The following is a 57,671-nucleotide window of genomic DNA, read 5'->3' on the forward strand; positions in this document are numbered from 1 at the left end:
TGATGGCCTTATAGAGCCTGGTGGTTTGCTCAAAACCAGTTACTGTCTTCCTTTTGCTATTACCGATGTAACGCATCTTCTGCCCCATTGGACAGATATAATGATCTGCCGCCGCGTTGTAAAAGAGCTTATCAGCAATAAATGGATGTTTGTTATTATAATTACGGTTTTGACGTTTATCAAACAGGTTGTACTTCACATAAGCAGTAATATTTTTCTTTTCCAGCAAGGCGTAGTTTTCCTCTGAGCCGTAGCCTGCATCAGCGGTCAGGCATTTTGGGCCAGCACCAAAACTATTTTCATGCTGCTGAATGTGCTCTGCAAGTGTATTGGTATCGGTCGTGTTAGAATGAATCGTGTAATTTACAATGAACTGATTGGAGGTTGATATTTGCACATTGTAAGCCGGTTTGAGCTGGCCATTTTTCATGTGATCTTCTTTCAGACGCATAAATGTGGCGTCCGGATCTGTCTTACTGTAACTATTACGCTCACCTAAAACAGACTCCTGATGTTCATACCGTTCGATATTAACTGGATAATGCTTAGTCACATATCCCAGTTTGGCCTTCATCTTTTTGTCCACATTGTCTTTCTCAGTCAGTACCTGGTTGAGCTTATCAACGGTCTGCTGGACTTTTTCTTTGTTGATCGTGGTCAGATCCGGTGGATCTGGCAGATTATCTTCGCTGGCAGCAACGCTCTGGGCATATTCCCAGATATGGGCCAGTTGCTTTTTCATCTTTTCCTTATTAGTCGCAATTGCTTTCTTCCAAACGAAAGAATATTTATTGGCATTGGCTTCGATTTTCGTACCATCTGTATATACTTCTTCAATGCTCAGAAAACCTTCCAGGGCAAGTAGCTCGACCACCTGTTCAAAAACAGCGCGTAATGCATTTTTCAAACGGACGCCCCGGAAACGGTTAATTGTGTTATGATCGGGATAACTCATCGAGCTCAGATACATAAAGTAGATGCTCTCCCTGCAAGCTGCTTCCAGCTTCCTGCTTGAATAAATATTACTCACATAACCGTAGACCAACACTTTCAAAAGCATCTGGGGATGGTAGCTGGAAGAACCCGTTGTATGATAAGCTGCATTGAGCGGCTCTAAACTAATCCTGTTTATTATATCATTGACCACACGGCATGCATGGTCTTTGGGTATCAACTCGTCTAAACTTGGAGGAAGCAGCATTAATTGCTGCTGGTGATAAGGCTTGAAAGTAGGTTGTCGGCGGCCCATATTTCTTGATTTGCTTATATCTAAAGATAATCAATTCTAGAAAAATAACCAACTCAATAAACACAACAAGAGGCTGCCCTTTTGAGACAGCCTCTTTTAACTAATATTTTGCCGGAACTTAGTTGTAACTCTTTTGATCATGTCACTACATTTACTCGACGAACCACATGATCGGTTTACTGAATCGCAGATTATGAAACAACTATTAGGGTTATCGTAGGAGGGGCTTGCTATTCCATGTAACCGACTGGTAATTTCAAAAAAGGGATCAACCAATGGTAAGTAGCCTTCGTTTCCATATTGTAAAACCTCTTCAATATGTGTTCTGGATTCGTACAGGATTATGATAAATCTGCACCTTAGGTTATATCCCTATCCTCACCGATAAAAAAGTCATAATCCCGATTGGTCTTTATAATGCTTTTGAAACCGATCGCATCAGGTATCTTTAATACTTCTCCGCAGTGTGTTTTGCAGACTTTTGAAACGAGCTTAAAACAGGAAAGGTGGCATATCCGATCAAAACAGCCCTTAACGATTCGGTTGCCTGATTGATTGTTCTTGTGACCCATCAGGTAGGAATATACGGCCATTATGTCGCGGTAGATTTCTTCCAGAAACCCGGGTGAGTAGGTTGATGCCGCCCAATCCAGTAGAGGGGCTACTAACGGTCTGTTTAAAGCATATAATTCTGCCCAGATCTTAGGAATATGCTTTCGGTAGTGAAATACCCCATCACATGAAAAATGATAAGGTTAGATAACAGGGAGGAAAACATTTCGGTAGTTTCCGACCAGTCTGGCATGTTTTGTTTTGCATCCAAAATAGGTACCATCTATTTGTTGCTCATAAAGGGCGTCCTTGTTCGTGATATTAAGGATATCTCATATAGCAACGCATCGAAACTAATCCCAGGCGCTCGGTTCTTATCAATGCGTAAGGGTGTATTCGATCGATCGGCGACAGAAATACACTCCGTTTCTATTACAATTGGATTATAAAATACAGACAAAAGAATGCAGGGTAAGAAATTTATTCTTCTTGCCTGTGAGTATTTCATACTCTCATAATTTTTTCAACAAAATTATAGCGACTGGAGTGAGTTAATGGACACGTATAACTAAGATGGTTTTCTTGATGCCTTTTACAAAATCTAAAAAGGGAAGATAGCTGTACGGATTGATAATAGGTTAAAAACCATAAATTTTGGCCGGTAACTAAAGACTTACAATATTATTTCAGTCTAAGTAAATATTTATTTATTTTTCTATTACAATACTCCCAATCCTCATGAAATCAGATAATCATATGGAAGCAATCTCATTGTTTTGTCGACGCATAAGTGTTCGGTTGCACTTTCCTTAAAGCTATTTTACTTAGTCACGAGTGCTATAAGTGCTGGATGGAATTGCGGCACCGGTCCAGGTTTTGCCCTTCATAGGTACGGATCGCAGTGTATTTTACTGCTGACTAAGTTTCGGTGGTCAGATAATGGCACGACAACTGTTTTTTATATTGAGACAAACCTATTTTTCAAGTAAAGAAACTCTTTCGTCATGTTTTCGAATACACTTGCCCTGGATGTTGTAATCGGACTTGTTCTGATTTATTTTATTTACAGCCTGCTGATAAGCATCATTGGAGAAATGCTGTCGGGCTGGATGGGCATCAGAGCTCGTTTATTGCGGCAAGGGCTCGATTCTTTACTCAATGACCAGCGGCCGGGTAGGATCACGGTGGATTTTATGAGCTGGATGAAGGATGTCTTTCTTGTAGAGCCGGCAGATTTTAAATTCTCTGATGCAGGACGTTTTTACAAAGAGCCTGCCATCAGGAAACTGGCGAAACGCGGTGATGAAAAAGCATGGTATTCGATCAGAAATACCAAACCGTCCTACCTCTCCAAGGAACTATATGCCAATACGCTTATTGCCATCCTTGGACGGAGAGGACGTGGCATTTGCGAAAGAGACCGGGTATTTATGGGGGTGGAAACGAACAGTACGCATTTTGGCGTGCAGACTTCGCAAAGATTTAAAGAGATGCTTAATGCCTCAAACGGCGAGCTGCCGCTTTTTCGAACCTGTCTAGAGGAAGAGTTTACCGAAATGATGGATCGGGTTAATGGTTGGTATAAACGGAAACTAGGTTTTATTCTTTTTTGGGTGGGTTTTTTGATGTGTATGGCCTTGAATGTTGATACTTTCCAAATCGTTCATATTCTTGTTAACAGTCCTGAGGCAAGACAGAAAATGGTGGCGCTTGCGCAACAGGCTGTTAAAGACAAAGATGAGGGTACCGCATGGACTCAGATCTCCCCGGATAGCTCTACTTATACCGCTCTTTTGGAAGACAGTTATGCCAGAGCCTTCCGCAATGCCCGTGAGGCAGAATTTTTACTGGGAAAGGGGTGGGATTTTGATGGCGTGGCTGAGGATATCAAAGTTGAAGACGGCAAAATCAAGGAGGCGAAAAAATATTTGAAGCGCTCCAAAATATTGCAGATTAAGGAATGTAAAGACCAGATCGAGACGTCCGATCTTCCTGTTGCTGAGCTGAAAAGTAAAATTGCCGATTATTATAATCTGGTGCAGAATGAGCGCGAAAAGGTACTGAATCCGATAGGTAAGCTGTTGGGTAAGAATATTTACTCAATAGATTCTGCATCTCTTACAAAAGGTAATGTGCTCAAAGCCAGCGTTGAACCTGGACTTTTCAGAAAAGTGAAAATCGTTCTGTGCCGTACGCTTCCGCCGTGGCGGATCAAATTCTGGGGCATTGTTCTTTCTGCTCTGGCTCTATCGCTGGGCTCTAATTTCTGGTTCGATCTGTTGAGGCGACTTGTAGCAATTCGATCCGCAGGTGTGAAGCCCGAAGAAAAGCCTGATGTGAAAAATCAGAATGACGCAGTTATCAGGAAGAGAAATGATGGAACTTTTTCGGAGTTTAATGACCCCGTAGAAAAAGCGATCAGCGATTATCGAAAGACCTGGGAAGGCATCCCCTGGGTAGTGGCCATCAATGCCGATGTACTTGATGTTAATGAGAGCAAAAAAGCGGGAGTAAAGATTGTCGTTGAACAGGGAGCTCCATTTCGGGGTGTTATTTCGGACAGTGTGGATGTCGTTGTGAATGATGTTAAAACAAGGGTACCTATTGTTTGTATTGAGGGGAAAGCAGGGGTATTTGCTGATGATTTCACACCAATGCCCGGTAATATCTTTCACCCGTTCACACAACAGTATGGAACACCTGCCGGAATTGTTCGTAACAAACGCACGGGTCAGGTTGCCATTTTAACCTGTGCACACGCTTCAATACTTAGCTCGGTGTCGTTTCTGGTTGACAATCAGGAAAAAATTGATCTTATCGAGCATGCCAATGATTTAGCAGGGCGCGGGATCGGGGAGGTAAGAAACAGAATATTCTCAAGTTACATCGATGCGGCCGTGATTGACGTAAAAAGCGACTTTAACACTTCGCTTATCAAGATTGCCGGTGTCCAGCTGCCAAGTCTTTCCAGTCCCAGACCGATTAAATCCCAAGATCAGGGAAGTCTGAATCTGGTTGTTCACACAGTGAGAGGTAAAATAGAAGGAGGGGTACTGACACATGCCAGAGCCAACCATCAATTCAGGAACGAGATGAAATCTGCCAATTTTCAGGACCTCATCCGATTCGGTAAAGCTCCATTCGATAAGTTTCTTACACAGCCAGGCGATTCCGGTGCACTGATTACAGCGGACGGTAAACCCGTAGCTATTTTAATCGGAGCAGCGGAAACGGCTGAGGGTAAGTTTTCTTTTGGAGTAAAACTGACTGATGTTATGGAGGCGCTTCAACTAACCATTATTTGAGATATGAAAAATCAATTCTTGTTACTATTCAGCTTCTGGATTGCATGCCATCCGTTTGTATACAGTCAATCCGCCAAACCGGCAGAGAAGCCCAAACCTGTAGAAAAGTCCTGGAATGTAGATGAAGACCAGGGGTATGACATTTCGGTGCCGGGTATTTATAAAATACGGTTAACGAATTTTGGCAGTTCAAGAAAAATTATGGAAGGCGTTAACACGGTGACAACTGCTGACAATTCTTTCGATGTGATCATAGACACGCTAAACAATGTATCATACCCTGGAGTCGGTCCAAAATCTTTTTCGGGTAGTATCTCTTTTGCCTGTACTGATTCTGACAAACAGCTGAGGCTAACCAAAATTGATGATGGTAGCGGGAAAGATAAGGGAAAAGATGTAACGAAAGTGAAAGCAGCAGATCAGTATATTTCGTTCGGCAGCGACATGACCGCACAGACAATATGTGCCAATTGCGCGTCTGAAACATCATTGGATATTATTTATGATGTCTCTTGTAATAAAATTGTGTTTCCGGTTAAAGAGCGGAACAAGAAGTTTTTTTTGAAGATGTTACCCATCGACCGGGTAGTGCAGATCGTGCCGATAAATTACAATCCCTACCTGGACAGTATTGCAGTAAACGTTGCATTTGACGATAAAAATCTTGAATCACAGGCGCTTTTTTCTGGTCTGTTCACACCTCAGAGCGGACAGCAGGTGAAAGCAACCGATGCCAAAACGGAAGCAAAGAAGGAAGGAGATTTTCAGAATGCGAAGGCGTCAGACAGAATTCCAAAGCTCGAAAAACTGAAAGCAGAATTACTTGAGTTCAGAAACGCGGCAATCATAGCGACGGCTATCGATGTCGACAAACTGACGGTAGCAGTAAATAAGATGCTGGGTGAGGTCAATCAAAAATTTGAGTTGAAGATATCCTCCGGCGCCGAGTTTGCGAAAGCCTATAAAGTCAAGTATAGCCCGGTAATTGATGATGAGGCAAAGTTGGTCGACGAGGTTGCTGTCAGTTTGGATAAGGTCATCAGGTTTAACAGAGCATCGGTTTTACCGGTTCAGATTGAGAACGCAGACATATCGGTCTTTAATTTTTCCAGTTTCAAAGGTGGCAAAAAAAACGGGCAGTTTAAATATCAGTTCTTTAACAAAAATGGATTCAAGATCGATTTCAGTACGGGGCTGTTTACGACGGGTCTTATTGATGAAAAATATACCTTTGGCGCGGATACGACCATAATTTCTCCTACGCGAAGCTATATAGCCTTCTGGAATGGTAAAGAAACAGTCAGAAAGGATTCTATAACCGGATACACTTCCACAAACCAGCGGGAGATTCTGAGGGATTCCAGAGATAAATTCAATATTGGTCTTGGAGTACTTTTACATGCCTACTCTCGCTGGGGAAAAAGGATAAATGTGGGACTTTCAGTAGGAGGTATCATTGATAATCAGACCAATATCAAGTACACGGGTGGGGGAAGTGTCTTACTTGGCCGGGAACAACGGCTTATTCTGACCTATGGGATAGCATTGGGTAAGGTGAATAAACTTGGGAATGGTTTACAGGAAGGTAAGTTTGTTACGCTCAGTACAAATCAAGCCGAACCAACGATGCTGGCAAAATGGGCGTCGAGCTGGTTTTTTGGTGTGACCTACAATCTGGGAACCCTCGTAAGCAAATAATCGGAACGACTTATCAGCTATGAGGGGGGGATCAGTTCTGACTGTTTGGGTGCGCTCTCTCATTTGAATGGGCAGCAGGTGTGGCTGTGTTTTCCGTTAGATAAATTTTAGGTTTGCGGAGCCATTTTTTTTATTACATTCATTTATATTTATTATCATCCCTCTTCAACTTGTTGAAAATATGTTCTCAGATCAAAATGGTCCCGGCGCTGCTGCGGGCTCTGACACGTTAGAAACCTGGCGGAAGCATGAAAATTCGTGCGATATGCAGATCGATGTAATTAATGAAGCTCAAAGGCGTCTGTTAACGGATAGGATGCGGCCTGGCAGAAAGTCGACTAAGACTGAAAATGCTGCCTTCTCAGGTTCTCATATCAGTTTCAGTCAGCGGAAAAAATATGGATAGATTTTCAAGTTAACCTGCCGGGTGGCTGGCAGCGGTTTCAAAATGAACCCTTACGGGTTCCACAGCGAAATCAATTCCGAAATTCGGCAGACAGGTGGGAAGACGACAGAAGGGTTAAATACTTGTAAAACTCTTAGAAAGAGCTAAGTTGTTATACGAAATTTGTTTGACTTAACAACAATTCTTGTTGCTGATGTTTGGAAATTTAAACTCAATTCTTTAGTTTTGATAAGTTTAGGCGGTGTTTCGCCTGGCTGTTTATGATCTCCCCATCCACTTTTTCCCCGCCAAAACCACTTAGAATAACTTAATCAGACTAGTTTTAGTATTAAGGTTATATATGTCCAAAACAAAACAAGTTGAGAAGCTTCCTGATTTCGATTGGGAAAAAGCAGAAGACAAAGGATTCGGTACAGGCTATTCAGCTGTTGACCGTACTCGTTTTGAAGAAATGTACGAAACAACAATTTCTCCGGTTCAGGAAAAAGAAGTTGTTAAAGGGGTTGTTGTAGGNTCTTAATTCTTTTTACAAACCTGAGTTTTTAAGTTCTCTTAACCGGTTCAGTTCTGAAAGGGAATAAGGTAAAAAGTCGTCAACCCCCTGGCCATACCGGTGCAGATCACGAATGATGCTCGAACTGATTGGCGCCAGATTCGGCGATGTGATTAAAAAAACAGTTTCAATTTCTTCATAAACAAAGCGGTTCACCTGCGCGATTCCGTTTTCATATTCAAAATCCGTGGTATTCCTAAGGCCTCTCAGCAAAAACTTCGCACCAATTTCTCTGGCGATTCTGGCAGTAAGATCATTATAGGTAATCACCCGGACATTCTGTTCTTTTTCAAAAGTCTTTTCGATTAACTCCTTCATGACATCCAGAGGAAAATAACGCTGTTTGCTGGAATTGTTACCAATACCAACTACCACCTCATCAAAAAGTCTTAATCCCCGCAAAATAATATCTTCATGCCCTTTTGTAAAAGGGTCAAAGGAACCGGGAAACAACGCTATTCGCTTCATAAATTTTAATTAAAATCCGAGGAGTTACTAATCAACCGCAAGTATAACCAAATAGTGAAAATGAAGTCTTCCCGGACTTCACTCTTAATTATTTTCTAAGTTATAAACCCGGTTTATTTCAGGAAGATACCAAATAAGTATTGAAGAGCCCAAAATACCGGTGCCCCGGAATATCTCCGCAATGTGTACTGTAACGCAGCGTCGTTGGCCCGTTTCCAATTTGCACATTGGGGAAGAATCGGTTTAGTTCTACAAAGGCATCGGCTGTCGGGCTTACCTCTCCGTAACACAACACCTTCATCTCTTCGGGAAGATAATTGAGTTCGTTAAGCGCAAAAAGAACGATATAGGTCAGCTCCTGAGGCTGCGCATACTTGAACCTGTTGCACAAAATAAGCTGTTGGCTCTCCGTCACAATCAGTGTAAAATATCCTTTTTCAAGATAAATTGACACCATTTTTAGCTCCTGATGTTCGGCATGGCTTACGAGTGCACCAATGATCAGCGGGCTGGTCAGGTGATAAAACGCAATATCAGACGACTCAAAATGCTTAACCATCCAATCATACCACACCTTCGGAATGCTGAAAACATTATTGGCATGCACGATCGGCAATTCGTGATACAACACCTTTTCGTCCTGATTCACCGGATGCCCCAATGCAAATTCCAGATAATTCGGAGCCGAATCTTTCTCAAAAATAAGCGTTGGAATTAAACTGAACGCATGCGAATTAATAGCAACTCTGACATTTTTCCAGTGGTTGGAAGACCACAGTAAATGCCCGGTGAAAATTTTCTTCAATCGGTCGAAAACCTCGTCCTGACTCAGAACGACATCAAAATTATAATCCTCCAACCAGATGCATTCCATCCTTTCGTCCCTGATAATACAGAAACGTATCCTCCTTTCATCCACTTCAATGCATAACGTACAAAACGGAATTGCATCTGCATCAAATGAATTATCGCCCACCAAAAGCGTAGGGATTACTTCAATTGCCTGGTTCTCAATTTGTGCCACAATCTGATGTTAAATGATATTCTAAAACTATGTTACTAATTATTCTTCTTTTTTCCAACATAACCACTGATTGACAGAAGGTCGTGCAACGTTTCGCATTCTTTGAAAATGCTATGCACCTGGTTTTCAGGAAGTGCCTTTATTTCAGACATGTACATAAAACGAACATCCTGTATAATTTGGTTTCCGTCCGAAAATTCCGGATCCAATCCGGTTTGTAAAGTTCCGGAGACTTTTTTAATCTGGAAGAACAACTCAACGGCATGCAAAGGAGAAGCAATAAACTCATTCACGAAAAGCATATCCCCTACTTCAACCGTTAACCCCGTCTCTTCAATGAGCTCTCTCACCAGCGCCTGTGGGGCGCTTTCACCAAACTGCATCCCTCCACCCGGCGGACTCCAGAATATATTTTCAGGACCAGCCATGTTGTGGCGGACCATCAGAATCCGGTTATCGGATACACAGATTCCACAGACCCGCATGCGCAGCCTGTTCCCGTATAAATCAAGCAGTTCTTTATTTCCCGATTCCAATGATTATTTTTTTGGAGGGGCAAAGATAACCAACCTGTCAAAATTGACAAGTTATTAAAAATATTAGATACTAAAAGGTATGTCCCGGAAAGTTATTTCAGAGAAAAACAAGCCATCTAAATACAAAAGATTAAATGCATCAGGCAAAAGGAGTACCTGAAATGTAGCCTTCAAGCGATTGAATGTGTGCTTTCTGTTCGCGAATGATGGCCGAAACGATATCGTTGATCGAAATAATCCCAACCAGCTCGCCTTTTCTGTTAACAGGTAAATGCCTGATATGTTTATCCGACATGATCTGCATACAGTCTTCAATTTTTTGATCGGTCTCCACCGTAATCACCTTGCCTGTCATAACATCCCCGATCAAAGTGTCCCTGGAAGCACGTCCCAGCAGAATTACTTTGCGCGCATAATCACGCTCGGAAAATATACCGATCAGTTCTCCGTCTTCAAGAACCAGGACAGCACCGATATTTTTTTCTGCCATGAGCTCCAATGCCTGAAAAACAGTTGTCTCTTTTGTGATAGAGAAAATAGCATCAATGGACTTGTTGGCGAGCACTTGATATACTTGCATAGATGTTCAGGTTATGATTAAAAGTTGAACTGGAAAACTAATATATAAATTTGCTATGAAAAAATCCAATAAAATCAATGTATATTTTTGTTATCAGATACCGACTTTGATATTCGGCTTCCATCCCGTAGTTTCGTGCCCATGGAAGCAGACCAATTATTACCGTCCCAGCGTTTAGTTAAAAAATTCCCCTTTCGGCCCACGAAGGGACAGTTACGTTTTTTTGCGCAAACGGATGATTTTCTAATTGAAGAAAGCGGCCTGGAACGTTATCGCGACTGCTTTTTGCTGAAAGGATATGCCGGAACTGGGAAAACCACGATTGTCAGTACTTTAATAAAGGTACTAAAGAATTATGGTTATAAGTCCGTTTTGCTTGCGCCTACGGGGCGAGCGGCAAAGGTAATGTCTAACTATTCCGAGAAAATCTCTCTGACCATACACAAGAAAATATACAAACAAACCTCTGATTCCTTTTCAGGGAACCTGACTTTCGAACGCCAGAAAAACTATCACGATAACACGCTGTTTATCATTGACGAAGCTTCGATGATCAGCGACGAGGCCGACTATGGCAGCCGGAGTTTACTTGCCGACCTGATTGAATTTGTTTTTGAAAATCCAGGTAACAAGCTGATGCTCATCGGAGATATGGCACAGCTGCCACCCGTTGGTAAGGCATTAAGCCCTGCTTTGGATAAGGCTTATCTGGAAAAGAACTTTTACATGTCGGTTTTTGAGGAAGAACTGACTGAGGTAATGCGTCAGGATGAGCAATCGGGGATTTTATTCAACGCAACAGAACTGCGGGAACAACTAAAGGAAGAAAAACCTAACATTCAAATCCAGACAAAGTCGTTTCGGGATACTTTCCGTATGACGGGCGAAAAGCTGGAAGAAGGGCTTCGGTATGCTTTTGATAAATACGGTCAGGAAAATACAATTATCCTGACACGCTCCAACAAGTCGGCCGTTCAATATAATGAGTACATCCGCCGATCGATCAACTTTTCTGAGGAAGAGCTGGATGCTGGTGACAGATTGATGGTGGTCAGGAATAACTATTCGGTCCTTGATGAAGACTCCCCTGCCGGATTCATCGCCAACGGTGATTTTGTCGAGTTGTTGAAAATAAAACGGACCCAGGAAATCCACGGATTCCGGTTCGCAGATGTTGTGCTGCGGTTAACAGATTACGAAAAACAGCCGGAATTTGAGGCAAAAATCATGCTGGATACCTTGCATTCTGTTTCGCCGTCGATGTCGTCGGAGGATAACCGGAAATTATATGAAAGTGTCTTAGAAGATTATTTTCATATCAAATCAAAAAAAGAACGCATGGAAGCACTGAGAAAAGACCCTTATCTCAATGCTTTGCAGGTAAAATTTGCCTATGCTCTGACATGTCATAAAGCCCAGGGCGGTCAGTGGAGTGCTGTTTTCATTGATCAGGGTTATTTACCAGAAGAACAGATCAACAGCGAGTTTATACGATGGCTATATACGGCGATCACCAGGGCAACCGATGAAGTTTTCCTGATGAATTTTCACACGTATTTCTTTAAAGGCTAAGCGGTTTCAATCTGCCGCTGCGGCTCTTTTCAACCGGTCATTTATTGCTCTCCCGAGATCCACATCCGGAACAAATTCAGCGAAAATCTGCCCGACAGGCTGGGCATCAAGTTCCCGCAAATAGGCAAACAAATTATGTGCTGCTTCTTGAAGGTCTCCCCGCGGACTTAAAAGCCGCTGATATTTTTGATCGACGCTCTCCATAAACCGATCAAACAAAAGATAACCTGTCGCCTGATCAGAAGCTGCCGGAATCATGTTTCTTTCCTGTAAAAAAAATGGTTTTCGTGGCGCATAATGGCTTTTTAACATGCCGGGCGCCTGAGGATTAGAAGAGGAATGCGGCATAAGGCCAACCGTACCTACCACATTTTCAATCGCCTCAATGGCCAGCCCACCTAATCTGTAAATCGTGGGCACACCATCTACAAAACCGATAATGGTCGATTCAATACCGATACCACACGCTCCGCCATCCAGAATGTAAGGAATTTTCTCGCCTAACTGCTGATTCACATGGGCGGCGCTCGTCGGGCTGATATAACCGAAAGGATTTGCACTTGGGGCTGCCAACGGGAAATCCAGTGCCGATAAAAGTGCAAGCGTCAGCGGGTGATCCGGAATGCGGACAGCAACAGTATCCAGTCCTGACGTAACCAGATCAGGGATGATATCTTTTTTTGGTAAAAGTAAAGTCAACGGCCCGGGCCAAAATTCCTTTGCCAGTAAAAAAGCCTTTTCAGGAATTTCCTGAACATACTGCGCAAGCTTTTCGAGTGAATCCGTGTGTACAATCAACGGATCAAATGAGGGACGGTTTTTTGTTTCAAAAATGGATAATACTGCTTTTTCATCCAAAGCATTTCCTGCAAGCCCGTATACAGTTTCGGTAGGAATAGCGACCAATTGTCTTTTTTGTAGAAACTCCTTTGCCAGATTTATGTCCTTACCAATGATAGCCAAAATGTTATTCTCGTTTTTTAGACTACAAAGGTATGGAAAACGTTTTTATTACGCATTTGAGACGTACTTTTTACACATATTTCAGTATTACCATTATCCGGATAAGATAAATCATTTCATTGCAATTCCGTCGTTTCCGTTATTGCGGGGCGAATACGCCCAATCCACAGCTGTCCCGTTTAGATTCTTTTTAAATTAGTTTCAAAAGTAATACGATGGCTGACTGTTTTGTTTTACATGTTTATATTTATTGATTAAATAGTATTTTCTAAATCAATCCTTAACTATGTTCCAAATTAAAGAACAACCTGCTGTTTTTGATGTCTGTATTATAGGATCAGGCGCAGGAGGCGGGATGGCTGCTTACCAGCTTGCGAAGGCCGGTGCCAAGGTGGCCCTTCTGGAGGCTGGTGGTTATTTTGATCCGGCTGACCCTAAATACATTACCCAGTTGAAATGGCCTTGGGAATCTCCTCGCCGTGGTGCGAGTACGACCCGTCCTTTTGGCGATTTTGATGCGGCATGGGGTGGATGGGAACTGGACGGAGAACCTTATACACATAAAAACGGCACCAAATTTGACTGGTTCCGGTCACGGATGCTCGGTGGACGAACCAACCACTGGGGAAGAATTTCGCTGCGTTTTGGCCCTAATGATTTTAAAAGACACAGTATCGACGGTCTCGGTGACGACTGGCCGATCGGTTATGATGATGTAAAACCTTACTACGATCAGGTTGATAAGCTGATTGGTGTATTTGGTACGGTTGAAAATATTCATAACGAACCGGATGGAATTTTTCTTCCGCCGCCTCCGCCGCGTTTGCACGAGCATTTTCTTAAGAAAGCCGGGAAAGCAGCGAATATTCCTGTGATCCCTTCTCGCCTTTCTATCCTTACTAAACCGATTAACGACCAGCGAGGCGTGTGTTTTTATTGCAGCCAATGCGGTCGTTCATGCCAGGCTTACGCTGATTTTTCGTCTTCATCGGTATTGGTTATCCCTGCCCTGAAAACCGGAAACGTTACGCTGATCAACAATGCTATGGCGCGTGAAATCCTGACGGATGCCAACACAGGTTTGGCCACAGGCGTTTCTTATGTAGATCGCGAAAAGCTAACCGAGCATACTATCAAAGCAAAAGTGGTTGTTTTGGCAGCCAGTGCGGGTGAGTCTGCACGTTTGTTATTGAATTCAAAATCAGGCAGACATGAAGGTGGTTTGGCAAATTCGAGCGGCGTGGTTGGTAAATATCTTCATGATTCTACCGGAGCTTCACGCAGCGCTTTCCTTCCGCATTTGATGGATCGTAAACGTTATAATGAAGACGGCGTTGGCGGTATGCACGTGTATACACCATGGTGGCTGGATAACAAAAAACTGGATTTCCCAAGAGGTTACCACATCGAATACGGTGGCGGTATGGGTATGCCAAGTTATGGTTTCGGATCTGGTATTGAAGGATTAAACGGAAAATACCCGACTGCAAACGGCACAACCAAACAAGCAGGAGGTTACGGTGCATCACTTAAAGAAGACTACCGTCGTTTCTACGGTGCTTATGTGGGTATGGCAGGTCGCGGTGAAGCAGTACCAAACGTCAATAACTATTGTGAAATTGATCCGAACGTGGTTGACAAATATGGTATTCCGGTATTGCGTTTTAACTACAACTGGACGGACTACGAAATCAAGCAGGCCAAACACATGCATGAAACATTTGAAGAAATGATCCATGCGCTGGGTGGTGTTGCGTTGGGAACAAAACCGGGTGCGGATACCAACTATGGCATTGCAGCTCCGGGACGGATTATTCACGAAGTAGGAACGGTGCGTATGGGTGATGATAAAAAATCGTCAGCGCTTAACAAGTTCTCTCAGGCGCACGACGCGAAAAATGTTTATGTGGTTGATGGCGGATCATTTGTTTCTCAGGCCGATAAAAATCCGACCTGGACGATTCTTGCCCTTTCATGGAGAGCATCAGATCACATCATCGAGCAGATCAAACAAAAGAATTTATAATCCCTGTCTTCTCCGGTTGACTTAAATGATATAAAAATGAAACGCAGAGATTCATTAAAAGCACTAACACTTAGCTCCCTGGGATTTGCGGCGATGAACCCGCAGGAAGCGCTTGCAGAGGCCCGGGAAATTGAAAGCCAGCTGCCTCCTGAAACTCCCCTGAAAATTCCGGGTGGTCGTCAGAAAGAAGAGGCAATTCGTGATGCAAGACTGATGAAGGAAAAGTTCTTCACAGTGTCAGAATTGGCTACCATCAAAATATTGGCAGATATCATTATTCCGGCAGATTCTAAATCGGGAAGCGCTTCCGATGCAGGCGTTCCGGCATTTATCGAATTTATCGTAAAAGATATGCCACAGCACCAGATTCCGATGCGTGGTGGTTTGAAATGGCTTGATCTGGAATCAAGTAAACGTTTTCAGAAAACATTTACACTGCTGACACCGGCTCAGCGGATACAAATTGTTGATGATATTGCCTATCCGGAGAATGCTAAACCGGTTTACAGCCAGGGTGTGGCCTTTTTTAACCTGATGAGAAATCTGACGGCTTCCGGTTTTTATACCACCCGAATCGGCATCGACGACATCGGCTACGTGGGTAATACGCCCAATATGTGGGCTGGCCCACCCGAGGAGGTGTTAAAACAATACGGATTTACAAAATAAAAATCCTAAATAAAAAGAGAACGGCCATCAATTTCGATTGATGGCCGTTCTCTTTTGTTATCATAAATAACTGTTAATACAAAGCGTTACGCTGTGCTTTAACGGTTTCATCTTTAAGGAAATCATCATAAGGCATCAACTTATCCAGAATTCCTTTTGGTCCGATTTCAATGATGCGGTTTGCGATCGTGTGAACGAACTGGTGATCGTGAGAATAAAACAACAGACATCCTGAGAAATCAATCAGGCCGTTGTTAAGCGCTGTGATGGATTCAAGGTCAAGGTGGTTAGTCGGATCGTCCAGGATCAGGGCATTAGATCCTGAAAGCATCGTACGCGATAACATACAACGAACTTTTTCACCCCCTGAAAGTACTTTCGCTTTTTTCAGTGACTCTTCACCCGAGAAAAGCATACGACCAAGGAATCCACGGATAAAGCTCTCATCTTTTTCTTCTGAATACTGACGAAGCCAGTCAACCAGGTTCAGGTCAACGTCAAAGAAAGAGGTTGGATCTTTTGTGAAATACGATTTTGTAATCGTTACCCCCCAGTTAAAGTCACCCTTATCCGCCTTTTGCTCACCATTTAATATATCAAAAAATGCGCTGATTGATAAAGTATTACGACTCACAAAAGCAATTTTATCGCCCTTGTTAACGCTGAAACTCATATTGTTAAACAATACAACGCCGTCTTCCGTCTTTTTAGACAATCCGTCAATAGTCAAAATCTGGTCTCCTACTTCACGTTCTGACTTAAACGCAATGTATGGATACTTCCTCGATGATGGTTTGATATCATCAATGGTAAGTTTTTCCAGTAATTTCTGACGTGAAGTTGCCTGCTTGGATTTAGAAGCATTCGCGCTGAAACGACGGATAAACTCTTCAAGTTCTTTACGTTTTTCGTCTGATTTCTTATTCTGATCCTGGCGTTGTTTCATAGCCAATTGGCTTGATTCATACCAGAATGAGTAGTTACCTGAGAACATCTGTACTTTGCTGAAATCGATATCAACGATGTGCGTACAAACTTCGTCCAGGAAGTGTCTGTCGTGAGAAACAACGATAACTGTATTTTTGAAATCGGCAAGGAAGTTTTCAAGCCACAAAACCATCTCAACATCAAGGTTGTTGGTAGGTTCATCCAGCAGAAGAACATCCGGATTTCCAAAAAGCGCCTGAGCCAAAAGTACACGAACTTTGATGTTGGTATTAAGATCACCCATCAATGTTCCGTGCATGTCCTCTCCTATTCCCAAACCGCTCAATAATTGCGCTGCTTCGGTTTCGGCCTCCCAACCGTTAAGGTCCGCAAATTCTGCTTCAAGATTAGCAGCCTTTTCTCCGTCCTCATCCGTGAAGTCCTCTTTTTCATAGATTGCCTCACGTTCCTTCATGATTTTGTAGAGACGTTCGTGTCCCAAAATCACTGTATCCATGGCTGTATATGCGTCGAACTCAAACTGATCCTGTTTAAGGAAAGTCATCCGTTCGCCGGGATTCATGCTAACTAAACCCGTTTGAGCTTCAATTTCACCTGAAAGAATTTTTAGAAATGTTGATTTACCCGCTCCATTGGCACCGATAATGCCGTAACAGTTTCCAGGTACAAATTTTATATTTACTTCATCAAACAACACCCTTTTGCCGTACCGCAAGGATACGTTCTGAACCGTAATCATCTTAAAACTGATTTTTTATGAATGAAAGTGCAAAATTACGAAAAATAGAGGGATTTTCTATGTCCGAAAACAAAGGATATCCCCAGTTTGTGTAAACATAACAAACAAAAGAGGCCGATGTATCACCGGCCCCCTTTTTGAAAATATATTTTCAGCGTTTAATCAGGGAATAACACGTAAAGTGTGAGCACCTTTTCCAACGCTAACTTTTGCTCCCTGCTTTTTCAAAGCCGGGGCATCTCCTTTGGTTACCGACCAGAATTCAACCGCGCCATTGCCATTTCCATATTCTAAAAATTCGTATACAGAAACTGCCAGGTTCGAGCCGTCTTTATCAAAAACGACACTTTGAGGGTAAATTCCTTCAAATGGATAATCAGAAACTTTTGTTAAAGCTCCGTCCCCAGCCAGTTTGAATAATGACAACGAGCTTCCCGTTGCAGCACCAGCTTCTGACCATGGGTGACCGCTTTTCGCCGCATTTACCGTAACCAGTGAAGTACCGTCAGGGCTTATGGCAAAAGAACCTGTGTTCAAACCAACCGCAGTTTTACTGGCCACTTTATGTTCAACAGCACCGTCCATCGAAAAATCAACGACAAACAATTCTCCTTCACCTGTCGCCTTTCCAGCCGCACCTTTTGCATCAAGAACAAAATAGTGTTTTCCATCTGGCGAGAACTTCCCGAAAGATGGCTCAGCACCTACCTGTACCGGTTTCCCAACCAACTCAACGTTTTTAAGCTTACCGGCTTCACGCAATACTTTGTACAAACCTACTTCATGCGTTTTTCCCAAAGTAAAAGCGATAAAATCGCCTGATGGATGCCATGAAACGTCTACAATCTTATTTGTAGAGTCAATACCAGAAGGAAGATTCAAGAATCTTGCTGGTTTTCCATCCGGTGCAGATTCAATAAATACAAGATCCTTACCAGTCTGACGGGTCGAAATGATCAGTTCATTTTTATTGACGTCAATAGCAGTTGGATATTTCCCTACCGGAAAACCAAATTTCGCCTTCGGAGCAGCCGGGTTGGCAATATCTACCACAAATAATTTTTCGCCGGCAGGAAATTCCAAAGCGGCGTCCTTATACTCGGCCACACCATCATCCGGACGAAGACGGCTTTCGAGAACAAAAGCCAATCCGCCATTTACAGGAACAGCAATCGTTTTTGCAGAACCCAATGCCGAATTTGATACCAATGCCGTACCCACCGACTTACTACGGTCAACCGGAAATTTAATTGATGTTAAAAGATCTTTTGCTGTGTTGTCTCTTAATAGCTTCCCATCAACTAGCGCCGAGGCTGACATATCAGCATCAGAAACAACCACAAGGCCCCGGGCGTTAAAATTAACAGGCGATTGAGCGACAGCAGGAACGGCTCCCAAAGCCACTAAACCGGCAAATAATGCGACTTTTTTCATAGAAAAAGAAAGTTTTAGATAGATTAAATTTTAATAAAAACATAAAGTGCTTTTATTAAAAGAAACCTTGTAAGCCTGTTTTAAGGTGTTACAAGGTTTCTTTTAACAGTTTGCAATATATCATATAAAACATTTAAACTACAAGATTTACTCTCATTTCCTGCTCCATTTTTATTTAAATGCATTTTTTAGCTCCCCATCCCTAACATTTTACGCTTATCATTGCAAAAGTTACAATGCAGAAAAATCCAACATAACACAGAAAACCCCGACAGTAAAACTATCGGGGCAAATATCTTTGTAAAAAAGCTGCTTACGCTGCTACCGCCAACGAATTAACTAATTTAGCCAATTTCGATTTTTGGTTAGACGCTTTTTTCTTATGGATAATGTTTTTCTTTGCCAAACGGTCCAACATAGAAGAAACTGTTTTGTAAACTTCTATCGCAACAGTTTTGTCAGTCGTTTCACGCAATTTTTTTACGTAAGAACGTGTTGTTTTGTGTTGGTAGCGATTACGCAAACGCTTCGTTTCGTTGGCACGAATTCTTTTTAATGCTGATTTATGATTTGCCATTTTATAATGTTGATATTTTTCAATTCTTAGAATCGGTCTGCAAAAATAGGCATACCTTATTAAAAACGCAACTTTAGTTAGAAATATATTTAAAGAAAACCGTATTTTCTACTTAACCAAACGCTGTACATCCGACGACAGGTACTCTGCCACTCTCGCTTCAAGCTCCGAAACCGGAATATTGCCCAACAACTCTCCCTCCACGGCAAGCGAAATCTTGCCTGTTTGTTCCGAAATCACAATTACCACAGCATCAGTGGCTTCGCTCATCCCCATGGCAGCCCTGTGACGGAATCCAAGTGAACTGGGCACATCCACGCCGTCGGCAACGGGTAGCACACAACGTGCCGCTTTGAGCCTGCCGTCAACAATAACGACTGCTCCGTCGTGCAGTTCACTATATTGATTAAAAAGTGAAACAATTAACGGTTTTGACACGCGGGCATCAAGCATTTCACCTGTTTCAATAAATTTCCCAAGGTCATCCCGCTTGTTCAGCACGATCAATGCGCCGTTAAAATTCGATGCAATGGTCTTGCTCGCGTCTATAATTTCTTTGAGGTTTTTGTTTTTGAGATCTAAAACCGTGCTTCCAAGTATCTTTTTCAGAAACTCATTATTGGTATAAATCGTCGATTTACCGATAATCAAAAGGAAACGGCGGATCTCCTGCTGAAAAATGACGATCAGCGCTACGGCCCCAACGCCCATAAAATATTGTAAAATCGCCGTCAGCAATCCCAATCCAAGTCCTTTTACAACCAGATAAAAGACGTAAACAAACAAATACCCTAAAAAAACCCTGCTTGCTATACTGCCCCGAACAAGGAAATAAATCTGATAAAGAAGTATCGATACCAAAAAAACATCCAGAATATCAGTCCAGTTAACATTCAAAAAACCAACACGCATAAGAAATTCAATATTATTTCGCGACTAAATTACTATTTTTTCGTTCATACCGCTAGTAGCCATCCATAGTTTTACGGCCTCAACGGCCGGTTTTACATCGTGAACACGCAAAATAGACGCGCCATGTTGTAAAGAAATTGTATTTAAAACCGTGGTTCCGTTTAATGCATCCTGCGCGGTGATGTTTAAGGTATTGTAAATCATCCCTTTTCTTGATATCCCGACCAGCAGCGGACAACCCAGTTCATGGAATTCAGAAAGATCTTTCATCAATGCAAAATTTTGAGCCGTTGTCTTTGCAAAACCAAATCCCGGGTCAATAATAACATCTGAAACGCCTTTCTGGCGCAGGACAATTAATTTCTCCTGTAATTCCTGTAAAATTCGGGGTACCAGAAAATCATAGTCCGTCAGTGTGTTCATCGTTTGCGGCGTCCCCCGCATATGCATTAATATATAAGGTACGCCCAACTCCGCGACCACATCAAACATCCGATCGTCCAACAATCCGCCTGCGACATCATTAATAATATGTGCGCCGTTCAAAACCGACTGCCTTGCCACTTCTGAACGAAAGGTATCAACAGAAATTATAAGTTCGGGAAAATACTTATTTAGCTGCTCAATAACCGGCACTACACGGTCTGTTTCCTCGCTTTCCCCGACCTCTTTCGCACCGGGTCTTGTTGAATAACCACCGATATCAATCAAAACTGCTCCGTCCTCCTGCATTTTTCCGGCCTTCTCAATAACCGCTTCCATCGACTTCATCCGGCTTTCCGAATAAAAAGAATCCGGCGTAATATTTAAAATGCCCATCACCCGTGGCATGGAAAGATCCAGTAGCCGCCCCTGAATTTTGATCGTTTTTTTACTAACTTGCGCCATATAACAGCAATGATATTAGAATAAAAAGCGTGTTTTTCTCAATTAATGACAGACGGTCGATTTAATACAGTAATTTCCTTCGATCAGACTACCGTTTAATTTCAGCACTGCAAATCCAATATTATTAATGTACATTTTTCAGAATTAATTAAGCCAAACACATTAAGTACGCGTGAAATCGACCGAAGCGGAATATCAGGAAATCATTCAGCATTGCCAAGATCTTTTTACAAAAAAAAACAAAGATTACGGAACTTCATGGCGCATTTTGCGCATTCCTTCTATAACTGATCAGATTTTTATCAAGGCACAGCGCATCCGTACCATTCAGGAAAAAGGTGTGCAAAAAGTTAACGACGATATCTCCGGTGAATTCATCGGGATCATTAACTATTGTGTCATGGCGTTGATCCAAGTAGAGTTGGGAACGGATAAGGGAGAAATCGGAGCCGACGAATTGACGTCTCTCTACAATACCCAGGTTAACGAAGTAAAAGAATTGCTGTTTAACAAAAATCACGACTACGGCGAGGCGTGGCGCGATATGCGGGTAAGCTCTATGACAGATATTATCCTGATGAAGTTATTGAGAATAAAGCAAATTGAAGATAACGAAGGCTTTACACTCGTTTCAGAAGGTGTAAAATCAGGTTATCAGGATATCATCAATTACTCCGTATTCTGTCTGATTAAGTCAAACAGTTTACATACAAATTAAAACGAAAACGACGGTTGCCTAACAAATTACCAAAAATGAAGATTCTTGCACATGTTTCCCGGGTTATTGTAGGGTTATTATTTATTTTTTCGGGGTTGATCAAACTGAACGATCCCGTCGGTACCCAATACAAGCTCGAAGAATATTTCGAGGTTTTCGCAACCGACTTTTCTTATTTTCAGCATTTCTTCGAAGCTTTAATCCCGCTTGCACTTTATTTTTCGGTATTTCTGTGCGCCGCGGAAGTTGTTCTGGGCATTGCCTTGCTTGTCGGTTATAAGCCAAAAACTATATCCTGGTTGCTCCTGCTGATCATCGTCTTTTTTACCTTCCTGACTTTCTACTCCGCTTATTTTAATAAGGTGACCGATTGCGGATGTTTCGGTGCGGCTATTAAATTAACACCGTGGACTTCGTTTGGAAAAGATGTATTCTTATTGATTCTGATCCTTATTATAATTTATAAGCGTAAGATTTTCAAAACCCAGCCAACCGGATTTATTGTCGCGCTTTCTACCCTGGCTTCTTTGGGGATTGCGGTTTATTCATTAAGACACTTGCCGATTCTTGATCTCCTGGCTTACCGTGTGGGAGCTAATATCCCGGCACAAATGAAGCCGTCCGAACCTTTGCGGTATAAATATATTTTTACAAAAGGAGGCAAAGAAGTGGAATTTGAACAATATCCAACGGATACTACCATGGTATTTAAAGATATGGTTGTGCTGAATGAAGATGCCAAACCGACAATAACGGATTACAGAGTTTGGAACGATGCCGGTGACTTTACCGAGGAGACTTTTAAAGGAAAGAAATTATTTCTGATCATAAAAAATCTGACTGATATCAATACGGCCGCTTTTCCTGATATTCAAAAACTGGTGAATGAAGTTAAAAAGAAAGGTGTAGAGCCAATTGTGCTTACATCTGCCAGCAGCTCCGAAATCACCGAATTCCTTACGCAGCATCAGCTTTCATTGCCTTATTACTTCGTGGATGCGACTGTTTTGAAAACAATCTCACGGTCTAATCCGGGGTTGTGGCTTTTGAAAGACGGAACCGTGAAGGGCAAGTGGCATTATAACGACACGCCTTCACCGGAGGAGGTTTTGGAAGATCTGGCGAAATAAATAGATCAGCCACGCTCCCATCCGTTTTTAGTTACAAGTTAATTATTGCTGTTTCCGCCATTGTAATTCATGAAAAATATATTTCTAATCGGACTTCCATCTTCCGGCAAGTCTACTTTGGGAAAAAAACTTGCCAGGCTTCTTGACTATCGCTTTGTCGACATGGATAAGCTGATCGAAAAAGACCAGGGCATGACGATCCACGAGATATTCACACAAAAAGGTGAACCTTATTTCAGAGAAGTTGAAAGCAGGATTTTGAAAGATACCATTGAAAACCGCAGCGTGGTGATTGCTACGGGAGGCGGTGCTCCCTGTTTCTTCGACAATATGGATTTCATTAAAAAATCAGGGATCAGTGTTTTTCTGGACGTACACCATGTGGAGCTGGCCAAACGTATCCAGAACCATGGCAAGGATGACAGACCTTTGTTATCAGGTGCAACTTCTCTTGAAAACGAACTTGAACAAAAATATCAGCAACGGTTGCCATTTTATTCCCGGGCAGATTTTACGTTATCGGGTGATAGCGACGTTTCGCAGCTTGCAGCTATTGTGCAACCACTTTTGTAGGACACAAAAAAACCTGAGCCGATTAAGCTCAGGTTTTTTTGTGTCTTTTTTCTTCTTCCCTAGAAGAACGTCCCCACCGACAATACCACATTCACAGTATGGTTGTTAATTTTCGCAGATGCATAATCCGCCGGGTTGTTCAGAAAGTACGGCGTATACACCGATTTGAAAGCGTTATAGGTTCCGGAAATATCCGCAAAGAAACGATCGTTGCGCACACCCGCCCCTATCGACAACAACAGTTTGTCTCTGTTGATACCATCTGAACTTATTTTGTAAGGATCCGAAAGATAAGCCACACCCAAACGGCCTCTCAGCATTCCCGCACGGTACTCCCCACCCACGCGCGCATTCACACCGCTTTTGTACGTATCCTTAATTTCCGCTTTGTAATCATTTTTGAAGGCGTTGTTATCTGCGCTGGAAGTATAGAACTTGGTTCTCACGCCCATAGCACCGTAGCCAACATATTCAAGCGAACCGGTAATAAAACCTCTGTTGGAAAGAAAGACGGTAGCACCCAACGAACCACGGAACGGACTTGTAATCGAGTATTCGAAATCATTTGGCGCAACCGGAATAAAACTGTCAGTCGGCCCGGCTTCATTTCCTTTGTCATCAACCAAAGACCCTTTGATATAATCTGCCTGAAGGCTTTGATTAAAAGTCTCCTTCATGGCCATAAAAGTAGGCGATGTCAACGAACCGCCAAACTGTACGAGCGGAGACACTTTGTAGATAATGCCAAAACTTGCATTAATTCCGTTGCCCCGTACCGATAACTCTTCATTTGCCGTAGCACTTCTGAAAATTGTCGGGTTTGTAAAATTGTCGGTGAAAGAATGTGAATAATCATACCGGATCCTGTTGAAACCAAGCGATCCTCCGACATATAATTTGTCGTCATAATTTCCGGCATACGTAACATTCCACTGCGTCTGGGCTCCCGTCGACTCGAAAAGACCGGATTGCAAAGATGAACTTTCCGTGTCGTCTCTGAAATAAGGGGCACCAGCCGAATTAGAATAAATGTATCTCATGCCATAATACGCTGCCGCTTCTGAATAAGCCAGCGGTTGATCGCTGGACGTACCTGGCAGGTAATCATTTTCCAAAGTTAAAACCGGAGTTTTATTGTTGTTAACATTGTCCACCACCTTATCTACATACGCACTTCTGTTATTTTGTCCGGCGTAACTAAACCTGTTTTGGAACGATTGCTGACGCGAATAAGATATCCCCAGAGAAGACCGTTTCCACTTTCTTTGAAAACTTGGCTGGCTTGTGATAACCAGCGAAGCCTGAGCAATATTAAAATTGGCTTTACTATCTGAAGTATTCTGGCCGATGTAATTTGTTTTGGTACTAAAATTGGTAACCGACGGACTCAGGCTAAGCTCTGATCTTGTGTAAAAACCTAAACCGGCTGGGTTGCCGCTGATAGAACTCGCGTCGCCTCCAAGTGCCGTATGATTTCCTCCAAGTCCCTGAAAACGTGCGCTCCCTGTTTGGTTGATTTCTGAAAATCTGAATGCATCGGAAGCATATTGAGCAAACGTTGGAATGGAAAGCGTTAAACTGCAAAATAATCCAATCCATATTCCCGGTTTTTTCATGACAAGAGTAGCGTTGTTTTAATTTAAAATACTGGTTATTAAACGAAGACCCTGCAAAATTATGACATTTTGCAGGGTCAATTTATGTTGTTAAATCACAAAAATCATTCCTGATATCAGCGTGGACCTCGTGATGACGAAGAACGACCACCGCCTCCACCTCCGCCACTACTTGGCGCACTATAACTTGGTGCACTGTAAGACCTGGTTGGTGCGCTGTAAGTATTGTTGCTTCTTTGAGGAGCGCTGTAATTATTGCTATTGTCGTAACTTCTGCTAGGTGCCTGATACGTCTGCGTGCTACGTGAAGGTGCAGAATAATTAGACTGGCTTCTCGAAGGTGCCTGGTAAGAATCTGAGCTGTAAGTTCTGGTTGAACGTGAAGGCGTATAAGTATTCACATTGTCAGATGAATAGTTGCTTCCAGCTGAGGATCTTGGACGGGAATAATACGTATTTCCATCAGTTGTATTTCCACCTCTTGAATAACTTCTTGTGTTTGCATTTCCTGAACCTGCATCAGTACCAACCCGTCCGTTGCTTGAATAACCACGGCTGCCAGACGAAGATCTTGGTGAAGTGTAATAGGTATCACCTCCCGAAGTTCTCGCACTACGTTCTCTTGTTGAATTTGATGAACGCGGGCTGTTTACAAAACTGGAATTGTAACGCTCAGAAGTTCTTGTACTTGCATTGGAAACACGGTTACCGTAAGTTCTTGCATATCCTCTGCGGTCAGTGTTGTTATTGACAATAATCACAGGACTGCTGTATGCCCATGGATTATATCCGTAGCCATAACCACCGTATCCGCCATAACCTCCAAAACCGTAATAGCTATCGTATCCGCCATAAAGTCCTGATCCATAACCGTAACCAAACGGATCATAACCGTAAGGGCTGTAACCATACATCGAAGAATAAGGAGAATAACCGCCATAGCCATAACCAAGGCTCATGTACGGGCGCATTCTGAACATGCTTCCAAAACCGAAGCCAAGTCCAAGACTTAAACCGCTTCCACCGAAATAAGGACTAAAACCTGAATAAGGCGTGTAGCCGTAATATGGATTAGAGAAACGCGTTGCCTGATTGAACCCGTCTGTAAACCCTGCGTTGTAACCCGCAGAATTTGACAAAGTGCGTTGAACACCACGTGCGGAGAGATAGGAATCATCATAATAGTCTGCACTTCCGTTTGCCTGCTCATCAGTGTATTCCTGATAATCAGGGTTATTGGAACGCGACAGCTCTTCTGAGGCCCGTCTGTCTCTGTTATTTTTTGTAACTACTCCTGAGTTTGGATTACCTCCGTAGAGGTCGTCATATCCACCCTGAGACGCATATTGGTTGTTGGTGCAGGCACCCGCTCCAAAAAGCAGTATCAGTGAAAGATATTTTAAATTATTCATGCTCCCCATGGCTCTTAGTTGTTTATAATGTTGTCTCTAATATACATTAAATTTTGTACCAGACTGTGAATAAAACATCATTAGTATGACATTAATTCCAAAGTTAACATAAAAAACTATCTTTGCAACTTCATTAAAAAGCGAAGCGACAAACCGTCATACTCCTTTCCATTACATAATATTTACGAAGAATGAGTAAAGCCTTACCAACCCGCAGTGAAAATTACTCCGAATGGTACAATGAACTTGTAAAAAGAGCCGATTTGGCTGAAACTTCCGCTGTCCGTGGCTGTATGGTTATCAAACCTTACGGTTATTCGATCTGGGAAAAAATGCAGCGTGCGCTGGATGACATGTTTAAAGAAACGGGTCACACCAATGCCTATTTCCCCCTGTTTATCCCGAAATCATATCTGAGCAAAGAAGCTTCACACGTAGAAGGTTTCGCAAAAGAGTGCGCGGTTGTAACCCATTATAGATTAAAAAATGACCCGAATGGCGGCGGTGTCATCGTTGATCCCGATGCAAAACTGGAAGAAGAACTGATCGTTCGCCCAACTTCGGAAACGGTGATCTGGAGTACTTATAAAAACTGGATCCAGTCGTACCGCGACCTGCCGTTGCTTATCAACCAGTGGGCCAACGTAGTGCGCTGGGAAATGCGTACGAGATTGTTTTTGAGAACCACGGAATTCCTTTGGCAGGAAGGCCATACGGCACATTCTACCTCGGCCGAAGCTGTGGCAGAAACAAAACAAATGCTTGAAGTCTATGCACAGTTTGCAGAAGAATGGATGGCACTTCCGGTTGTTAAAGGCGTGAAAACTGCCAATGAAAGATTTGCTGGTGCCGTTGATACTTATTGCATAGAAGCATTAATGCAGGACGGAAAAGCGCTTCAGGCCGGAACTTCACACTTCCTGGGCCAGAATTTTGCCAACGCGTTTGATGTTAAATTCCAGGACAAAGAAGGAAAACTGGAATACGTTTGGGGAACTTCATGGGGTGTAAGCACGCGTTTGATGGGTGCTTTAATCATGGCACACTCGGATGACCAGGGCTTGGTATTACCTCCGAAACTTGCTCCGATCCAGGTGGTTATTGTTCCTATCTACAAGAACGAAGAGCAATTGGCTTTGATTTCTGAAAAAGTTGGGGACATCACCAAACAATTGAAGAAACGAGGAATCAGCGTTAAATTTGATAACAACGACGCTTACAAACCGGGTTATAAATTTGCCGAATATGAGTTGAAAGGTGTTCCGGTTCGTTTGGCCATGGGCGCCCGCGACCTCGAAAATAACACCGTCGAAGTGGCCCGTCGTGATACCAAAACGAAAGAAACAGTTTCTCTTGAAGGCATCATTGACCACATCAGTGACTTGTTGGACAACATTCAGGCGTCGATTTACAACAAAGCGCTGGCATTCCGCGAAGAAAATACATTCAAGGTTGATACTTTTGAGGAATTCAACAAAGTGCTGGATATCAAAGGCGGTTTCATTTTAGCACACTGGGATGGTACTTCTGAAACGGAAGAAAAAATCAAGGAGGAAACTAAAGCAACGATTCGCTGCGTTCCTTTAAATTCTGTGGAAGAAGCCGGCGTTTGTATTTATACAGGCAAGCCTTCGACACAGCGCGTTGTTTTTGCAAGAGCTTATTAATAGCAGGCGTTTTGAAACACGTAAAAATCACCATTAAAATATTTTTTTACCAATAGATTCTAATAAAATGAAACAAGCACAAGCAGGTGATACTGTCCAGGTACACTACACAGGCACTCTTCCGGATGGCCAACTGTTTGATTCCTCGGCAGGACGTGAACCATTGTCTTTTCAATTGGGAAGCGGGATGGTGATCAAAGGCTTTGACGACGGTGTTACCGGTATGGCAGTTGGAGATAAAAAAACCATTCATATTCCTAATGAGGAAGCATATGGTCCTGTTAATGAAGATATGATCGTTAACTTCGACCGCAGCCAGATTCCTTCGGATATTCCTTTGGAAGTTGGTATTACATTGAATATGCACCAGGATGGCAATGGCCAGGTAATTCCGGTTATTGTGAAAGAAGTTACTGAAACGCATGTAATTCTTGATGCAAATCACCCATTGGCAGGTCAGGATCTGATCTTCGAATTGGAACTTGTAGGTATCGAGTAATATTTCAAATGTATAAAAAACGGGGCTCAGAATTTCGAAATTCTGAGCCCCGTTTTTGTTCCTTTTATTCAACCCATTTGAGACTATACAGTTCGGGTTTTCCTTTTTTCAATTTCAATAATACCTGCTTTTCGGCCAGGTCATTCATCATCCGCTCGGCCCTTTTTTCGGAAATATTGATAATCCTTGAAAACACTTTGGCACTGATTGAATCATACTCTTTAAGGTATTGAACGAGCGTCCTCACATGCCGGGAGGCCAGCAGTGTTTTCGTATCTATATCACTTTCACCTTCAATAAAAAGTCGCAACGTCGGGACACTTTTATCCTTCACACGGATGTAAATCATCCGCTGCCCTTTTTCATTGATTGCATAATGCGGACGTTCCTGGCTTTCGTCTATCTCGACCCTCAGCAGAATCCGGTTATCCAGTTTTTCCGACTTGAAGCGGACCGGAATCATTTTGTCAACAAGTTCCGTACACGCTTTTTCCAGCTTTTCCAGTTCATTTAATTCCGATTTTATCCCAAGCAACTCCCGGTTATCACCTACCCCAACCAGCAAAACACCGCCGGAAGTATTGGCAAAGGAAGCAATCGTTTTGGCAATCTTATATGGACTATCAATCGTTCTTTTGAATTCAACGGTTAACCCCTCCCCCTCTTTAATTAATTGTATTGTACTTTTTATCATGCTTAGATTAAACCATATTTTTTACCCGGCAACGACTTCACGACACCCTGAAATTCAAGATTCAAAAGCAGTGTTGCCAATTTATTTAAATGCATCCCGCTTTGCCATGACAATTCGTCGACCTGCATGGTACCCTGCCTGCGCAGCAAAGATAAAATCTGCCCCTCGTCCTGCGTAAAACCATCAAACACCAAACCCGCCTCTGACAGGTCCCTCACCTTGTTAACACTTACAACGCCTTCTTTGTTCTTTGAGCCCCAACCAATCGACTCAGCCATGTCCTGAACTGAGGTAAAAATTGACGCTTTATTTTCCCTGATCAGATGATTACATCCCTCAGACTGGGTATTGGTCACATTTCCGGGTACTGCAAAAACTTCCCTGTGATAATTTTGTGCAAATTCCACTGTAATCAGGCTGCCTCCTTTTTTTGCAGATTCCACCACGATGGTGATATCACTCAGCCCGGCAATGATGCGGTTTCTTGCCGGAAAACGCATAAAATCCGGTTTTGTCGCCAGCGCATTTTCTGTCACCAGGCCTCCCTGCTCCTGCATTTCTCTGGCCGTTTTCTGATGTATTGCGGGATAAATCACATGCAGACCACTCGCCATCACCCCGATGGTTGGCAGGCCATGTTTCAGACAGGCTTTATGCGCCGTGATATCCACACCATAAGCCAGTCCACTCACCACCAACGGGTTATATGGAACCAGATCCCTGATGATTGTTTCCGTCACACTTTTACCGTAGTCGGTGATCTGCCTCGTACCCACGATACCTACCGTGCGATGACTATTATAATCAAAATTGCCTTTGGAATAAAGTACAACAGGTGCATCGTACAGGGATTTCAACCGGTTTGGATAAGAATCGTCAGAAAAGAAATGAAGATTTGCGCCACTTTTGATGCAGTCGGCCCATTCTTTTTCGGCCTGCGCCAGGCCTTCTTTTTTCAGGATCAAACGGGCAACCTTTTCACCAATCCCGGGTATTTTGATCAGTTTTTTAAAATCTGCCTTAAATACTTTTTCTGCGCTTCCGCAATAACTGATCAGTAACCGGATCGTGACGGATCCAATGCCCGGCGTGTTCACCAAAGCCAGTGTGCAAAGCTTTTCGCTTTCGGGTAATTCCAGCATGTTATTTATAGTGTGTTTGAGCTGCAAATTAAAAAATATGAGGCATAAATTTCCATTCGATAACATTATATTCTCCACACTTTTGCTGGCATAAGATTTGCTAAATTCTTTGAAAAATTTTCAACTCCAAAATCCCATATGGAAAATTTAGACACTGAAGATACCGGCATTTTAGAAAATTACGAAGGGATGGGTGCGGTCTGTCACCCTCAGGGAGTTTATTACAGGGTCTGGGCACCTCACGCCGACAGCGTTTCGGTCGTTGGGACTTTTAATGACTGGAACCCGGACACCAATCCGTTGCAGCCGGAGGAAAACGGGAACTGGGGAATTCTCGTAGAAAATTCAAAAGAAGGCGATGAATATAAATTTGCACTGAAAACACCTGCGGGAGATTTTCAGCGCAACGATCCCTACGCTTTAATGGTTACCAACTCAGTTGGGAACAGCGTGGTTTATAACCATTCAAGTTTCGACTGGGCGGAAGCGGAATATGCAATGCCGAGCTGGAACGAGCTGATTATTTATGAATTGCACATCGGCACTTTCCACGTAACAGAGGAGAACAAGGTAGGCACTTTTTACACGGCGATTGAAAAAATAGATTATCTGAAAAGTCTGGGAATTAATGCCGTGGAACTGATGCCCTGCTCCGAATTTCCCGGGGATCGTTCTTGGGGGTATAACCCGGCAAATCCATTCGCAATAGAATCTGATTATGGAGGACCTGACGGGTTAAAAGCATTCGTTATGGCGGCGCATGAAGCGGGTATCGCAGTCATTCTGGATGTGGTTTATAATCACTTCGGACCGTCGGATCTCGATCTTTGGCGATTTGACGGATGGGCAGAAAATGACGGCGGGGGTATTTATTTCTACAACGACTGGAAATCAGAAACGCCCTGGGGAAACACCAGGCCAGATTTTGGTCGTGGAGAAGTGAGGCAATATATCCATGATAACGCCCTTATGTGGTTAAGAGATTACAGAATAGACGGTCTGCGGATGGATATGGTCGTTTACATTCGAAATGTAAAAGCGGACGGCAATCCGGGAAATGACCTGCAAGACGGAATCTCGCTCATGCAATGGATCAATAAAGACATCAAAGAAAACTTCCCCAACCGCATTACCATCGCAGAAGATATGCACTCACTGGATTTCGTGACGAATTCTGTGGAAAACGACGGCATGGGTTATGGCTCTCAGTGGGATGCGGAATTTGTACATTCTGTTCGTGATGCCATTATCACAGCCGACGATCAAAACCGCAATATTCCTTCCGTTGTGGACGCGATTACCAGCCGGTATAACGCTGACTCCTTTCAACGGATTATTTACACGGAATCACACGATGAAGTAGCCAACGGACAAGCAAGAGTAGCTGAGGAAATAGCGAACGGAGACGTCGATAACTGGTATTCCAAAAAACGGGCCGCATTGGGCGTGGCGCTGGTATTAACCTCACCAGGTATTCCGATGATTTTTCAGGGACAACCGCTTTTGGAAGACAAGTGGTTTTCAGATAGCGACCCGATTGACTGGTCGAGGTTGGAAAGGTTCAGCGGATTTATCAATCTGCACCGCGACCTGATCCATTTAAGAAGAAACTGGTTTGGCGTTACTGAGGGCTTGCAGGGACAGGAAGTTCAGATTATCCGTGCCGATGACGACAAGAAAGTGATTGTAATGCACCGCTACAAAAATGGCGGTCCGAAAGACAGCGTTGTTGTTGTCCTCAACTTTTCAACAGAAACTTTTGACGATTACAAAGTAGGTTTCCCGAGGCACGGTTCATGGAAACTACGCTTTAACAGCGACAATGAAATTTACGACGAGGATTTCTCTCATCTTGGTGTTTTCGATGTTGAGACCCTCGAAGGTGAATTTGATCAGTTACCACAGCATGTTTCATTGCAAATTCCGCCTTACACTGCTTTGATATTTTCTCAGGAAGAATAATCCTAACGCAACAAAAAAGCTTCCTGATCGGGAAGCTTTTTTGTTATTCAATAATCCTGAATAAACGGTTCCAGCGAATTTTGTTTCCAAAACTCAGAGGATCCGGATCAATAGACATCCACACAAATACCGCCTTTCCAACAATGTGATCTTTCGGAACAAATCCCCAATACCGGGAATCCGCCGAGTTGTGACGATTATCTCCCATCATAAAATAGTAATCCTGTCTGAAAGTATAGTTATCAATAACCTTCCCGCTTTTCGTGACCTTTCCGTCGTTCACAACAATGTCATTATTGCCATCAAAATACTCAATAATCTCACCATATATGGCAATGTTGTCATCGGTTAGCAGTACATTCATGCCCTCTTTCGGTATAATGATCGGGCCATAGTTATCCTTGTTCCAGTCAAACCTTTCGGAGTTTGGATACAGATAAGTTTCTTTCATCCCTATTGGCAACACCGTCATCTGCACGCGTTTCACAAAATCATAGGATTTAAGTTTTTCGGCAGTTTCCGCAGTTGTTTTAACAATATAACCTTGTTCTTCATTGGCAGAAAGCGTGTCGTCAAATGTTTCCGTGTAGGGCGAATATTCCGTGATACCATTCTTTTTGAAGATATTGATTTCATTGATAGCCGTACCGGAAGAAACAAAATAATCACTTTGCAGTCCCGCCGGATTTTCACTTTTTGCCCCATTAACATACACCTGGCCACCTTTTAACTCGAACCGGTCGCCGGGCTGCGCCACACACCTTTTGATATAGTTCGTGCGAAGGTCAATGGGATGTGGTTTTAAGTTCGGTAAAACATTGCTGTATTTTTGATAAAGCCCCGGATGTTCAGAAGGGATATTGAACACTACAACATCGCCTCTTTTCACATCAGAAAAGCCGGGAAGGCGAAATTTCGGTAAAGAAATCAGGTCGGTATAAGACGGAATTTCGGTTCCCCAAACGGTCTGATGTGACAATGGAAGCTGTATAGGGGTGATTGGGGTACGCGTTCCGTAATGTAATTTACTCACGAATAAATATTCCCCGACCAGCAAAGTATGCTCCATCGAAGATGATGGAATGACAAAGGCTTCAAAAAAAAGCCAACGGATCAGCGTTGCGGCAATAACCGCGAACAATACAGAATCCAGCCATTCGCGGACCGCCGATTTTTTCTTTTTCGTTTTCACGGTAGCGTGTGGTATTTCTTTATCAACAGGAGTTATCATGGCTTGTTTGTTTACAAACACAATATTGCATTATTATAAAACAATAACCAAACACTTATATATATAATTTTACTACATATAAATTTAAAAATGCTGAGTAAAACAAAAGGGAAGAAAAGCAACTGCTTTTCTTCCCTTTATGCATGACAAAAAATTTCTGCTAGTTGATGATGCGGAATAATCTGCTCCAACGAATTTTGCCAAAGAAGCTTGTAGGAGCCGGGTCGATTGACATCCATACAAAAACCGCTTTTCCAACGATGTGGTCTTTGGGTACAAAACCCCAATAACGTGAATCTGCTGAATTGTGACGGTTATCTCCCATCATAAAATAATAGTCCTGATCAAAAGTATAACTGGTGATGGCTTTGCCGGCCACTTTCACCGTGTTGTTATCAATTTCTACGGCGTCTTTTCCTTCATAATTTTTAATCACCGGACCGTACAAAGCCACGTTTTCAGGCGTCAGCTGCACAGTCATCCCTTTTGCAGGAATGGTGATCGGACCGTAGTTATCACGGTTCCATTTAAACAATTGTGAATTTGGATAAAGCATCGGCTCGCTGATATCCTTTGAGGCTTTCACCAAAGTGACATCTTTCACAAAGTCATACTGCTTCAATTTCGCAGCCAGTTCTACGGTCGTATACACCAGATATCCCGACTGGTCATTACCTGGAATGGTATCGTTAAAAGTCTCCTGATAGGTATTAAACTCAGAAATTCCGTTGTCTTTGAAAACTTTCGCCTCGTTAACACTGGTTGTTGTAGCCACAAAGTACTCGTTTTCCATCCGGGAAGGGTTTTCAACCGCTGTGCCGTTAGCAAATACCTGAAGGTCACGAACTTCCAGTTTGTCACCGGGAAGCCCCATACATCTTTTAATATAGTTTGTCTTCAAATCTACCGGATGCTGCAACTCGGGCGGGTAGTTGAATACTACCACATCGCCACGTTTAACGTCACTGAAACCCGGCAAACGGAACTGCGGCAACTGGATCGCATCGGTATACGAAGGAATATTGGTTCCCCAGATTGTCTGGTGGGTTAATGGAACCTGCAACGGCGTTTTTGGCGTGCGCGTTCCGTAATGTAGTTTACTAACAAACAAAAAATCGCCTACTAAAAGGCTGTTCTCCATCGAGGGTGTCGGAATTGTAAATGCTTCAAAGAACAACCACCGGATAAGTGTTGCAGCGATCACTGCGAACAATATGGAGTCAAACCACTCTCTTACTCCTGATTTTTTACTTTTGGAAGATGATGCAGAGGTTAATCCCTTATTAAAAGCCATATTCTGATTTATTGAGCGTTACGTGTACTAGTCTAAATTTTTTAACAGATCATCCATTCCAAAAACACCTTGTTTACCTGGAAGCCATTCTCCCGAAACTACGGCACCCAACGCAAAACCAGCCCTATTATGTGCTGTATGAGAAATTTCAATGGTATCGACCTCCGACTCATACCGAATGATATGTGTCCCTGGCACCTCTCCTTCTCTTTCCGCTTTAATCTTGATAAAACCTTCGCCATCTTCCGGGTCCAGTTTCCATCCGCCGATTTTTTCGTCCTCAGCAATAACGCCTTCGGCCAGTGTAATCGCCGTTCCGCTTGGCGCATCCAGTTTGTGAATGTGGTGAATTTCAGTCATTGAAGCATGGTAATTCTGCCCTTTCATCAAACGCGCCAGCTGACGGTTCAAACGGAAAAACAAATTAACCCCGATACTGTAATTGGAAGCATAAAAGAAGGCTCCTTTTTTATTTTCACAAAGCTCCTCAATTTCCTTACGGTGTTCGAGCCAGCCTGTGGTGCCACAAACGATGGGCCAGCCTTTTTCAAGACAATAAGTGATATTAGCATAAGCCGATTCCGGAGAACTGAATTCAATGGCTACGTCAACATCGTCTTTTCCGAGATTATCCATTTCCGAGCGGTTCTGGAGATCTATTTTCCCAACGATAACGTGTCCTCTTTCCAAGGCAATCTTTTCGATTGTTTTACCCATTTTGCCGTAACCCAGCAATAATATTTTCATTTTAAAAACTTAAATTTCAATCAATACTTTATTAACTATTGTCTTTTACTTCCGGAAATTAAAAACGAGGCTTACACCCGGTGTAGGCCTGGTCATATTGGGCTGCTGAATTTTCGGCGAAACATTTAATGTCAGGTCGTCCGACAGGTCAAATGTTTTTAAATGTGCGGCAACGTTGGCTTCAATAATGGAAATGGCATAAAGGGCAACGGTAAACACAATGGCGGTTTCACGATAACGTCGGTAACGGTTTTTCTCTCTTTTTACCTGATCCACACTTAAAAGCAATGAATCCTTACGCTCGCCATTTAAAATCCCTCCCCGATAAAAAATCGGCAATTTGGTGTCAGAAGTTACCCCTGGTTTAAACTTCCCATAATTCTTGCTGTCAGGGTTCAGGTCATAAAAACTCTTATACCCTGCTACAAAATCCTTATAACGAACATTCCAGTAAAGCGCTGTCCAGGTTCCGCCTCCGAGCGCCGCATACACCAAAGGAACTTTCCAGTAGTCGCGGTTATAAATTTGCCCGGATCCCGGTATCATCGCCGCCAGACGAGTAGCTTTTTTGGGGTTTGGCATCCACTTCTTTTTTACCTTGGAGGTATCGCCCTTCACTACCGCAGCCGTATCCGAAACTACAACTTTTACAGCTTTTCCTTTCCCACCATCCGGCCCGACAGTCTGGGCACTTCCTTTACCAGAGATAAAAAGGATGATCCCTATCAAAAACCACTTTTTCAAGCCTTATTATTAAATTTCAACGTTTCCAAAATCTTTTTCAACTCGTCCTGAGACCCGAAAGGAATCTTGATTTCCCCCTTGTGGTCTTCACTGCTTTTCACAGATACTTTTGCCCCAAAAAATGAAGACAATTGGAATTGTAGTGATTTTATTTCCTGGTTGACCGTCACCGGCTTTTTAGTCTCAAAAGAAATGCTGCTCATCATACCAAGCTTGCGCACCTCTTCTTCTACTTTACGAACAGACCATCCTTCTTCAATAATTTTATTGAAAATTTTCAGCTGGATCTGATCACTATTGATTGTGATAATGGCACGGGCATGGCCCATGCTGATGCGGTTGTCCCGTAAAGCAGCCTGAATCACAGGCGGCAATTTCAAAAGACGGATGTAGTTATTAACCGTAGTCCGGTTTTTACCCACACGTACCCCAAGCTCCTCCTGTTTCAGATTACATTCCAGAATCAGGCGCTGATAACTCAGGGCAATTTCTATCGAGTTAAGGTTTTCACGCTGAATATTCTCAATCAGCGCCATTTCCAGCATTTGCTGGTCATTTGCGGTCCGCACATAAGCCGGAATACTCACCATCCCAAGGGATTTTGAGGCCTGCAAACGTCTTTCTCCGGAAATAAGCTGATACTGGTCCGGACCAAGCTGGCGGACCGTTATCGGCTGAATAATTCCCTGGACCCTGATCGAGTCTGCCAGTTCCTGAAGTGCTTCCTGATCAAACTTGGTACGGGGCTGATATGGGTTCGCCTCAATCTGATCCAGGTCGATTTCGTTCATCGAACCAACCGCATCAAGAGACGAAGGTCTTGCATTCGGACGGGGTGTGTTGTTTACCTTGTCCGAATCCTGCAACAATGCTCCCAAGCCTCGCCCGAGACCTGTCATTTTTTTATTTTTATTGGTTGTTTCCATTCTGCGCTGTGATCTCCCCTAAATACAATTGATCAATTTACTCCCTGATGTGCATCCGTAGAAAGCAATCCGTTTTTAGTCAGAATTTCTCTGGCCAGATTCAGATAGCTGATAGCACCCTTGCTGTCTGCATCCTGCGCCAAAACAGGAATACCATAACTTGGCGATTCACTTAAACGAATGTTGCGGGGAATGATTGTATTAAATACCAACGACTCGAAATGGCTCGTAACCTCGTTAACCACCTGATTAGACAAGCGTAAACGCAGGTCGTACATGGTTAAAAGGATACCTTCAATCGCCAGATTTGTGTTGAGTCGTGACTGTATAATGGTGATTGTATTCAGGAGTTTTCCTAAACCCTCCAATGCAAAATATTCGCACTGAACGGGTACAATCACAGAATCTGCCGCTGTTAAACTATTGATCGTAATTAAACCCAGAGACGGTGAACAGTCGATAATGATGAAATCGTATTCGTCGCGCACTTCCGCAATCGCATCTTTCATGCGCTGTTCGCGGTTTTTAAGGTTGATCATTTCGATCTCCGCTCCTACCAGATCTATGTGCGACGGCAATAGATTGAGGTTTGGGAAATCGGTTTCCAAAATGACCTCGCTTGTACGAACATCCTCCACCATACATTCGTAGATGCTGTTCTGCATTTCCTGAGGGTTAAATCCCAGTCCTGAGGTAGAATTCGCCTGCGGATCTGCGTCAATAATAAGCGTACGGAATTCCAGTGCTGCCAAGCTGGCAGCAAGATTAATCGCGGTCGTAGTTTTACCTACTCCGCCTTTTTGGTTTGCAATTGCAATTACTTTGCCCATGAATTGTGTGAGTTACCAATGCCAAATTTCAATTATTCGGAGCAAACCACCAAAAAATGTTCCACGGAGTTTTAATAATAACTATTTAAAACCTGTATATCAGAATGTTATATCGTATTAATATTTGTTAATTTTTGGAATAAATATCAAAAAACCGAATGTTTCACGCCCACACTTGTGTTCCTTCAGTGCAATTCTTGCACATTTCGATCTCCGATCTCGACCGGATCAGCGACGCTCTAAAGTCGGTATACTTCTTCCCGCGCCACAAATCCCGGAAGCTGGTCCGCTTCATATCGCCCAACTGATATTCCGCATCCTTGTCAAAACAACAGGGAACCACCGCGCCGTCCCAGGTAATGACACAGGAGTGCCACATTTTCCAGCAATGGTCAACAAACTTGTTTTTGATAGAAAAACCTCCGCCTTCCTCTTTCTTATAACGCGAATATTTATCGATGGTCGGTATCAGATCCGAACCTTCTTCATAGTCGTAGATCTGCGCCGTTTTCAACCCTACTTCATCCACACCCATTTCCTCAGCCAGTTTTTTCACATCTTCGATCTGATGTTCATTGGGTTTCACCACCAGAAACTGGAAAATTACATGCGGGGTGCTTGATTTCAGTTCCTTTTTCCACTTGATGATATTACGTGTCCCTTCCAGCACCTTTTCAAGGTTTCCGCCGATGCGATACTGCTCGTAAGTATCCTGCGTCGTTCCATCAATAGAAATAATCAGACGGTCAAGCCCAGACTCCACAGTTTTTCTGGCCTTTTCATCGGTCAGATAATGTGCATTCGTGGAAGTTGCCGTATAAATACCCTTGTCGTGAGCATACTGTACCAGTTCGAAAAACTTTGGATGCAGATAAGGCTCGCCCTGAAAGTAAAATATGAGATATAATAAAGTATCTGCCAGTTCGTCGATCGTTTTTTTGTAGAGCTTTTCTTCCATCATCCCGGTCGGACGTGTGAAAGAACGCAGTCCGCTCGGACATTCCGGACAGCGTAAATTACAGGAAGTCGTTGGCTCGAAAGAAATGGCGATAGGCATCCCCCAATGAACAGGTCTGCCGGTAGATTTTGAGTAAAAATAACTGCTTAATATTTGAATGGCATTCCATGCACGCTTAGGAGTAACCTTCGACATGAGGTTCAGACCATCTTTAAAATTTTTATTCATCTGGTTGATTTTTAGCGTCGATTACCGAAAAAAAATCGATAATACGCTTGTAAACAATACTTTGACCATGGCTTATTAAACAAAACATCACAACGCTAACGAACCGAAATACCTGTCGAATACTTTATTTCGGATATAACGAAATAGCTGCTGATGTGTAACACACTTTTTAGGGCAGAAAGTTTATGCTGGTAAAATTGATTGTAAGCTTCCCCGTCTTCCACCACCACTTTGAGCATATAGTCAAAATTGCCTGAAACAACCGAGCATTCCAAAACTTCGCTCATATTAACAATCGCCTGGTTGAAGTCTTCGAAGCTCTCTCGTTTTTGTTTGTCCAGTGTAATATTACAATAAACAATCAGCGATTTTCCGAGTTTCCGGCGGTTTAAAAGACAAACATACTTATCGATATAACCTTCCCGTTCGAGCTTTCGAATACGGTCATGAACCGGCGTAACGGACAAATTTATCTGGTTTGCAATTTCCTTCATCGTGAATTGCGAGTTCTCCTGAAGCAGTTCCAGAATGCGGCGATCCGTAGAATCTAATGCCATAGAAAGTATTTTTTTTCAGTGGTGGTTTATTTTACGGTAAATGAAAGAATATTTTCCCTGACAAAATACCTCAAACAGTTTTTTTTTCTATATTTTAATACTACAAAAGAATGTTTTTCCGCAATCCGGTACTTTTACAGCACCATTTGAATTCACTCTTTTCCAAAATATAAAATTACTATTACTATGATCATCGGCGTTCCGAAAGAAATCAAAAACAATGAAAACCGGGTGGCCGTTACGCCAGCCGGAGTAACTGAATTTCGCAAACACGGCCATACGGTTTATGTTCAGACTGAGGCTGGCAAGGGAAGCGGTTTTACAGACGAACAATATGCCGAATCCGGAGCGACCATTCTTTCGACAATTGAGGAAGTTTATGCAATTGCTGAGATGATCGTTAAGGTAAAAGAGCCGATTGAAAGCGAGTATGCCTTAATCAAAGAAGATCAGTTACTATTTACATATTTCCACTTTGCTTCTTCCGAACCGCTGACAAAAGCGATGATCGAGCGCAAAGCGGTTTGTCTTGCATATGAGACGGTAGAGCGGACAGACAGAAGTCTTCCTTTGTTGATCCCGATGAGTGAGGTTGCGGGTCGTATGGCTATTCAGGAAGGTGCGAAATTTCTTGAAAAACCCATGGGCGGATTCGGGATTTTACTTGGCGGTGTTGCGGGTGTAAAACCGGCAAATGTTCTTGTGCTGGGTGGTGGCATTGTGGGAACGCAGGCTGCGAAAATGGCGGCTGGTCTCGGTGCCAATGTTACGATCGTGGATATCAGCCTTGCACGTTTGCGTTATCTGGAAGACATCATGCCGGCCAACGTCGATACCGTGATGTCTAATGAATATAACATCCGTGAACTGATCCAAAGCTCTATCCTTATTATAGGCGGCGTTTTGATACCTGGTGCCAAAGCTCCTTCACTGATCACAAAAGACATGTTGAAACTGATGAAACCCGGAACCGTTATGGTTGACGTGGCTATCGATCAGGGCGGATGTTTCGAAACTTCGCATGCAACTACACACGAAGATCCTATTTATGAAGTAGACGGCGTTGTTCACTATTGTGTGGCCAACATGCCAGGTGCCGTTCCTTATACTTCTACCCTCGCGTTAACCAATGCCACCCTTCCTTACGCTTTGCAGCTGGCCAATAAAGGCTGGAAAAATGCATGTGCCGGCAATGAGGAGTTACGCAAAGGACTTAACGTCGTGAAAGGAAAGATTGTTTTCAAAGGCGTTTCCGAGGCATGGAACCTACCTTATACAGAGGTGAGTGAAGTGCTCTGATTTATATATGATTGCAAAACAAGGGCTGCGTCGGAAACAACGCAGCCCTTGTGGTTTAATGGATTTTATAATCCGAAGTTTTTGGAAATACCAAACCCGGCCCCACTTCCGAAATTTAATCCGAAACTGTTGCTCTTCTCCTGGCCTTTTACTTTCGCCGACGTAAAGCCGAGACTTCCAAAATTAAAATTCAACGCAAAGCCGTTTTTCAAATTGACACCAATCGCGGGAAAAAGAGTGGCCTCTGCCCCGTTCATTTTAACTCCCGCTGTTTTTCCCGATAAAAAATTGGTATTCAATTGTCCATAAACCGCAAAGATATCCGACAATGGGTGAGCATAACGAATAAATGGCCCGGCGCCAAATACACTGGATTTTATTTCCGGAGATCCGGTCTTCCAGCTCTCCGTTTTCAGATTGACGCCGGCCGTCCAATGATCATTCCACTGATAACCCACTGCCGGCGAAAAAGAAAAGCTGTTTGTTTTAATACCTGCTGCTGATTTGCTGCTGTTGATCCCAAGATTTCCATAAACCAGAATTGAATTACTCTGAGCCTGAGCGGTTAAGGTCGAAACACCGAGGAGTGCACCCAAAAAGAACTTTTTCATTGTCGTATGTATATAGTTGTGAATGATTATACCTTCACCAAAACAGGTGATTTTATCCTTTATACGGGCTTAATACAAAAAGGTAACTGTGCCCGAAATAATAAAAAAAGTTAATTATGGCATTCACAGCAATGATTTCAACGTCCCACCGGATGTGTCCGAATTATCGTTTCTAAAAATATTACAATTATTATTTTCTAATTACTTGATTATTCAGATTTTATTCTTACTTTTGTAAAAAATTAGAACGAACATCCGTTCGCTTCTCTGCTTCTAAAACGGTTCGGCGATAGTTTGCGCCACCAACCTTTAAAACGCCTGGTTGGTTTTTACCCGTTTCGTCATGCAGAGCCCCACGGATGTCTAGTGGTGGGCTTTGCGCAATCCCCTTTGAACTAAGAAAAACTGATCGTCATCAGGTTTGTTGTACCAAATCGGCCTCGTCTGGTTTACCTTAACAAGCAGATATGATTTCAAATTGTGCAGATTGTTTAAGTATCAAATTTGGTTATTCGTCATGAATAATAATCAGATTTCGGTATTGAGGGAATCTAATGTCTGCCACCTTCTATTAAATCATTTTTAAAGAATTTTAATAACAATAAGATAGATGACAACTGAAACAATTGAGACAATTGAAGATTTTGAGACCTTCGCTGATTTAGGACTCTCAGAAAACATCCTTAAAGCCTTAACTGAAATGGGTTTCACAAAACCCTCTCCAATACAAGCGCAAGGTATCCCTGCTGTAATGCAAGGTTCTGACGTAATTGGTCAGGCTCAAACGGGAACCGGAAAAACTGCTGCCTTTGGAATACCTGTCCTTGAACGTATTGACACTTCTAGCAATGCGGTTCAGGCACTTATACTTTGCCCTACAAGAGAATTAGCTGTACAAGTTTCCGAAGAATTGGGAAGACTTGCGAAATTTCAGCGTGGAATAAGAATTGAAGCTATATATGGTGGTGATTCAATCGATCGCCAGATCCGTTCATTGAAAAGAGGTGTTCATATTGTTGTAGGAACTCCTGGCCGTGTAATGGATCACATGCAACGCCGTACTTTGAAGTTTGATGAAGTACGTATGATGGTACTTGACGAGGCGGATGAAATGTTGGATATGGGCTTCCGTGAAGACATCGAAAGCATTTTGGCCGACATGCCGGAAGATCGCCAGACGATTCTTTTCTCGGCTACCATGTCTAAGCCTATCATGTCAATCACAAAACGTTTCCTCAACGATCCTGTGTTGATTAAAGTAGTTCGTAACGAGCTTACCAACGTTAACATCGAGCAGGTTTGTTTTGAAGTGAAACCACAGGCAAAAGTGGAAGTAATGACTCGTCTGATCGATATGTATCACCTGAAATCATTACTTGTATTCTGTAATACAAAACGTAAGGTAGATGAAATCGTTGAAGACCTTCAGCTTCGTGGTTATGCGTCAGAAGGTATCCATGGTGACTTGCGTCAGCAGCAGCGTAGCAATGTAATGAGCAAATTTAAGGCGGGTGTTACAACCATCCTTGTTGCGACTGACGTAGCTGCACGTGGTATCGACGTAAGCGGTCTTGACGGGGTTATCAACTACGATATTCCTTTGGATGAAGAATATTACGTACACCGTATCGGCCGTACAGGTCGTGCCGGTATGTCCGGAAAAGCTTTCTCTCTGGTAGCTCGTGATGAAAAATTCCGTTTGAAATCAATCGAGAGTTATACAAAAGTGAAAATCGAAAAAGGCGTTATTCCTTCTTATGAAGATATCGTTGGTGTTCGTAAAGCACGTTTTGTAGAAAGTATTTCTGCTGCAATCCAGGAAGGTGACATTGACCTGTACGAAGATGTATTGGAAATGTTGCGCCACAGCGGATACTCAACAGAGCAAATCGTTGCTGCACTTGCTAAACAAATCATGGGCGTTCAGAAAAATGAATATTCTGATGGTAACCTGGCTTGGGAAGAAAGACGTGGCGGAGAACGCCGTGAAGGTGGAAACGACCGTTTTGAACGTCGTTCATCAGGAGGCAGCCGTTTCGAAAGAGGTGGCCGTGATGGTGGAAGAGACGGAGACCGTCGTGGAGGGAGCGATCGTTTTGCAAGCAGAGAACGCAGCGGAGAATCTCGTGCACCACGTGAACGTGATGGCGAATCAAAACGCACTGCGGCACCGGAAGCTGGTATGACTCGTTTGTTCCTAAGCCTTGGACGTAAAGACCATATCATGCCACGTGATATCGTTGGAGCGATCGCCGGTGAAGCAAACATTCCTGGAAAGACAATCGGAGCCATTGATATTTATGACAAATTTACCTTTGTTGACGTACCAGAACGTGATGCCCGTACGGTATTGCGCGCTATGGACGGAAACACCATTAAAGGTAAGGCAGTACAAATTGATATCGCGAAATAATCTTTTAGATATTTCTGACACCAATATATGAATCGAAAAGGGGCTTGTAAAAGAGCCCCTTTTTTTGTTATTTTTCCGAATGGAAAATCAGCACAAGTTAGAAGTATGGCTCAGAGGGCCTCTTGAAGGTATATCTCCCATGTTGCAGCCAGTGGCGCACGCCCTTTTGCAGGTACAGGAAGAAGTGAATGCGCTGGACAAAAATTTTCCATCTCAATGCTTATGGCAAAAACCGGCCGGACTAGCCTCAGTAGGTTTTCACATGCAGCATTTGGCAGGCGTACTGAACCGGCTTTTAACTTATGCCAAAGGACAATCCCTCACAGAAGATCAACTAGCTTATCTGCAACAGGAAGGACAAGAACCTTTTCCCGGATGCACCTTTAACGATTTGTTAGCTATTTTAAACAAACAATTCGCGGCGGCTCTTGATCAGATAAAACAGACTGACTCTGCTACCCTGCTGGACGTTCGTGGCGTTGGTCGTGCTCACATTCCATCCACACAGCTTGGGCTCTTATTCCATGCGGCCGAGCACACCACGAGGCACTTTGGCCAGCTGCTGGTAACTTTCAAAATTCTCCTGGCAGATTTTAATGAAAATGATGTAAACCAATAAACTTCCGTTACCCGGAAAACACAAATATTGAGTAGTTCGAAATATACCTGACCTTTTCAATGTGTTTATTTTACATTATAATACAATCTTATGCAGTTTTCTAAATCTACTATTCTTTGCTGCCTGTTTGCGCTATGCAGTTTCGCGGCAATTGCTCAAAAAAATCCGGAAGACAAAATTGGCTGGAAGCTTGGCGCTCAGTCTTATACGTTCCGCTTATTCACCTTTGACGAAGCCCTCAGAAAAATTGACAGCTGTGGGTTAAAATATGTCGAGGCTTTTCCGGGGCAAAAACTGGGTGGCGGACTGGAAGGTACCATGGATTTTAAAATGGATGCTGCCAAACGCCAGGAGGTGAAAAATCTTTTGAAAAAACATGGTATTACCATCACTGCGTTTGGTGTCGTTAACGCAAAAGATGAAGAAGAATGGAAAACATTGTTTGAATTTGCAAAAGATATGGGTATCCTGAATATCAATACGGAGCCAAAACCGGAACAATTTGCTTATATCGCGCCCCTTGCGGACAAGTATAAGATTAAGGTAGCTTTGCACAACCACCCAAAACCGTCCCGTTACTGGCATCCGGACACCGTCCTTAAATATGCTGTTCAAAGCAAATTCATCGGATCTTGTTCAGATATTGGTCATTGGGTGCGTTCCGGTCTTGATCCTGTGGAGTGTCTGAAAAAACTGAACGGACATGTATTCGGTTCTCACTTTAAAGATGTCGTAAAAGATACGCCAGACGGAAAATATCATGATGTGATCTGGGGCGGTGGCGACAGCAAAGTAGATGCTGTAATTGTTGAACTGAAACGTCAGAAATTCAAAGGACCTATATCGGCTGAGTATGAGTACCATTGGGAAAACAGCAGCGCCGAAGTAGCAAAAAGCGTTAAATATTTCCGCAGCTCTTTCGAAAAATCAAAATAAAACAGGCCCAAATCCTGTTTTAAACCTAATTAATTCCTTTTAACATTTAACAGTACCTTTTATGACTTATAACCGTAGGTTATTCTTAAAATCCGCTGGCGCTGCCGCAGCCGGCACGCTTGTTTTCTCCATCTCGTCATGTGGAGGATCAAAAGAAAAGACTTCTGAAAGTACCGATTCAACAGGTGTGGCGTCGGCATCAATTTCGGGAGCACCGTCAATTCCTGATTTCGGATTACAATTATACAGCGTTCGTGACATCATCGGAGCCGATCCAAAAGGTGTTTTAAAGCAAATAGCTGGTTTGGGTTATAAAAAGGTAGAAAGCTATGCGGGCGACAAAGGATTTTTATGGGGCATGAAGCCAAAAGAATTCAAAGCTTACATGGATGAGCTTGGCATGACTATCGTAAGTACGCATGCTGACACAACAAAAGATCTTGAAAAAACCGCTGCGGAGGCTGCGGAAGCTGGTTTGAGTTATGTGTTGCAGCCATACATCGGCCCGCAAAAAACGTTGGACGAATGGAACAAGCGTGCAGAAGAATTCAATAAAAGAGGTGAGATCTGCAAAAAAGCAGGTATCAAATTCGGATATCACAACCACGATTATTCATTTAAAGTACAAGACGGAAAAATCCCTCAGGAACTTCTACTGGACAATACCGATAAATCTCTGGTTCATTTCGAACTTGACTTGATGTGGATCGTTGCAGCGGGTACTGACCCGGTGGCGCATTTAAAAAAATACGCCGGCCGTTATGACCTTTGTCATATCAAAGACCTGGTGAGCACACCTAAGCACCATTCTACGGATTTAGGAAAAGGAGAAATTGACTTCGCAAGTTTGCTGAAAGTCGCTTCCGACTCAGGCATCACGCAGTTTATCGTAGAGCAGGAGGAATATCCCGGACCTGTTTTGACAAGTATCGGAAACGACGCAGAATACATGAAGAAGCTTGTTTTCAAGTAAGCCTTTAATATTCACTTTCCGACCTGATATGCAGAAGCCGCCGCCACCAACTTCGTTGTTCGGCGGCTTCTGCTTTTTTATCCGTCTCATTAAACGAGAAGTTATTCATTTCGGATAAGTCCGGCTGCCCCGCGTTAATCCAGCATGTAAACCATAAGTTGCCTACCATCTCCACAGATGATCGCATCTGGCGTTGTACCTGTCCCTTTAAACGTTCATGATAAGCACGCGAGAAATCTTCTGAGTAGGTTCTTACAAGCACATTATTTCTTGGTTCATAACTAAACTTCTTATCGTGAGCAAATGACTCACTCAGTTGCCTTTCCAGCAAAAAAACAGAATCACTGGCCGCATGCGCGCGGTTCACGGCGGTCCATACGGCCTCGCTGACGTTATCGACATAAGTGGCCTGCCCGATCCACAGATCATAATCCACAGCATACAATTCGGGGAGCCGGGATTCCCAAAATGCATGAATACCGTCTTGTTTGGTCAGCTGCCCATTGTAGTTTCTGGTAGTATGCAAAGGGACGTTCGCATCTGCAATGTAGTGCCCTAGGTCTGCGGAAATGCTTAAAATCCGCTTCGGATCCTTATCCTTGAATGCCTCGGTTAACTGAAAACATGCTGTCTGAATATGCCAGGGTACAATGCCATGTTTTCGTAGACTATCCTCTCCTATTTTCTTAACCGCCGCCGGCCAGAATTTCGGCAGGACAGACGCACTGTCGCCATATACATCAAGGTCAATAAAGTGTCTTTCCGCCTCGCCCACAACGGCATAACGTCGCCTGTCAGGATTGACAGCATTCTCGGTAAGGTAATCAATATGCTTTTTGTAAAAATACTGCATCCCGGGCGGAAGCCTGAAAACTGCCAGCCGGTTAATTCTGCGGTGCGCCCAGAAGCCCCACCATGCCTGAAACCCAAATGAAAACATCAAAAAAAGCCCGGCACAACCCAAAATCAGCGATTTTCCGAAAAAAAACTTAAAAATTTTTGATTTTTTTTCGAAAAATACGTGACGGATTTCCATATAAAGTTTGGTGTAGTAACATACCATTTAAACACCATTTTATACCGAAAAACATAAAAAAAGTCACGTTTTCATGTGAAAATAAACCTGATTTTCATTTTTCTTAACTTTTTCAAAAAAACTTACCCATTTTTATCACGCGCAGTTTATCAAGAGACAAAAATCCAGTACACAAGTAAGGGAAATAATCTACGGCAGTTAAGACTTTAACAGTATAAATATTTCAAAAAACACCCAATAAACAATATATATTATATTATTTATCAAAATAATGCAATATGAAATATTTATTATATTTTTGCTTAACAATAAAACCAGATGGTTATCCAACTTAGAAATAATGAGAACAAAAAATAAAACATTAGGATATTTACTTCCAGTATTTGTTTTGAGCGTGTTCATGCTCATCATTTACGGAGCTTATGTTCCGCATAAACCAGCAGAAACACAACGCGTAGTTTGTATCAAGTTTAAACCTGGTACAACATCAGAGGAAATCGAAAAACACATGCGTGATTTCGCTGCTCTGAAAAACAACGTTAATGATGTTGTTGGTTATTCAGCAGGACGTGTTCAAAAATCAGAAGGAACGCAGAGTGATTACGACGTGATCCATTACCTGACTTTCCGGACAAATGATGCCGCGAAACAGTATGCATCCAACGCAGATCGCAAGGAATTTGTGAAAAGCAATGAAGCTCACTGGGACAAAGTGTTAGAGATGAATTCTAGTATCGAGAGATAATTATTAAATAGTAATAGGAGTGAAAATTATTAAAAAGAGTCGGGAATTCCCGACTCTTTTTTTTGATCACCAATCAATCCTTTTAAGTCCTTTTTGTTCAAGATAGTCGTTGGCTTTGCTGAAATGTTTACAACCGAACCATCCTCCCCCATTAGCGGCCATTGGTGAAGGATGTTTTGCTTTGAGCACATAATGTTTGTTTTCGTCGATGATTTTGCCCTTTTCCTGTGCATAACGTCCCCATAGCATGAAGACAATATCCTTTTTTTCGTCTGACAAACATTTGATCACCGCATTGGTGAAAGTTTCCCATCCCATGTTCTGATGCGAGCCCGCCTTGCCAGACTCCACGGTTAAGGTGGCATTGAGCAAAAGCACGCCCTGTGACGCCCAGCGTTCAAGATTTCCGGTTTTAGGAACTGGTTTCCCAAGATCTTCCTTAATCTCTTTAAAAATATTGATCAGAGAAGGCGGCATTCTCACGTCGTCATTTACCGAAAAACAAAGTCCGTTTGCCTGACCGAAACCATGGTAAGGATCCTGACCAAGAATCACAACTTCGCAATTGTCAAAACTACAATGATTAAATGCGCTGAAAATTTGCCTGGCCGGTGGAAAGACCTGCTTGCTGGCATACTCCTTTTTGACAAATTCCGTAAGCGAAACAAAATATGGTTTTTCAAATTCCGTTGCCAGTCGCTTTTTCCAGGATTCCTCTATTTTAACATCCATACTTTTCATAATTGAATTAAAAAAACAAATTAATTGATTTTTGATTTGGTTTTATCCGCAATTGATGACTATTTTCGTTTATATTGGTGTTTTGCAAAAGATAGAGCAAATCCTCCAAAATTAACCCGGATATTCATCACTATTCTTAATGCATATGGTTTCGAAAGTAACAGATGGCGTTAAAGTCACCGTATTGACAGAATATCAGCCTGATTACTCCAATCCACGGCAGGATCATTTTGTATTTACCTATAAGATACTCATTGAAAATCACAGTGAGCATACAGTTAAACTGCTCCGCAGACATTGGTTAATTTACGATGCTAATGGTACCGTCCGCGAGGTTGAAGGGGAAGGTATTGTGGGTTTGCAGCCCGTTCTTGAACCGGGTGATGTACACGATTATGTCTCAGGATGCAATTTGCGTACGGATCTGGGCAAAATGTCCGGAACCTATCTGATGGAGCGTGTTTTAGATGGTCGTCAGTTTCATGTCATTATCCCTGCGTTTTCGCTGGTTGTTCCTTATAGATTAAACTAAAACTTTCGGCGTAAATTTGACGGCCGAAAGAAAATATAATTAAAAAATACCTCAATTGATTACTTCTTATTTCAAGTACCTCCTGCGTTCCGGGAATGAACATGCTATTCACTCGCCCTTTCTTTTTGATCTGTATACCAAAGTTATCAAGGTTAAAAACGACAACCACCCGGATTACGATGATCTGAAACTACTTCGCAACGAATTACTTTCTTCCAATGAAGAAATAGAAATACTGGATCTGGGGGCGGGGTCACGGGTAAACAAATCCAATCTGAGGAAAATAAAAACCATTGCCAAAAACGCAGAAAAACCTGAGCGGTTCGGAAAACTTTTTCACCGGCTTATCCGTCATTTTCAACCCGAAACCATGCTGGAACTGGGAACATCACTTGGCCTGACCACCTTGTACATGTCCAAAGCGAAACCGGGTACTAAAATTATCTCCTTTGAAGGTTGCCCTCAAACGGCCCAAGTTGCGGAAAGGAATTTTGAGAAATCAGGTGTAGAAAATATTGAAGTTGTCCTTGGCAATATCGACGAAACGCTTCCGGCAGCGCTGCAAAAACTCAATCGTAAGCTCGATTATGCTTATTTTGATGCCAATCATCGTTATGAGCCGACTGTAAGGTATTTTGAAGAATGTCTGCCCTATGCCCATAACGACTCCCTGTTTATTTTTGATGATATTTACTGGTCGGAAGGAATGACCAAGGCTTGGGAGGAAATCAAAGCGCACCCACAGGTAACCCTAACTGTTGACCTGTTTTGGATCGGGCTCGTTTTTTTCAGGAAAGAGCAGGCCAAGGAAGATTTTGTGCTAAGATTCTAGCATGCTTTTCAAGGCTAACCAGTTGAAGAAGAATTACCGGCGTCCCGCACAACCTGGTGAATAAACCGTAGCTTTTCTTTAATTGTTTTACTGATGACAAAGGGGTACAGGTCTCTTAATCCCATACTTCGGTTCAGGCTGTTCATCGCGAACGTAAGCGGAAGCCACATATCGATGATATCGTCAAAATTCTTAACCGTGTAGGGGTCAACAAAAGAGGTACTCATATCGTCATCAGGTTTGGCTACTTTTGGCCGCACGTTTAAGCCAAAAGAATCCGCCGTTTCCAACGTATCAACAATGTGCATGTAGTGCGCCCAGCTTTCCGCCCAGTCTTCCCAGGGATGCGCACTGGCATATTTGCTGATAAACTGCTTCTTCCAGATGCGTGACGTATTATTGGAATAATACTGTTGCAGTGCAAAACCATAATCCGCCCTTTCATCACCAAACAAGTTTCTGAAATCGTTTAGTTTGTTAGTTCTTCCGATAAGCAGATCCCAGTAATAATGCCCGATCTCATGCCTGAAGTGCCCGAGCAACGTTCTGTAAACTTCATTCATCTGATTCCTTGACATTTCCCGATAAATGTCGTCAGCTTCTGCTATGTTAATTGTAATCAACCCATTATCATGACCGGTCATAATTCTGTTGCCGTTGTTCTGATTACGATCGGCAAGAAAATCGAACATAATTCCGCCAAAAGGGTCAGCATTTTTACTCTTGACATCCAGCCCGAATCTTAGGAGGGAATGAATCAGGCGACGCTTGGCCGTCTCAACGCGGTACCATTTGTCATAATCTTCCTTTTGTCCCAAATATGGAATCGTGCGGTTTAAATCGCAGGCTACACAAAAAGGAGAATTATTGCCCGTGGGTACAAGCCAGTTACACACATTGTAACCGTGATTCTGACAATAACTGTACTGATTATCAGTCCGGATACCATTTATTAGCCGGTACTTTTTGTTGTTTTCAGGTTTCAGCGCATATAGTTTCAGCTCACCGGTTTCAAAGCCGAGCGAAGAATGACAATGCTGGCAATAGATATTCTCAAAATACACAGCCTGACCGCAATTGCTGCACTTAAATAACTTCATACACACTACTTATTAATTGGCAATATACAGATTCCAAGAATGAATTATCTTTATAAATTATTTACTTTCACTGCCACCTCTACTCAAACCGATGGATACCAAATCAATCCTGGAAAATCTCATACAAAAAGGAATAATGCCCGAGGAACAGGCCGTTCAGATTCTCGAATATGAAACAGCCAAACCCTTTTCAATACACTGGGAACTGCGGTCACTTCTTTATCTGGGGATAACCTTGCTCACCTCCGGGCTGGGCGTACTGATCTATAAAAACATTGATACCATCGGGCACCAGGCTATCATTGCACTTATTGCAGCGTTGGTACTCGCCTGCTTTTATCATGTGATCAGACATCGGCAGCCATTTAGCTGGGACGAAGTAAATCATTCGACAAGGTTTTCAGAACATGCTCTGTTACTGGGCTGTACACTTTTCCTGATCCTGGAAGGATATTTACAGTTTCAGTACAACTTTTTCGGCACACAATACGGCATTGCAATATTCATTCCAACGGTGTTATTCTTTGTTCTTGCTTATCGTTTCGACCACCGCGGCGTACTGTCCATGGCCATTACCGGTCTGGCCTCCTGGCTTGGTCTGACAATTTCACCGCTGGCTGTTCTTGAAAAAAATGATTTCACCGCGCCGGGCATTACAACTACCGGAATTATTTTGGGGATTGCACTGGCTCTAATCAGCTGGCTTTCCGAAACCAGGAACCTGAAAAAACACTTCGGTTTCACCTATCTTCTTCTCGGTGGCAACCTTGCGGTTCTGGCCAGCATGATCGGCTTATTTACGAGCAGTCCAAAGATTATTTATTTCCTGATCGGCGTGCTCCTGTGTGTTTACCTGGTTCAGTTTGCCCGAAAGACGCATTCGCTGATATTTTTGCTCATGGGCGTAGTTTACGGCTACATCATTCTCACCTATGCTGCTTTCGAGTCACTACCGGATACCGTTCTTGGCTTTCTGAGTATTTATTATTTCCTGTTCACCAGCATCGGTGTAATCTTTTTCCTGTTAAACGTTAAGAAAATTTTAGGACTGAAAAAATGAAAAAGGCATATAACGAAACCTGGGTTCAAAATCTGAATTTACAGCAAATTACACAGGCCTGGAAAGATAAAAACCTGATTACCACGGCACAGTTTGAGCAGGTCAAAACTGAATTTCCAGAGTCATTTTATCGCCCGGGTATTTTTGTAAAAATTGGCCTGTTCCTGTTTACACTGGTCGCCGGCTGCTTTTTCACCGGTTTCATTTCTCTATTTTTCCTTGACGGAGGTGGTGAAAAATCATTTGCAGTTTTGAGTATTCTTTGCGCCGCCTGCTTTTTCTTCGTGCTGGAATATTTCATTAAAGACCGAAAGTTATTTCACTCGGGTATTGATAATGCTTTGCTTTACATGGCCACAGGTGCCGCAATTATTCCAATATTTATCATTTTCGAAGACCTGAAAATCTGGCAATATTGTGTATTCATACTCGTCATTCACGTATTTGTCTGCCTCCGTTATGCGGATATTTTCACAACGCTTATCGGCGTCATCGTACTCTATGCCTTTTTTGCCAATCTGATGATCGGCTTTCCGCTGGGAAAAGCTTTACTACCATTTGCAATGATGATCATCTCGGGGATCATTTATTCGCTGAACAGAAAAAAACTTGATGTCTATTACCGGGATAGCCAGACAGTCATTGAAATTGTCGCCCTCGTGGTATTTTACCTTGGCGGAAATTATTATGTGGTACGGGAAGGCAATGCGCTGCTCGCAGATTTATTGTCGCCTGTCGCTCCGCAAATTCCTTTCTCGACGTTGTTTTACTTACTGACGGCTGCTATCCCCCTGCTTTATGTCGTCCTGGGATTGAAAAACAAAGACAGGGTCCTGCTGATTATAGGCCTGCTGATTACCGCTTTTTCTTGTTTTACTTACCGCTACTACTTTGACATCATCCCAATAGAAGTTTTACTATCAGTTGCAGGTGCGCTGCTGATTGGGCTTGCCGGTTTCTGTATCCAGTATTTCAAAACGCCAAAATTTGGCCTGACTGATGAAAAGCTGGAAAAACGAGATCTCGCCAATCTGGAAGCAATGTTGGTCGCACATCATTTCGGACAGGCACCCGCAGAAAAAAATCTTGAATTTGGCGGTGGTGATTTCGGCGGAGGCGGCGCGGGAAATGATTATTAAATCGGTCAAAAACAGGTGAACAATTTGAATTCGTTGTGACTGCTCTTAACTTGCAGCAAAAAAATTAATCTATGAAAAAACAACTCTTATTCGTTTTCCTGTCATTAATTACCGCATCATCCTATTCCCAAAACGCAAAAAAGACATCCGGCAATCCTGTGTTCCCTGGCTGGTATGCAGATCCTGAGGGTATTATATTCAACAACCCCAAGGGTGGAAAAGATTACTGGATCTACCCTACTTATTCAGCTCCTTACAAGGATCAGGTTTTCTTCGATGCTTTTTCATCAAAAGATCTGGTGACCTGGAAAAAACATGAGAAGGTTTTAGATACTTTACATGTGAAATGGGCAAAAAAGGCGGTTTGGGCTCCTTCCATTATTGAGAAGGACAAAAAATATTTCATGTTCTTCGGTGCCAACGATATCCAGAGTGATAAAGAATCAGGCGGAATCGGTGTTGCAGTTGCTGATAAACCGGAAGGGCCTTTCAAGGATTATCTGGGCAAACCATTGATTGATAAATTTCACAACGGTGCTCAGCCAATTGACCAGTTTGTTTTCAAGGATAAAGATGGCCAGCATTATCTTTATTATGGCGGCTGGAAACACTGCAATGTTGCCAAACTGAAAAATGATTTCACCGGGTTTATTCCCTTTGAAGACGGAAAAATTTTCCGGGAGATTACGCCGGCCAGTTACGTTGAAGGGCCATTTATGTTTATCCGCAACGGCAAATACTATTTCATGTGGTCCGAAGGCGGTTGGACCGGCCCTAATTACTCGGTTGCCTACGCCATTTCAGACTCCCCTTTTGGTCCTTTCGAAAGGATTGGAAAGATTCTTCAGCAGGATCCCAAAGTGGCAACCGGAGCGGGACACCATTCAATCATTCAAGTTCCGGGAAAAGATGAGTGGTATATTGTTTATCACCGCCGTCCGTTAACCGAAACAGATGGTAACCACCGTGTGACATGTGTGGACTTAATGACCTTTGACGAGAAAGGTTTTATCAACCCTGTGAAAATTACAAATGAAGGCGTTAAAGCGCAGCCTTTGAAATAATTATTAATTTAACAGAGGAATTATTCGTTATTCCTCTGTTAAATTAACTGCAAAAAGCTTGTCCTTATCCATAATAATCCGATATTTAGCTGCCCGACGGATCCAAAAAACTTCCGGTTTATCGCCATAATTGAATTCAAAACATCATGTTGCGTTTACGGATCCCAGGACTTCCCGTTTCGGGAATTGAATACATTATCTTACTATCCCAAATCATTGCCACTTATCACAGACAATTTCTTTTATCCGTCTTTTTCATAAATATTGGATAAATTGAATGTCATGGAATAATTTTTGCTATTACAAAAAAACGATACACACGCAGCGAGACTACAACAACTTAATGCCGTAATATAGGTAATCAACCTTTGCAATAACTTTTGATGAGCGCGAAACAAAAAGAACATGTTTTTACCAAAAATTTAGATCATGCCCTGCTGTCAGTATACAATGGCTACAAGTTTTTTATCCGGTTTTTCGTAGAAGCCTTCCGGGGCCGCATGGAATTTCAGGAATTAGTCAAACAGTGTTACGCGATCGGCTACAAATCCCTGGTACTTATAGGCCTTACCGGTTTTATTACCGGAATGGTTTTTACCAAACAGTCCCGCCCTTCTCTTGCTGAGTTTGGGGCTACGTCCTGGCTTCCTTCGCTGGTATCTATTGCGATCGTTCGCGCACTGGCCGCATTGGTCACGGCACTGATCAGTGCGGGTAAGGTAGGTTCAAGTATCGGTGCTGAGCTGGGCTCCATGCGGGTAACCGAGCAGATAGATGCGATGGAGGTGTCGGCGATCAATCCATTTAAATTTCTTGTCGTTACAAGGGTTCTTGCCTCAACGATCACTATACCCCTCCTGATGTTCTATTGTACACTGGTGGGACTGATGGGTGCTTTCCTAAACGTTTATCTTAATGAGGGCACCAGTGCTGTCGCTTTTATTGAAAAGGCATTTGAGCAGATTACTTTTCTGGATCTGGGAACGTCGGTTGCAAAAGCCGTCGCTTATGGCTTCACAATCGGGATTGTGGGATGTTATCAGGGATATAACGCCACCAAAGGAACGGAAGGCGTGGGAAAAGCTGCCAACAGCTCTGTTGTAATATCCATGTTCCTGATTTTTATTGAGGAAGTAATCATTGTTCAGGTATCAAATTATTTCCGCGGTTAACCATTTATGAAAAACGATACAACACAAGAGGATCCGATCATCTCTATCAGGGACGTGTATAAATCGTTTGGCGATTTACATGTGCTGAACGGCGTGGACCTTGATGTTTACAGAGGAGAAAACGTAGTGGTGCTCGGTCGGTCCGGTACCGGAAAATCCGTATTGATTAAAATAATCGTCGGACTGCTACAACAGGATAAAGGTTCGGTGAATGTACTGGGACAGGAAGTTTCCGGTTTAAAAGGTCAGGAGCTTAATGCATTGAGACGGAAAATTGGATTTTCATTCCAAAACAGTGCCTTGTACGACAGCATGACGGTGCGTGAAAATCTCGAATTCCCACTCGTGAGAAATGTGGCAAACCTTACCCGTGCCGAAATTAATGAACAGGTTGAGTCCGTTCTGGAATCGGTGGGACTTTCCCAGACGATCAACCAGGTGCCGTCTCAGCTTTCGGGTGGACAACGCAAACGCATTGGTATTGCCCGTACGCTTATCTTAAAGCCGGAAATTATGCTTTATGACGAACCTACAGCGGGGCTGGATCCGATCACTTGTATCGAGATCAACGAGCTTATCAATGAGGTTAAGGAAAAATACCAAACCACGGCGATCATCATTACCCATGATCTGACCTGTGCAAGAGAAACCGGTGACAGAATAGCCATGCTCCTTGATGGCCAGTTTCTGCAAACCGGAACATTCGATGAAGTTTTTGCTTCGAATGAAGAAAGAGTTAAGAGTTTTTACGATTATAATTTTATTCAATAATAATGGAAACAAGCAATAGAAAACGCTCCGTCATAGTTGGTCTTTTCGTAATAATAGGATTGGTTATCTTACTTGTTGGAGTCCTTACGATTGGAAGCATGAAAAAAGTTTTTTCATCCAATATAACCGTGAAAACTATTTTTGATGATGTCAATGGTTTGAAAGCCGGAAATAATATCTGGTATTCAGGGGTTAAAATCGGAACGGTAAAATCACTCCGTTTCCTGACCAACTCGCAGGTGGAAGTTATGCTGAACATCGAGGAGAAATCTCAGGAATTTATCAGAAAAAATGCGCTTGCAAAGGTAAGCACCGATGGACTTATCGGAAATAAGATCATCGTTATTTACGGAGGAACTCAGAAAGTGCCGTCGATAGAAGATGGCGACGAACTGGCTGTGGCAAAGGTGGAAAGCACAGAGGAAATGCTTAGCGTACTTTCAGAAAACAACAAGAATCTTTTGTCGATCACCGACGCCTTTAAGAAAATCAGCAAGAATATCCTTGAAGGAAGGGGTACGGTTGGTATGCTTTTGAATGATGACAGATTATACCGCGATGTCGATGAAACACTGGCTGGCCTGAAAAAAGCATCTCAGAA

53 protein-coding genes (1 of these 53 running past the window's edge) are annotated in these 57,671 nt (G+C 42.8%); 26 read left to right on the forward strand and 27 right to left on the reverse strand.

Annotated features, from left to right (window positions below; all coding sequences use genetic code 11):
* Positions 1–1,249, reverse strand: a 1,249-nt coding sequence (locus M1L62_RS17085; RefSeq protein ID WP_254560828.1) for an IS1182 family transposase, incomplete at its 3' end; no start/stop codon positions are given.
* A gap of 1,556 nt (positions 1,250–2,805) precedes the next feature.
* On the opposite strand from M1L62_RS17085, the gene M1L62_RS17090 reads away from it, so the two are divergent.
* The 3 genes from M1L62_RS17090 to M1L62_RS17100 all read left to right on the forward strand — a co-directional run bounded on the left by M1L62_RS17090 (position 2,806) and on the right by M1L62_RS17100 (position 7,210).
* Positions 2,806–5,106 (forward strand): hypothetical protein, encoded by a 2,301-nt coding sequence (locus M1L62_RS17090; protein ID WP_254560829.1) that lies wholly within the window; start codon positions 2,806–2,808, stop codon positions 5,104–5,106.
* 3 nt (positions 5,107–5,109) lie between these two features.
* Entirely contained in the window at positions 5,110–6,804 is a 1,695-nt protein-coding gene (locus M1L62_RS17095; protein WP_254560830.1) for a hypothetical protein, read from the forward strand.
* Positions 6,805–6,985: 181 nt separating this feature from the next.
* Entirely contained in the window at positions 6,986–7,210 is a 225-nt protein-coding gene (locus tag M1L62_RS17100; RefSeq protein WP_254560831.1) for a hypothetical protein, read from the forward strand.
* Between the two features lie 526 nt (positions 7,211–7,736).
* On the opposite strand, the gene coaD is transcribed toward M1L62_RS17100, so the two are convergent.
* The 4 genes from coaD to M1L62_RS17120 all read right to left on the reverse strand — a co-directional run bounded on the left by coaD (position 7,737) and on the right by M1L62_RS17120 (position 10,371).
* Positions 7,737–8,231, reverse strand: a complete 495-nt coding sequence (gene coaD, locus M1L62_RS17105) for a pantetheine-phosphate adenylyltransferase (RefSeq protein WP_254560832.1) — start codon at positions 8,229–8,231, stop codon at positions 7,737–7,739.
* Positions 8,232–8,349: 118 nt separating this feature from the next.
* The gene (locus M1L62_RS17110; RefSeq protein WP_254560833.1) at positions 8,350–9,255 is read right to left on the reverse strand and encodes a DUF3822 family protein; all 906 of its coding nucleotides are present in this window, start codon (positions 9,253–9,255) and stop codon (positions 8,350–8,352) included.
* Between the two features lie 35 nt (positions 9,256–9,290).
* Positions 9,291–9,791, reverse strand: a complete 501-nt coding sequence (locus M1L62_RS17115) for an NUDIX domain-containing protein (RefSeq protein ID WP_254560834.1) — start codon at positions 9,789–9,791, stop codon at positions 9,291–9,293.
* 139 nt (positions 9,792–9,930) lie between these two features.
* Complete coding sequence (locus M1L62_RS17120; protein WP_254560835.1) at positions 9,931–10,371, reverse strand: CBS domain-containing protein; 441 nt, start codon at positions 10,369–10,371, stop codon at positions 9,931–9,933.
* A 141-nt stretch (positions 10,372–10,512) separates the two neighbouring features.
* Here M1L62_RS17120 and M1L62_RS17125 point away from each other — a divergent pair, with 141 nt between their 5' ends.
* Positions 10,513–11,943 carry an ATP-dependent DNA helicase gene (locus M1L62_RS17125; protein WP_254560836.1) on the forward strand — a complete coding sequence of 477 codons (1,431 nt, stop codon included), beginning with the start codon at positions 10,513–10,515 and terminating at the stop codon, positions 11,941–11,943.
* 6 nt (positions 11,944–11,949) lie between these two features.
* Here M1L62_RS17125 and M1L62_RS17130 read toward each other — a convergent pair whose 3' ends face one another.
* Complete coding sequence (locus M1L62_RS17130) at positions 11,950–12,906, reverse strand: L-threonylcarbamoyladenylate synthase (protein WP_254560837.1); 957 nt, start codon at positions 12,904–12,906, stop codon at positions 11,950–11,952.
* Positions 12,907–13,192: 286 nt separating this feature from the next.
* Here M1L62_RS17130 and M1L62_RS17135 point away from each other — a divergent pair, with 286 nt between their 5' ends.
* A complete protein-coding gene (locus M1L62_RS17135; RefSeq protein WP_254560838.1) occupies positions 13,193–14,932 on the forward strand; it encodes a GMC family oxidoreductase in 1,740 nt (579 codons plus the stop codon).
* A gap of 36 nt (positions 14,933–14,968) precedes the next feature.
* Positions 14,969–15,601 (forward strand): gluconate 2-dehydrogenase subunit 3 family protein, encoded by a 633-nt coding sequence (locus M1L62_RS17140; RefSeq protein ID WP_254560839.1) that lies wholly within the window; start codon positions 14,969–14,971, stop codon positions 15,599–15,601.
* A gap of 73 nt (positions 15,602–15,674) precedes the next feature.
* Here the strand turns inward: M1L62_RS17140 and M1L62_RS17145 are convergent, their stop codons facing one another.
* The 5 genes from M1L62_RS17145 to folP all read right to left on the reverse strand — a co-directional run bounded on the left by M1L62_RS17145 (position 15,675) and on the right by folP (position 21,099).
* A complete protein-coding gene (locus M1L62_RS17145; RefSeq protein WP_254560840.1) occupies positions 15,675–17,288 on the reverse strand; it encodes an ABC-F family ATP-binding cassette domain-containing protein in 1,614 nt (537 codons plus the stop codon).
* A 162-nt stretch (positions 17,289–17,450) separates the two neighbouring features.
* Positions 17,451–18,722, reverse strand: a complete 1,272-nt coding sequence (locus M1L62_RS17150; protein WP_254560841.1) for a lactonase family protein — start codon at positions 18,720–18,722, stop codon at positions 17,451–17,453.
* 313 nt (positions 18,723–19,035) lie between these two features.
* On the reverse strand, positions 19,036–19,299 hold the full coding sequence (gene rpsT / locus M1L62_RS17155) for a 30S ribosomal protein S20 (RefSeq protein WP_090335882.1): 264 nt from the start codon (positions 19,297–19,299) through the stop codon (positions 19,036–19,038).
* A 108-nt stretch (positions 19,300–19,407) separates the two neighbouring features.
* Positions 19,408–20,211: a diadenylate cyclase CdaA gene (gene cdaA, locus M1L62_RS17160; protein ID WP_254560842.1), complete on the reverse strand. Its 804-nt coding sequence runs from the start codon at positions 20,209–20,211 to the stop codon at positions 19,408–19,410.
* A 24-nt stretch (positions 20,212–20,235) separates the two neighbouring features.
* Positions 20,236–21,099 carry a dihydropteroate synthase gene (gene folP / locus M1L62_RS17165; RefSeq protein ID WP_254560843.1) on the reverse strand — a complete coding sequence of 288 codons (864 nt, stop codon included), beginning with the start codon at positions 21,097–21,099 and terminating at the stop codon, positions 20,236–20,238.
* 172 nt (positions 21,100–21,271) lie between these two features.
* Between folP and M1L62_RS17170 the strand changes: the two genes are divergently transcribed.
* The 3 genes from M1L62_RS17170 (at position 21,272) to M1L62_RS17180 (ending at position 23,520) form a co-directional block, all read left to right on the forward strand.
* A complete protein-coding gene (locus M1L62_RS17170) occupies positions 21,272–21,817 on the forward strand; it encodes a DUF1599 domain-containing protein (protein ID WP_254560844.1) in 546 nt (181 codons plus the stop codon).
* 35 nt (positions 21,818–21,852) lie between these two features.
* Positions 21,853–22,947 carry a BT_3928 family protein gene (locus M1L62_RS17175; protein WP_254560845.1) on the forward strand — a complete coding sequence of 365 codons (1,095 nt, stop codon included), beginning with the start codon at positions 21,853–21,855 and terminating at the stop codon, positions 22,945–22,947.
* Between the two features lie 69 nt (positions 22,948–23,016).
* Complete coding sequence (locus M1L62_RS17180) at positions 23,017–23,520, forward strand: shikimate kinase (RefSeq protein WP_254560846.1); 504 nt, start codon at positions 23,017–23,019, stop codon at positions 23,518–23,520.
* A gap of 59 nt (positions 23,521–23,579) precedes the next feature.
* Here the strand turns inward: M1L62_RS17180 and M1L62_RS17185 are convergent, their stop codons facing one another.
* Both M1L62_RS17185 and M1L62_RS17190 read right to left on the reverse strand, forming a co-directional pair.
* Entirely contained in the window at positions 23,580–25,136 is a 1,557-nt protein-coding gene (locus M1L62_RS17185) for an OmpP1/FadL family transporter (protein ID WP_254560847.1), read from the reverse strand.
* Between the two features lie 116 nt (positions 25,137–25,252).
* Positions 25,253–26,548 (reverse strand): hypothetical protein, encoded by a 1,296-nt coding sequence (locus M1L62_RS17190; protein ID WP_254560848.1) that lies wholly within the window; start codon positions 26,546–26,548, stop codon positions 25,253–25,255.
* Positions 26,549–26,739: 191 nt separating this feature from the next.
* Between M1L62_RS17190 and proS the strand changes: the two genes are divergently transcribed.
* A complete protein-coding gene (gene proS, locus M1L62_RS17195; protein WP_254560849.1) occupies positions 26,740–28,215 on the forward strand; it encodes a proline--tRNA ligase in 1,476 nt (491 codons plus the stop codon).
* Between the two features lie 67 nt (positions 28,216–28,282).
* Positions 28,283–28,714: an FKBP-type peptidyl-prolyl cis-trans isomerase gene (locus tag M1L62_RS17200; protein WP_254560850.1), complete on the forward strand. Its 432-nt coding sequence runs from the start codon at positions 28,283–28,285 to the stop codon at positions 28,712–28,714.
* Between the two features lie 64 nt (positions 28,715–28,778).
* On the opposite strand, the gene M1L62_RS17205 is transcribed toward M1L62_RS17200, so the two are convergent.
* Positions 28,779–29,408, reverse strand: coding sequence for an AlbA family DNA-binding domain-containing protein (locus M1L62_RS17205; RefSeq protein WP_254560851.1), 630 nt, complete (start codon positions 29,406–29,408; stop codon positions 28,779–28,781).
* A 2-nt stretch (positions 29,409–29,410) separates the two neighbouring features.
* On the reverse strand, positions 29,411–30,550 hold the full coding sequence (gene dprA, locus M1L62_RS17210; protein ID WP_254560852.1) for a DNA-processing protein DprA: 1,140 nt from the start codon (positions 30,548–30,550) through the stop codon (positions 29,411–29,413).
* Between the two features lie 138 nt (positions 30,551–30,688).
* Here dprA and M1L62_RS17215 point away from each other — a divergent pair, with 138 nt between their 5' ends.
* Positions 30,689–32,512 carry an alpha-amylase family glycosyl hydrolase gene (locus M1L62_RS17215; RefSeq protein WP_254560853.1) on the forward strand — a complete coding sequence of 608 codons (1,824 nt, stop codon included), beginning with the start codon at positions 30,689–30,691 and terminating at the stop codon, positions 32,510–32,512.
* Positions 32,513–32,555: 43 nt separating this feature from the next.
* Here M1L62_RS17215 and lepB (M1L62_RS17220) read toward each other — a convergent pair whose 3' ends face one another.
* The 8 genes from lepB (M1L62_RS17220) to M1L62_RS17255 form a co-directional block, all read right to left on the reverse strand.
* On the reverse strand, positions 32,556–33,743 hold the full coding sequence (gene lepB, locus M1L62_RS17220) for a signal peptidase I (protein ID WP_254560854.1): 1,188 nt from the start codon (positions 33,741–33,743) through the stop codon (positions 32,556–32,558).
* A 160-nt stretch (positions 33,744–33,903) separates the two neighbouring features.
* Positions 33,904–35,037 carry a signal peptidase I gene (lepB, locus tag M1L62_RS17225; protein WP_254560855.1) on the reverse strand — a complete coding sequence of 378 codons (1,134 nt, stop codon included), beginning with the start codon at positions 35,035–35,037 and terminating at the stop codon, positions 33,904–33,906.
* A gap of 27 nt (positions 35,038–35,064) precedes the next feature.
* Entirely contained in the window at positions 35,065–35,784 is a 720-nt protein-coding gene (gene dapB / locus M1L62_RS17230) for a 4-hydroxy-tetrahydrodipicolinate reductase (protein WP_254560856.1), read from the reverse strand.
* A 45-nt stretch (positions 35,785–35,829) separates the two neighbouring features.
* Positions 35,830–36,528 carry a DUF5683 domain-containing protein gene (locus tag M1L62_RS17235; protein WP_254560857.1) on the reverse strand — a complete coding sequence of 233 codons (699 nt, stop codon included), beginning with the start codon at positions 36,526–36,528 and terminating at the stop codon, positions 35,830–35,832.
* On the reverse strand, positions 36,525–37,454 hold the full coding sequence (locus tag M1L62_RS17240) for a ParB/RepB/Spo0J family partition protein (protein ID WP_254560858.1): 930 nt from the start codon (positions 37,452–37,454) through the stop codon (positions 36,525–36,527). Before M1L62_RS17240 ends, M1L62_RS17235 begins: the two co-directional genes overlap by 4 nt.
* 32 nt (positions 37,455–37,486) lie before the next feature.
* Complete coding sequence (locus M1L62_RS17245) at positions 37,487–38,284, reverse strand: ParA family protein (RefSeq protein ID WP_254560859.1); 798 nt, start codon at positions 38,282–38,284, stop codon at positions 37,487–37,489.
* A gap of 163 nt (positions 38,285–38,447) precedes the next feature.
* Positions 38,448–39,470, reverse strand: coding sequence for an SPASM domain-containing protein (locus M1L62_RS17250; RefSeq protein WP_254560860.1), 1,023 nt, complete (start codon positions 39,468–39,470; stop codon positions 38,448–38,450).
* Between the two features lie 95 nt (positions 39,471–39,565).
* Complete coding sequence (locus M1L62_RS17255) at positions 39,566–40,027, reverse strand: Lrp/AsnC family transcriptional regulator (RefSeq protein ID WP_254560861.1); 462 nt, start codon at positions 40,025–40,027, stop codon at positions 39,566–39,568.
* A gap of 186 nt (positions 40,028–40,213) precedes the next feature.
* On the opposite strand from M1L62_RS17255, the gene ald reads away from it, so the two are divergent.
* Positions 40,214–41,326, forward strand: coding sequence for an alanine dehydrogenase (ald, locus tag M1L62_RS17260; RefSeq protein WP_254560862.1), 1,113 nt, complete (start codon positions 40,214–40,216; stop codon positions 41,324–41,326).
* A gap of 65 nt (positions 41,327–41,391) precedes the next feature.
* On the opposite strand, the gene M1L62_RS17265 is transcribed toward ald, so the two are convergent.
* Positions 41,392–41,937, reverse strand: a complete 546-nt coding sequence (locus M1L62_RS17265; protein ID WP_254560863.1) for an outer membrane beta-barrel protein — start codon at positions 41,935–41,937, stop codon at positions 41,392–41,394.
* A 610-nt stretch (positions 41,938–42,547) separates the two neighbouring features.
* Here M1L62_RS17265 and M1L62_RS17270 point away from each other — a divergent pair.
* The 4 genes from M1L62_RS17270 to M1L62_RS17285 all read left to right on the forward strand — a co-directional run bounded on the left by M1L62_RS17270 (position 42,548) and on the right by M1L62_RS17285 (position 46,878).
* Positions 42,548–44,350: a DEAD/DEAH box helicase gene (locus M1L62_RS17270; RefSeq protein ID WP_254560864.1), complete on the forward strand. Its 1,803-nt coding sequence runs from the start codon at positions 42,548–42,550 to the stop codon at positions 44,348–44,350.
* 79 nt (positions 44,351–44,429) lie between these two features.
* Positions 44,430–44,969 carry a DinB family protein gene (locus M1L62_RS17275; protein ID WP_254560865.1) on the forward strand — a complete coding sequence of 180 codons (540 nt, stop codon included), beginning with the start codon at positions 44,430–44,432 and terminating at the stop codon, positions 44,967–44,969.
* Between the two features lie 90 nt (positions 44,970–45,059).
* Positions 45,060–45,905 (forward strand): sugar phosphate isomerase/epimerase family protein, encoded by an 846-nt coding sequence (locus tag M1L62_RS17280; protein ID WP_254560866.1) that lies wholly within the window; start codon positions 45,060–45,062, stop codon positions 45,903–45,905.
* A gap of 61 nt (positions 45,906–45,966) precedes the next feature.
* Complete coding sequence (locus M1L62_RS17285) at positions 45,967–46,878, forward strand: TIM barrel protein (RefSeq protein ID WP_254560867.1); 912 nt, start codon at positions 45,967–45,969, stop codon at positions 46,876–46,878.
* Between the two features lie 4 nt (positions 46,879–46,882).
* Here M1L62_RS17285 and M1L62_RS17290 read toward each other — a convergent pair whose 3' ends face one another.
* On the reverse strand, positions 46,883–47,914 hold the full coding sequence (locus M1L62_RS17290) for a zinc dependent phospholipase C family protein (RefSeq protein ID WP_254560868.1): 1,032 nt from the start codon (positions 47,912–47,914) through the stop codon (positions 46,883–46,885).
* Between the two features lie 340 nt (positions 47,915–48,254).
* Here M1L62_RS17290 and M1L62_RS17295 point away from each other — a divergent pair, with 340 nt between their 5' ends.
* Positions 48,255–48,659 carry a Dabb family protein gene (locus M1L62_RS17295; protein WP_254560869.1) on the forward strand — a complete coding sequence of 135 codons (405 nt, stop codon included), beginning with the start codon at positions 48,255–48,257 and terminating at the stop codon, positions 48,657–48,659.
* Between the two features lie 66 nt (positions 48,660–48,725).
* On the opposite strand, the gene ung is transcribed toward M1L62_RS17295, so the two are convergent.
* The gene (gene ung / locus M1L62_RS17300; protein ID WP_254560870.1) at positions 48,726–49,391 is read right to left on the reverse strand and encodes a uracil-DNA glycosylase; all 666 of its coding nucleotides are present in this window, start codon (positions 49,389–49,391) and stop codon (positions 48,726–48,728) included.
* A gap of 154 nt (positions 49,392–49,545) precedes the next feature.
* Here ung and apaG point away from each other — a divergent pair, with 154 nt between their 5' ends.
* Together apaG and M1L62_RS17310 are read left to right on the forward strand one after the other, a co-directional pair.
* Positions 49,546–49,932 (forward strand): Co2+/Mg2+ efflux facilitator ApaG/CorD, encoded by a 387-nt coding sequence (gene apaG / locus M1L62_RS17305; protein WP_254560871.1) that lies wholly within the window; start codon positions 49,546–49,548, stop codon positions 49,930–49,932.
* Between the two features lie 55 nt (positions 49,933–49,987).
* Positions 49,988–50,764: an O-methyltransferase gene (locus M1L62_RS17310; RefSeq protein WP_254560872.1), complete on the forward strand. Its 777-nt coding sequence runs from the start codon at positions 49,988–49,990 to the stop codon at positions 50,762–50,764.
* A 14-nt stretch (positions 50,765–50,778) separates the two neighbouring features.
* On the opposite strand, the gene M1L62_RS17315 is transcribed toward M1L62_RS17310, so the two are convergent.
* Positions 50,779–51,864, reverse strand: a complete 1,086-nt coding sequence (locus M1L62_RS17315) for a zinc-binding metallopeptidase family protein (protein ID WP_254560873.1) — start codon at positions 51,862–51,864, stop codon at positions 50,779–50,781.
* Between the two features lie 91 nt (positions 51,865–51,955).
* Between M1L62_RS17315 and M1L62_RS17320 the strand changes: the two genes are divergently transcribed.
* The 6 genes from M1L62_RS17320 to M1L62_RS17345 all read left to right on the forward strand — a co-directional run.
* Entirely contained in the window at positions 51,956–52,924 is a 969-nt protein-coding gene (locus tag M1L62_RS17320) for a DUF2157 domain-containing protein (protein ID WP_254560874.1), read from the forward strand.
* Positions 52,921–54,063: a hypothetical protein gene (locus tag M1L62_RS17325; RefSeq protein ID WP_254560875.1), complete on the forward strand. Its 1,143-nt coding sequence runs from the start codon at positions 52,921–52,923 to the stop codon at positions 54,061–54,063. The genes M1L62_RS17320 and M1L62_RS17325 overlap by 4 nt, the downstream gene beginning before the upstream one ends.
* A gap of 71 nt (positions 54,064–54,134) precedes the next feature.
* Positions 54,135–55,127 carry a glycoside hydrolase family 43 protein gene (locus M1L62_RS17330; RefSeq protein ID WP_254560876.1) on the forward strand — a complete coding sequence of 331 codons (993 nt, stop codon included), beginning with the start codon at positions 54,135–54,137 and terminating at the stop codon, positions 55,125–55,127.
* 383 nt (positions 55,128–55,510) lie between these two features.
* A complete protein-coding gene (locus M1L62_RS17335) occupies positions 55,511–56,299 on the forward strand; it encodes an MlaE family ABC transporter permease (protein ID WP_254560877.1) in 789 nt (262 codons plus the stop codon).
* A 6-nt stretch (positions 56,300–56,305) separates the two neighbouring features.
* Positions 56,306–57,070, forward strand: coding sequence for an ABC transporter ATP-binding protein (locus M1L62_RS17340; RefSeq protein ID WP_254560878.1), 765 nt, complete (start codon positions 56,306–56,308; stop codon positions 57,068–57,070).
* Between the two features lie 98 nt (positions 57,071–57,168).
* On the forward strand, positions 57,169–57,671 hold the 5' portion of the coding sequence (locus tag M1L62_RS17345; protein ID WP_254560879.1) for an MlaD family protein. It continues 421 nt past the right edge of the window; the window shows 503 of its 924 coding nt (coding positions 1–503); its start codon is at positions 57,169–57,171; its stop codon lies beyond the right edge, outside the window.

Source organism: Dyadobacter diqingensis (assembly GCF_024220585.1).
Taxonomy (GTDB): Bacteria; Bacteroidota; Bacteroidia; order Cytophagales; family Spirosomataceae; genus Dyadobacter; species Dyadobacter diqingensis.

Excerpts from the sequence above, each read along its gene's own strand:
- lepB (WP_254560855.1), bottom strand. The coding sequence starts at position 35,037 with ATGGCTTTTAATAAGGGATTAACCTCTGCATCATCTTCCAAAAGTAAA.
- M1L62_RS17275 (WP_254560865.1), top strand. The coding sequence starts at position 44,430 with ATGGAAAATCAGCACAAGTTAGAAGTATGGCTCAGAGGGCCTCTTGAA.
- M1L62_RS17245 (WP_254560859.1), bottom strand. The coding sequence starts at position 38,284 with ATGGGCAAAGTAATTGCAATTGCAAACCAAAAAGGCGGAGTAGGTAAA.
- M1L62_RS17090 (WP_254560829.1), top strand. The coding sequence starts at position 2,806 with ATGTTTTCGAATACACTTGCCCTGGATGTTGTAATCGGACTTGTTCTG.
- cdaA (WP_254560842.1), bottom strand. The coding sequence starts at position 20,211 with ATGCGTGTTGGTTTTTTGAATGTTAACTGGACTGATATTCTGGATGTT.
- coaD (WP_254560832.1), bottom strand. The coding sequence starts at position 8,231 with ATGAAGCGAATAGCGTTGTTTCCCGGTTCCTTTGACCCTTTTACAAAA.
- M1L62_RS17100 (WP_254560831.1), top strand. The coding sequence starts at position 6,986 with ATGTTCTCAGATCAAAATGGTCCCGGCGCTGCTGCGGGCTCTGACACG.
- M1L62_RS17295 (WP_254560869.1), top strand. The coding sequence starts at position 48,255 with ATGAGAACAAAAAATAAAACATTAGGATATTTACTTCCAGTATTTGTT.
- apaG (WP_254560871.1), top strand. The coding sequence starts at position 49,546 with ATGGTTTCGAAAGTAACAGATGGCGTTAAAGTCACCGTATTGACAGAA.
- M1L62_RS17320 (WP_254560874.1), top strand. The coding sequence starts at position 51,956 with ATGGATACCAAATCAATCCTGGAAAATCTCATACAAAAAGGAATAATG.
- dapB (WP_254560856.1), bottom strand. The coding sequence starts at position 35,784 with ATGAAAATATTATTGCTGGGTTACGGCAAAATGGGTAAAACAATCGAA.
- M1L62_RS17150 (WP_254560841.1), bottom strand. The coding sequence starts at position 18,722 with ATGAAAAAAGTCGCATTATTTGCCGGTTTAGTGGCTTTGGGAGCCGTT.
- M1L62_RS17250 (WP_254560860.1), bottom strand. The coding sequence starts at position 39,470 with ATGAATAAAAATTTTAAAGATGGTCTGAACCTCATGTCGAAGGTTACT.
- M1L62_RS17330 (WP_254560876.1), top strand. The coding sequence starts at position 54,135 with ATGAAAAAACAACTCTTATTCGTTTTCCTGTCATTAATTACCGCATCA.
- proS (WP_254560849.1), top strand. The coding sequence starts at position 26,740 with ATGAGTAAAGCCTTACCAACCCGCAGTGAAAATTACTCCGAATGGTAC.
- M1L62_RS17205 (WP_254560851.1), bottom strand. The coding sequence starts at position 29,408 with ATGATAAAAAGTACAATACAATTAATTAAAGAGGGGGAGGGGTTAACC.
- M1L62_RS17185 (WP_254560847.1), bottom strand. The coding sequence starts at position 25,136 with ATGAAAAAACCGGGAATATGGATTGGATTATTTTGCAGTTTAACGCTT.
- dprA (WP_254560852.1), bottom strand. The coding sequence starts at position 30,550 with ATGCTGGAATTACCCGAAAGCGAAAAGCTTTGCACACTGGCTTTGGTG.
- ung (WP_254560870.1), bottom strand. The coding sequence starts at position 49,391 with ATGGATGTTAAAATAGAGGAATCCTGGAAAAAGCGACTGGCAACGGAA.
- M1L62_RS17180 (WP_254560846.1), top strand. The coding sequence starts at position 23,017 with ATGAAAAATATATTTCTAATCGGACTTCCATCTTCCGGCAAGTCTACT.
- M1L62_RS17255 (WP_254560861.1), bottom strand. The coding sequence starts at position 40,027 with ATGGCATTAGATTCTACGGATCGCCGCATTCTGGAACTGCTTCAGGAG.
- M1L62_RS17120 (WP_254560835.1), bottom strand. The coding sequence starts at position 10,371 with ATGCAAGTATATCAAGTGCTCGCCAACAAGTCCATTGATGCTATTTTC.
- M1L62_RS17270 (WP_254560864.1), top strand. The coding sequence starts at position 42,548 with ATGACAACTGAAACAATTGAGACAATTGAAGATTTTGAGACCTTCGCT.
- M1L62_RS17340 (WP_254560878.1), top strand. The coding sequence starts at position 56,306 with ATGAAAAACGATACAACACAAGAGGATCCGATCATCTCTATCAGGGAC.
- M1L62_RS17125 (WP_254560836.1), top strand. The coding sequence starts at position 10,513 with ATGGAAGCAGACCAATTATTACCGTCCCAGCGTTTAGTTAAAAAATTC.
- M1L62_RS17290 (WP_254560868.1), bottom strand. The coding sequence starts at position 47,914 with ATGGAAATCCGTCACGTATTTTTCGAAAAAAAATCAAAAATTTTTAAG.
- M1L62_RS17285 (WP_254560867.1), top strand. The coding sequence starts at position 45,967 with ATGACTTATAACCGTAGGTTATTCTTAAAATCCGCTGGCGCTGCCGCA.
- M1L62_RS17145 (WP_254560840.1), bottom strand. The coding sequence starts at position 17,288 with ATGATTACGGTTCAGAACGTATCCTTGCGGTACGGCAAAAGGGTGTTG.
- M1L62_RS17315 (WP_254560873.1), bottom strand. The coding sequence starts at position 51,864 with ATGAAGTTATTTAAGTGCAGCAATTGCGGTCAGGCTGTGTATTTTGAG.
- M1L62_RS17200 (WP_254560850.1), top strand. The coding sequence starts at position 28,283 with ATGAAACAAGCACAAGCAGGTGATACTGTCCAGGTACACTACACAGGC.
- M1L62_RS17175 (WP_254560845.1), top strand. The coding sequence starts at position 21,853 with ATGAAGATTCTTGCACATGTTTCCCGGGTTATTGTAGGGTTATTATTT.
- folP (WP_254560843.1), bottom strand. The coding sequence starts at position 21,099 with ATGGCGCAAGTTAGTAAAAAAACGATCAAAATTCAGGGGCGGCTACTG.
- ald (WP_254560862.1), top strand. The coding sequence starts at position 40,214 with ATGATCATCGGCGTTCCGAAAGAAATCAAAAACAATGAAAACCGGGTG.
- M1L62_RS17240 (WP_254560858.1), bottom strand. The coding sequence starts at position 37,454 with ATGGAAACAACCAATAAAAATAAAAAAATGACAGGTCTCGGGCGAGGC.
- rpsT (WP_090335882.1), bottom strand. The coding sequence starts at position 19,299 with ATGGCAAATCATAAATCAGCATTAAAAAGAATTCGTGCCAACGAAACG.
- M1L62_RS17140 (WP_254560839.1), top strand. The coding sequence starts at position 14,969 with ATGAAACGCAGAGATTCATTAAAAGCACTAACACTTAGCTCCCTGGGA.
- M1L62_RS17095 (WP_254560830.1), top strand. The coding sequence starts at position 5,110 with ATGAAAAATCAATTCTTGTTACTATTCAGCTTCTGGATTGCATGCCAT.
- M1L62_RS17190 (WP_254560848.1), bottom strand. The coding sequence starts at position 26,548 with ATGAATAATTTAAAATATCTTTCACTGATACTGCTTTTTGGAGCGGGT.
- M1L62_RS17135 (WP_254560838.1), top strand. The coding sequence starts at position 13,193 with ATGTTCCAAATTAAAGAACAACCTGCTGTTTTTGATGTCTGTATTATA.
- M1L62_RS17325 (WP_254560875.1), top strand. The coding sequence starts at position 52,921 with ATGAAAAAGGCATATAACGAAACCTGGGTTCAAAATCTGAATTTACAG.
- M1L62_RS17265 (WP_254560863.1), bottom strand. The coding sequence starts at position 41,937 with ATGAAAAAGTTCTTTTTGGGTGCACTCCTCGGTGTTTCGACCTTAACC.
- lepB (WP_254560854.1), bottom strand. The coding sequence starts at position 33,743 with ATGATAACTCCTGTTGATAAAGAAATACCACACGCTACCGTGAAAACG.
- M1L62_RS17215 (WP_254560853.1), top strand. The coding sequence starts at position 30,689 with ATGGAAAATTTAGACACTGAAGATACCGGCATTTTAGAAAATTACGAA.
- M1L62_RS17280 (WP_254560866.1), top strand. The coding sequence starts at position 45,060 with ATGCAGTTTTCTAAATCTACTATTCTTTGCTGCCTGTTTGCGCTATGC.
- M1L62_RS17335 (WP_254560877.1), top strand. The coding sequence starts at position 55,511 with ATGAGCGCGAAACAAAAAGAACATGTTTTTACCAAAAATTTAGATCAT.